Here is a 55,469-nt window from a genome sequence, read left to right as displayed (position 1 = left end):
GAGTTGAGCGCCCGTACGGCGACGGCCTTCGCGGCACCGGCGATGAATCCGCCCCGGTCGCCGCCGCCCAGCTGATCGGTGAGCGCGCCGACGACCGTGTCGCGGTCGGCGCCGTCCACCGCGAGCGGCTCGTCGTCGCCGTACGGGCCCTCGGCGCGCTGGACGGCCAGGGCGTACACGGCGCGGGCCGCGAGGGGCTCGATGCCGTCGGCGGGCGAGGTGCCGCCCAGACTGCCGGAGATCTCGTCGGCAACCCGGTCGGCGGCCTCGTCGAGATGCGGCGCGAGATCCGCGATGAGCCGCGGCAGGCTGCCGCCGGACTCCTCCGCCCCGGGCGCCACCGGCTCCAGCGTCAGGCCGCGCACCTTGTCGGCGACGGTCTCCCAGGGGTCGACGCGGCCGGGCGCGAAGCCCGTCTCCTCGCCGTCGTCGTGCGCCGCCTGCGCGAACTCCCGCAGCTCCGCGAGCGGATCGACCTCCAGCAGCGCCCAGACGGCCAGCGGATCGTCCTCGTCCAGCGCGCCGTCACCGCCGACGCCGCGGTTCTTCGTGCGCACCGGGAGCGACGCCCCGCCGAGCCCCAGCGAGGCTCCGTGCTCCTCGCCCCAGAAACAGCGGGCGACCGGGATATCGGCTCTCACCCGCCCCAGGCCGCTCACGACCCGCGCGAGGCTCTTCTCGTACGACTTGGCCCGGACCCCCGTGCCGTGGACGAAGACGACGCTTGCCACCGATCCCCCCAGATCGTCCAGATCCCACCGCGACCACGAGCCCATCACTTTAACCGGTGATGACCCCATGTGACCCCCGGACTACGGAGCCCGCCGCCGGTCGCCCCTTACCCGGTTCCGGTCGCCCCTTACCCGGTTTACGCCCCCGTCTACCAGGCTCAGCCGCCCGAGGTGTCGAGCTCGGCGTCCGCGCCGACGCCCGCGCGGTCGTACGGGTCGTCCAGCCAGCCGTCGGGCAGCACCACCCGGTTGCGGCCCGAGGTGCGGCCGCGCGGGCCGTCGGCGCCGGGGGGCCACTCCTGGTCCAGGTCCAGCTCGGCCAGCAGGGCGTCCAGCTCGGCGAGGGACGAGGTGATCGCCAGTCGCTTGCGCATCTCCGAGCCCACCGAGAAGCCCTTGGTGTACCAGGCGACATGCTTACGGAAGTCGATCACGCCGCGCTCCTCGTCCTCCAGCCACTCGGCGAGCAGCTCGGCGTGGCGGCGCATCACGGCCGCGACCTCCTTGAACGTCGGCCGCGCGTACCCCGGTGCCCCGGAGTCGGACCCCGGCGCCCCGGGGCCGGACACCGACGCCCCGCCGCCCGGTTCGAACGCGGCCACCAGATCGCCGAAGAGCCAGGGCCGCCCCAGGCAGCCGCGCCCCACGACCACCCCGTCACAGCCCGTCTCGCGCATCATCCGGACCGCGTCGTCGGCGGACCAGATGTCGCCGTTGCCCAGCACCGGGATCTCGGGGACGGCCTCCTTCAGGCGGGCGATCGCCTCCCAGTCGGCGGTGCCGCCGTAGTGCTGGGCCGCGGTGCGGCCGTGCAGGGCGATCGCGGTCACGCCCTCCTCGACCGCGATCCGGCCCGCGTCGAGGTAGGTGATGTGGTCGTCGTCGATGCCCTTGCGCATCTTCATGGTCACCGGCAGCGGGCCCGCCGCGGTCACGGCCTCGCGCAGGATCGAGCGCAGCAGATGCCGCTTGTACGGAAGCGCCGAGCCGCCGCCCTTACGGGTCACCTTGGGCACCGGGCAGCCGAAGTTGAGGTCGATGTGGTCGGCGAGGTCCTCGTCCACGATCATCTGGACGGCCTTGCCGACGGTCACCGGGTCCACTCCGTACAGCTGGATGGAGCGCGGCTTCTCGGTGCCGTCGAAGTGGATCAGCCGCATCGTCTTGGCGTCCCGCTCCACCAGCGCCCGGGTGGTGATCATCTCGCTGACGAACAGTCCCTTGCCGCCCGAGAACTCCCTGCACAGGGTGCGGAACGGAGCGTTGGTGATCCCGGCCATCGGTGCCAGGACGACCGGCGGCTGGACCGTATGGGGTCCGATCCGCAGCTGCGTCCGCTCCGGGTGCGGCGTCTGCGGCGATTGCGTCATGGGATCAGCTTCCTCGTGCGTACTACGGTGGGAGGGCGGGGCCGATCTCTTATTGTCCCGCACCGGGAGAGGGAACTTGTCCCGCACCCGCGAGTGGGAACTTGTCCCGCACCCGTGAGAGGTGTCCCGCACCCGCGAGAGGGATCGACAGGGCGGTGCTGACCGCCGCACCGACGGTATCGATGTAGCGTTCAACCATGCGTGAGCTCAGCCATCGGCGGCGCATGCTTGTGCTGGCGATCTGCTGCATGAGCCTGCTGCTCGTCAGCCTCGACAACACGGTCCTCAATGTCGCGCTGCCCTCGATACGGAGTGATCTGCACGCCTCCGTCTCCGGGATGCAGTGGACGATCGACGCCTACACCCTGGTCCTCGCCGCCCTGCTGATGCTCTCGGGGTCGACGGCCGACCGGGTGGGACGCAAGCGCACCTTCCAGACCGGGCTGGTGATCTTCACCCTCGGCTCGGGACTGTGCAGCCTGGCGCCCAACCTGGAAACGCTGGTCCTCTTCCGCATGGTGCAGGCGATCGGCGGTTCGATGCTCAACCCCGTCGCCATGTCGATCATCACCAACGTCTTCACCGAGCCCAGGGAGCGGGCCCGCGCCATCGGGGCCTGGGGCGGGGTCGTCGGCATCAGCATGGCGGCCGGGCCGATCGTGGGCGGGCTGCTGGTCGAGTCCGTCGGCTGGCGCTCGATCTTCTGGATAAACATTCCGGTCGGGCTCGCGGCGCTGCTCCTCACCGCCCGTTACGTCCCCGAGTCGCGTGCCCCCAAGCCGCGCCGGGCCGACCCCGTCGGCCAGCTGCTGGTCATCGCGGTACTGGGCACCCTCACGTACGCGATCATCGAGGCGCCGGACCGCGGCTGGGACTCGCCGCTGATCGCGGCCTGTGCGGGGATCGCCGCCCTGGGGCTGCTCACGCTGATCCGCTACGAGCGGCGGCGTGCGGAACCGCTGATCGATGTGCGGTTCTTCCACAGCGCGCCGTTCAGCGGGGCGACGGTCGTCGCGGTGTGCGCCTTCGCGGCGCTCGGCGGCTATCTCTTCATGAACACGCTCTACCTCCAGGACGTGCGCGGGCTCGACGCGCTGCACGCCGGGCTGTGGATGCTGCCCATGGCGTTCATGTGCTTCGTCTGCGCGCCGCTGTCCGGGCGGCTGGTGGGCGCCCGCGGGCCACGGCCGTCGATGCTGGTGGCCGGGGTGGCCATAACGGCGAGCGGGGTCCTGTTCGCCGTCTTCGACGCCCAGGCCGGCGATGCGGGGCTGCTGATCGGCTATGTGCTGTTCGGCCTCGGTTTCGGCATGGTCAACGCGCCCATCACCAATACGGCGGTCTCCGGGATGCCCCGCACCCAGGCCGGGGTGGCCGCGGCCGTCGCCTCCACCAGCCGTCAGGTGGGCCAGTCGCTCGGCGTCGCGGTCATCGGCGCGGTGCTGGCGGCGGGCGCCGCGTCGGCGGCGGCGGGCGGGATGGGGCACGAGGCCTCGCCCGCGGCCGCCGCGTCGTTCGTGGACGCGGCCCGTCCCGCGTGGTGGATCATCGCCGCGTGTGGTGCCGTCATCCTGCTGCTGGGGCTGGTGACCACGGGCCGCTGGGCCGAGAGGACGACCCGGCACGCGGCCGCGCTGTTCGAGGAGGACACGCCGACGGGGCAGACCTCGGCGGACGCGAAGGCGTAGTTGGCGCGAGGGGGGCGCGAGGGGGGCGAGCGTCCGGCGCACGGTGCCGCCTGCGGCGGGCTGTTCCCCTCCCCGCCCCTTCCCGAAACTGGGGCTCCGCCCCAGACCCCGGACCGGGCTCCGCCCCCTTCCCGCGCATCGATCGATATGCGGCTCCGCCGCGGGGGGGGGTGGGGCTCCGCGCCCCAGGCCGGGGTCGGGGGCCGCAGCCCCAGGCCGGGGTCGGGGGCCGCAGCCCCAGGTCGGGGTCGGGGGCGCAGCCCCAGGCCGGGGTCCAGGGGCGCAGTCCCTGGTTACGGGAAGGGGCGGGGAGGGGAAAGATCCGCCGCGCGGCGGGTCCGGGGCATCAGACCGCCGCCGGGGACGCCTCCCCCGCCACCTCCTCCGCCGCGAGCGCCAGCGCATGCAGCCGCTCCAGCCGCTCCCGCGTCTCCACGTCCGCCGGGGTGTACGTGAGCAGCTTGGAGCCCTGCTGGGGGCCGGTCCACAGGCTGGTGGAGGCCAGCCGGAGGATGCCCACCCGCGACTGGCGGTAGACCTTGATCTTGTCGCCGGGCCGGATCACCTCATGCCGCGCCCAGATCTCCCGGAACTCCGGCGAGGCGTCCTCCAGCCGCTTCACCATCGTCTTCCAGGCGGGCTCGGCCACATGCTCGGCCATGACGGCGCGGAACTTGGCCGCCATGAGCCGGATCGTCTCCTCCCGGTCCACCAGGCTGGAACGCCACTCATCGTTGGTGAAGGCCAGCCACAGACAGTTGCGGTCCTCCGGCGCCACCTGGTCCAGGTCGCACATCAGCAGCCGGTAGCTGCGGTTGTAGGCGAGCAGGTCGAAGCGGCTGTTCTGGACGCAGGCGGGGTACGGCTCGAGCCGCTCCAGCATGAGCTGAAGCGACTGCGGAACGCCCGTGCACTCGCTCGCCGGGGTCGGGTCGACGGTCCCGGCGAGGGCGAAGAGATGGGTCCGCTCGCTGCGGTCAAGGAGCAGCGCGCGGGCGATGGCGTCGAGGACCTGCGCCGAGACGTGGATGTCGCGGGCCTGCTCCAGCCAGGTGTACCAGGTCACGCCGACGGCCGAGAGCTGCGCGACCTCCTCGCGGCGCAGCCCGGGGGTGCGCCGGCGGCGGCCCCGGGGAAGCCCCACCTGCTCGGGCGTGATCCGCTCCCGCCGGCTGCGCAGAAACGCGGCCAGCTCGCCCCTGCGTATCTCGGCCCCCGCGGCACTCCTGCCCTCGGCCGCGGCCCCGGCCGTCGCGTCCCGCACCATCGTGGTCATGGCTCCAGGGTGCCCGAGGGCTCAGCCGGTTGCCAGGTACTTCTTGTACCAGGATAAAGACACTCTGGTACCAGCCTGAGCGAGGCGGGATCTTCGTAAGCGTGACCGAAACGCAGATTTCCACGATACGGACGATACGGACGAGAACCGCCGCCCCGGGTGCGACGAAGACCCCCGGGCGGACCCCCACCTCCGCCGGACCCGCGCTGAGCCCCCTCGGGCTGTTCACCGTGCTGCTGGGCGCGGCGCTGCCGCTGATCGACTTCTTCATCGTCAATGTGGCCCTGCCCACCATGGACCACGACCTCCACGCCGGTCCGGCCGTACTGGAGCTGGTCGTCGCCGGATACGGCGTGGCGTACGCGGTGCTGCTGGTCCTCGGCGGACGGCTGGGCGACACCTTCGGGCGGCGCCGGCTCTTCCTCGCCGGGATGGCGGCCTTCGGGCTGACCTCGCTGGCCTGCGGGCTCGCGCCGGACGCCTGGAGCCTGGTGGGCGCCCGGGTGGCGCAGGGCGCATCGGCCGCGCTGATGCTTCCGCAGGTGCTGGCCACGATCCACTCCTCGACCAGCGGTTCGCGCCGCGCCCGCGCGCTCAGCATGTACGGCGCGACGGCCGGTCTGTCCATGGTCGCGGGGCAGATCCTGGGCGGTGTGCTGGTGGCCGCGGACATCGCGGGCACCGGGTGGCGCGCGGTCTTCCTGGTCAATGTGCCGGTCGCGCTGATCGGCCTGGTTCTCGCGGTCCGCACGGTCCCCGAGACCCGCTCGAAGCGGCCCGCGCCGGTGGATGTGCCGGGCACCGTACTGCTGGCGCTGTCGCTGATCACGCTGATGGTGCCGCTGACCGAGGGGCGGGCGGCGGGCTGGCCGCTGTGGACCTGGCTGGGGCTGGGCGCGTTCCCGTTCGTGGCCGCCGCGTTCTACGTCGTGGAGCGGCGCGCGGACCGCGCGGGCAGGACGCCGCTGCTGCCGCCGAGCCTGTTCGCCCTGCCCGGACTGCGGCGCGGGCTGGCGATGGTGGTGCCGTTCTCGATCGGCTTCGGCGGCTTCATGTTCGTCATCGCGGTCGCGCTGCAGCAGGGGCTGCGGTACGGGCCGGTGGAGGCCGGGCTGGCGCTGGCGCCGATGGCCACGACGTTCTTCGTGGCCTCGCTGATGGGGCCGCGTCTGGTGGGCCGGTACGGCAGCCGTGTGGTGACCGCGGGCGGGCTGATCCAGGCGGTGGGCATCGCGCTGCTGATGCTGACCGTATGGCGGGACTGGCCGGATCTGTCGCTGGCCGGGCTGCTGCCGGGGGTCGCGCTGGCCGGGTTCGGGCAGGGGCTGCAGCTTCCGGTGCTGATCCGGATCGTGCTGGCCGATGTGCCGAACGAGCGGGCCGGGGTGGGGAGCGGCGTGATGGTCACCACCCAGCAGTCGGCACTGGCGCTGGGCGTGGCGACGCTCGGCACGCTCTTCCTCTCCCTGGGGCCGTCGGCGGGCATGGGTGACGCGCTGGTCATCACGCTCGCGGCCCAGCTGGCGGCGATCGCGCTGACCCTGCTGATGAGCCTGCGGCTGCCGCGCAAGGTGTCGTAGGAGGTGGCCGCCGTCGAGGAGGCCGTCCTCATGATGCGGGATGCCCGTGCCACGGGCCGGGCGCTGTGGGACGCGACGGCGCGGTTCCACGGCCCCGGCTACGCGCCGCGGTGGTCGGACCCGGACCTGGACCCGGCCTTCGCGGCCCTCTGCGAGCTGCTGCTGGACGGTCCGCGGGCCCGTTAGAGCTGACGGGCCCCCGCTCGGGGCCACCGGAACCAGGGGCCCGGCCCGGAACCAGGGGGCCCGGCCCGGGACCAGGGGTCCCGGCGAGAGATCCTCAGCCCACGCCCAGGAAGCGCAGCACGGCCAGCACCCTGCGGTGGTCCGCCTCGGCGACCGGCAGGTCCAGCTTCCCGAAGATGGAGTTGATGTGCTTGGCCACCGCGCTCTCGCTGATCACCAGCGCCCCCGCGATCCCCGCGTTCGACCGCCCGCCCGCCATCAGCTCCAGTACGTCCCGCTCACGCGAGGTCAGCCGGTCCAGCGGATCGCTGTGCCGTCGCACCAGCAACTGGGCCACGACCTGCGGGTCCAGGGCGGTGCCGCCGCCCGCCACCCGGCGCAGCGCGTCGATGAACTCCTCGACGTCCGCGACCCGCTGCTTGAGCAGATAGCCGATCCCCTCGGTGTGGGCCGTCAGCAGATCCGCCGCGTACCGCTCCTCGACGTACTGCGACAGCAGCAGTACGGCGGTGTCCGGCCACTGCCGCCGGATCAGCAGGGCCGCCCGGACGCCCTCGTCCGTGAAGCCCGGGGGCATCCGGACGTCCACGACCGCGATGTCCGGACGGTGTTCCTCGACCGCCGCCAGCAGCCCCTCGGCGTCGTCCGTTTCCGCCACGACCTCGAAGCCCGCGGTCTGTACGACCTTGACCAGTCCGATCCGCAGCAGAACCGAGTCCTCGGCGATCACAGCGCGCACGGCAGCTCCACGGTGATGACGGTCGGGCCCCCACGGGGGCTGCTGATGTCGAACGTGCCGTCCACCGACCCGGCCCGTTTGGCGAGCCCGCCGAGGCCGCTGCCCCGCGCGGGGTCGGCACCGCCCACCCCGTCGTCGGTGACCACCACCCGCAGCGTGTCCCCGGTCCGGACGACCGTGACCTCGGCCCGGGTGGCCCGGGCGTGCTTGGCGATGTTGGCGAGGGCCTCGGAGACGACGAAGTACGCGACGGCCTCGACCGTCGGGGCGGCCCGTTCGGGGACGTGGACGTGCAGCCGCGTCGGCAGCGGGGCGCGGGCGGCGATCCCGGAGAGGGCGGCGTCCAGGCCGAGTTCGTCGAGGACGGCCGGGTGCAGCCCGCGCACCAGGTTGTTGAGCTCCTCGATGGCCCCCTTGGCCTCGCGGTGCGCCTCGTCGATGACCTGCCGCGCCTCGTCCGGCAGATCCTTGAGCGTGGCCTTGGCCAGGCCCAGGTTGACCGCCATGGAGACGAGCCGCTGCTGGGCGCCGTCGTGCAGATCGCGTTCGATGCGGCGCCGCTCGGCGTCCGCCGCGTCGACCGCGCCCGCACGGCTCTCGGTCAGGTCCTCGACCCGCCGCTCCAGTTCCTCGGCGGGGACGGGGCCCAGCAGCGCGGTGGCGGCGCGGGTGTCGAGCCGGGCGAGGGCGCCGATGAGCCAGTAGGCGAGGGCCAGCAGGGCGAGGCCGCCCACGGTGAGATACGCGGCCGCCGTGGCGTCGGGCAGGAACTTGAGCCGCCCGGCCGGCTGCCGCCAGAGGAACACGGTCGCGGCCGCCACGCCCACGAGGGCCGAGCTCCAGGCCAGCACCCCGCCGAAGGCCACCGCCGGTCCGGCCAGCAGGTGGTACCACAGCTGCTGCCGCGCCCGCCGGGGCCCGGGGATCTCCACGCCGAGCAGTGCCCCGAACCGCCGCCGCTGCACGCGCGTCAACAGCGGCGTGGCCACGGCCGGGGCGGCCAGCGGGACGGTGAGCGCGAGCAGGACGTCCATCAGTGACGAGGCGTCGTCGTAGATCAGCCACGGCACGCTCATCGGCACCGCCCAGGCCATGAACTGCACCGCGATACCCGCGAATCCGAAGCGGGCGTCGCGCCGCAGCCGGTGCTGCGAACGCCCGAAGGCAGGGCGTATCGCGGTGAGGAGGCTCATGCGACGACCTTAGAGCGGCCCCGGGCGGCCGCGCGCTGGACCACCTGCCCGGATTCGGGGTGTATCTGGTGCCACCCCGAGTCGGCAACTGGTGTGACCGACACCGGAGGCGGCGCCGACCAGGCTTGCGGTGTGCCCGGGACGACCGACCGGGCCCGGAAGGAGATCCGCGCCATGACCACCCTGTTCGCCCCCACGCCCACCGCCGCTCCGGCCACCGGCCCGGCGGGCCCGGCGACCGCGCGAAGGGCGCGGCTCACGCTTGCCCGGCGGCTCGTACGGCCGGAGTCGGTGCTGCTGGTCTCGGGGGCGGCGCTGGTCCCCTGGCTGTACGTACTGGCCCGGACGCTGCCGTCCACGGCGCGGGTCGGCCACTGGAACGTCGCGTGGGTGGGCCTGGACGCCCTCGAGGCGCTCGGGCTGCTCTCCACCGCCGCGCTGCGCCGGCGCGGCGACGACCGCCACCGGCTGACCGCTGCGGCGACGGGGGCGCTGCTGGTGGTGGACGCGTGGTTCGACACGGTGACGGCCGCGCCGGGCGGGGAGCTGGCGGCGGCGGTCGCGATGGCCCTCTGCGCGGAGCTGCCGCTGGCGGCGGTGTGCACGGCGCTGGCCCTCGGCCGGGAACGACGGCCCACCGCCGCGGTCACCACGGACCCGGTCACCACGGACCAACCCACCACGGTCCAACCCGCCACAGACCGGCCCACCACGGACCCGGTCACCACGGACCGGCTCACCCCTGGGAGGCGGCCCACCAGACGATGACCGCGGCCACCGCGAAACAGGCCAGCATGATGAGGACGACCTGCCGACGTGCCGCCGCGTCGGCGGTCATCCGCGGCGAGCCGAGGGCCCCGTGCGCCTGGGCGAGGTGGTCGAGCCCCTTGTGCCGGGCGCCGCCGTAGGTGATCCGCTCCTGCCAGTCGCAGTGCCGGCAGCCGAGCAGCCGCCGCTGCCCCGGACCGTAGCCGTAGCTCACCTCGAAGACCGTGCCGTCCTCGTGGATGGCGGTGATGTGATGCGTCACGCCGCGCACGACTGGTGAACCCCCCGTTCTGCCGAGTCGACGGGCCCCGGTGCCACGGATCTCCTGTCCGCGGCGCCGGAGCCCGTCGTCGGGTGTGTGTCCGGTACCCGTGGTCCGGGCGCGCTGGCCCGGACCGGGTCAGCAGCCGATCAGACGGCCGCCGAGGTAGGACTGGATCTGGTCGAGGGAGACCCGCTCCTGCTTCATCGTGTCGCGCTCGCGCACGGTGACGGCGTTGTCGTCGAGGGTGTCGAAGTCCACGGTGACACAGAAGGGCGTGCCGATCTCGTCCTGGCGGCGGTAGCGGCGGCCGATCGCGCCCGCGTCGTCGAACTCGATGTTCCAGTGCTTGCGCAGGTCCGCGGCGAGCCCCTTGGCCTTCGGCGAGAGCTGCGGGTTGCGGGACAGCGGCAGCACCGCGACCTTGACCGGCGCCAGCCGCGGGTCGAGCCGCATCACGGTGCGCTTCTCCATCTTGCCCTTGGCGTTGGGCGCCTCGTCCTCGACGTACGCGTCGAGCATGAAGGCCAGCATCGCGCGGCCCACTCCCGCCGCCGGCTCGATGACGTAGGGGGTCCAGCGCTCGCCGGCCTCCTGGTCGAAGTACGACAGGTCCTGGCCGGAGGCGGCGGAGTGCGCCCTCAGGTCGTAGTCGGTGCGGTTGGCCACACCCTCCAGCTCGCCCCACTCCGAGCCGCCGAACTGGAAGCGGTACTCGATGTCAGCGGTGCGCTTGGAGTAGTGGGAGAGCTTCTCCTTGGGGTGGTCGTACCACCGGATGTTCGCCTCCTGGATACCGAGGTCCCGGTACCAGTTCCAGCGCTGCTCCATCCAGTACTCGTGCCACTTCTCGTCCTCGCCCGGCTTGACGAAGAACTCCATCTCCATCTGCTCGAATTCACGCGTACGGAAGATGAAGTTCCCCGGCGTGATCTCGTTGCGGAACGACTTGCCGAGCTGCGCGATACCGAACGGCGGCTTCCGGCGCGAGGTCTGCTGGACGGCGAGGAAGTTGGTGAAGATGCCCTGGGCGGTCTCGGGGCGCAGATACGCGACCGAGCCGGAGTCCTGGGTCGGGCCGAGGTGGGTGGCGAGCAGCCCGGAGAACTGCTTGGGCTCGGTGAAGCTGCCCTTGTTGCCGCAGTGCGGGCAGTTGACGTCGGCCAGGCCGTTCTCGGGGAGCCGGCCGTGCTTGGCCTCGTACGCCTCCTCCAGGTGGTCCGCGCGGAACCGCTTGTGACAGGAGGTGCACTCGGTCAGCGGGTCCGTGAAGGTGGCGACGTGGCCGGACGCCTCCCACACCTCACGGGCCAGGATCACGGACGAGTCGAGTCCGACGACGTCGTCACGCGAGGTGACCGTGGAACGCCACCATTGCCGCTTGATGTTCTCCTTCAGCTCCACGCCGAGCGGTCCGTAGTCCCAGGCGGCGCGCTGGCCGCCGTAGATCTCGCTGCACGGGTAGACGAAGCCACGGCGCTTGCTGAGGCTGACGATGGTGTCGATCTTGTCGGCGGCCACGGTGCTCTCTTCATTGATGACGACACTGACGACGAAGCGAATGCTTCAGGTTACCGGCGGCGGCACCCCCCGGATCAAATCGATAGCCGAAGCGATCAACAAGAGGTCACTTGTTGACAATCGTTTCCATCTTTGTTGAAAATGAGAGTCATGAACATACGCCGCCTCAGGCCCACGACCGCCCTCGTGGGAGCCGCCGCACTGGGTCTGACCACCCTCACAGCCTGCTCCACCAACGCCGGGGACGGAAGGACGGACGGCAAGCTGGATGTGGTGGCGTCGTTCTATCCCATGCAATTCCTCGCCCAGCGGATCGGCGGGACCGCCGTCCATGTCTCCTCCCTGACCAAGCCGGGCGTCGAACCGCACGATCTGGAGATCAGCCCCCGGCAGACCGCCGACCTCAGCAAGGCCGGTCTGGTGGTCTACCTCAAGGGGCTCCAGCCCTCCGTCGACCGGGCCATCTCCCAGGCCGAGCCGAGGCAGCTGGCGGACGCCGCCTCGTACACCTCGCTGGAGGACCACGGCACGGAGGTCGAGGGCGACCACGGGCACGGCGGCGAGGGCGAGGCGGGGCACCAGGGCGAGGAGGCGCACGAGGGGCACGACCACTCCGGCGACGCGGCCGCCGACCCCCACATCTGGCTGGATCCGGTGCGCTACACCCAGGTGGCCAAGGGCGTCGGCAAGGCGCTCGAGAAGGCCGACCCCGATCACGCCGCGATGTACAAGAGGAACACCATCGCCCTGGTCAAGGAGCTGAGCACGCTCGATCAGGACTTCCGGAGCGGTTTGAAGGGCCGTTCTTCGGACACCTTCATCACGACCCATGCCGCCTTCGGCTATCTCGCCGAGCGCTACGGCCTGCGGCAGGAGGCGATCTCCGGGCTCGACCCCGAGTCCGAGCCCAGCCCGGCCCGGGTCAAGGGACTGCACACCATCGCCAAGAAGGACAAGGTCAACACCGTCTTCTTCGAAACCCTGGTGAGCGACCGCACCGCCAAGACACTGGCGGGCGATCTCCATCTGCGGACCGATGTGCTGGACCCGATCGAGGGCATCGGCTCCAAGTCCAGGGGCGATGACTACATCCAGGTCATGCGAGCCAATCTGCAGGCGCTGCGGAAGGCGCTGGGCGCCAAGTGACGGAGGAAGCCATGGAAGCCGAGGAGACCCGGGAATCCGGAGTGGCCGGGGAATCCGGAGTGGCCCGGGAATCCGGGCTCGCCCGGGAGGAGTCCGGGGTGGCCGGGGAATCCGCGGTGGCCGGGGACCCGGCCGCGGACCCCATATCCCTGCGCGGCGCGACGGCCACCCTCGGTGGCCGCCCCGTGCTGCGCGGTATCGATCTGACCGTCCGCCGCGGTGAGGTCGTGGCGCTGCTCGGCGCCAACGGCTCGGGCAAGTCCACCGCCGTACGGTCCGTCGTCGGCCAGGTGCCGCTCAGCGGCGGTGAGCTGGCCCTGTTCGGCATCCCCCGCCGCCGCTTCCGCGACTGGGCCCGGATCGGTTACGTACCGCAGCGCACCACCGCCGCCAGCGGCGTCCCCGCGACCGTGCGCGAGGTCGTCTCGGCGGGGCGGCTGGCCCGCCGCCGGTTCGGGCCGCCGCGCAAGGCCGACCGGGCGGCCGTCCAGCGGGCCCTGGAGCTCGTCGGCATGGCCGACCGCGCCCGGGACCCGGTGAGCGCCCTGTCCGGCGGTCAGCACCAGCGCGTACTGATCGCCCGCGCCCTCGCGGGCGAACCAGAGCTGCTGATCATGGACGAGCCGATGGCCGGGGTCGACCTCGCCAGCCAGGAGATCCTCGCGGGCACCCTCCGCGAGCAGGTCGCCGGCGGCGCCACGGTCCTGCTCGTCCTCCACGAGCTCGGCCCGCTGGAGCCGCTGATCGACCGCGCGGTGGTGCTCCGCGACGGCTGCGTCGTCCACGACGGACCGCCGCCCGAGGCCGTCGGCCAGCACGCGCTGCCCGGCCACGATCACGTCCATCCCCATGCGGCGCCCGACGCCGAACCGATCCGGACAGGGTTGCTGACCTGAGATGCTCGAGATCCTCGACTACGCCTTCATGCAGCGGGCCCTGCTCGCCGCCGTCCTGGTGGGCATCACCGCGCCCGCCGTCGGCATCTACCTCGTCCAGCGCCGCCAGGCGATCATGGGCGACGGGATCGGCCATGTCGCCCTCACCGGCGTCGCCCTCGGCTTCCTGACCGGCACCAACCCGGTGTGGACCGCCGTCGCCGTCTCCGCCCTCGGCGCGATCCTCATGGAGCTGATCCGCTGGTACGGCAAGACCCGCGGCGATCTCGCGCTCGCGATGCTCTTCTACGGCGGGATGGCGGGCGGTGTGCTGCTGATCAACCTCTCGCCGACCGGCTCCAACGCCAACCTCACCACGTATCTCTTCGGCTCGATCACCACGGTCTCCCCCGAGGACGTCGTCGCGATCTCCCTGCTCGCCGCCTTCGTCGTACTGATCACCCTGGGGCTGCGCCGCCAGCTGTTCGCGATCTGCCAGGACGAGGAGTTCGCCCGGGTGACCGGCCTCCCGGTGCGCACGCTCAATCTGCTGCTGGCCGTCACCGCGGCCGTCACGGTCACCGTCGCCATGCGCGTCGTGGGCCTGCTCCTGGTCAGCGCCCTGATGGTGGTCCCGGTCGCGGCCGCCCAGCAGGCCACCCGGGGCTTCGCGATGACGCTCGCGCTGGCGATCACCATCGGCGTCGTGGTGACCCTGTCCGGCACGGTCTTCTCGTTCTACAAGAACGTCCCGCCCGGCGCGAGCATCGTCGTCCTCGCCATCGGCGTCTTCGCCCTGATCACGGCCCTGGCCGCGCCCCTGGCGAAAAGACGCGCCCAACGGGTGGCAGCGGCCGAGGAACGATGCACCCTGAGGGACGATGTACTCGTATAGTCCACCGCTCGTAGGACACGCTCGTGGTCCACTGCCCGGCCAGTGCACAGCCAGTGCCCGGCTCCGTCGCCCATCCCATCAGTCTCGTCCGCTACCCGAGCGATAACTGGCACAATGGCCGGGCAGAAAGCGCGGTGGGCGCGGAACGGGCCCCGAGAGCGACGGAGCATGCGAGGTTGAGGAGGCAGCTGTGGCGACCGCCGGTCCCCCAGTACGCGGCCGGTCCACCAGGCAGCGCGCCGCGGTGGCCGCGGCACTGGACGAGGTGGACGAGTTCCGCAGTGCGCAGGAGCTCCACGACATGCTCAAGCACCGGGGCGACTCGGTCGGCCTGACCACCGTCTACCGCACCCTCCAGTCCCTCGCCGACGCCGGCGAGGTCGACGTCCTCCGCACCACGGAGGGCGAGGCGGTCTACCGCCGGTGCAACAGCGAGGAGCACCACCACCACCTGGTCTGCCGCGCCTGCGGCAAGGCGGTCGAGGTGGAGGGCCCCGCCGTCGAGAAGTGGGCCGACGCGATCGCCGCCGAGCACGGCTTCGTGGACGTGGCCCACACGATCGAGATCTTCGGCACCTGCGGCGACTGCGCCGCGGCAAAGGCGTCCCGGGGCTGACCCTCGCTCCGCAGGGTCACCCCGTGCGGTCCCCTTCCCCCGGGGCCGTCACAGCCTTGTACTGAAACCACACCCGTACGCGCGGCACCCTGCGCCTTCGGCCGGGCGCCGAGTACGGTGCCAAGTACATGAACATTACGGCTACTTGGGGGGAAGCCTGATGTCCTTGTTTCCCGATCTACCGGGGCTGCCGAGCCTCTTCGTCGATCCGCCGTCCCCGAAGAAGACCGCGGGCGCCTTCCACACCGCCAGCGCGACGGGGCAGAACAAGACCAAGCTGGACGACCCCGAGGCCGCCGGGAAGGCCCATTCGGGCTGGGCGGCCGCGACGCCCAACCAGGAGTGCGTCACGGCATGGCGCAACCGCCTGCACGAACTCGGCAAGTCGGCGAGGGAAGCGGCCGCCGCCATCACGGATGCCATGGACGACTACATGGACACCGACCTCTCCATCGAGGCGGAACTCCGCAAGGACGCCCGCTGGCTGGAGGGTGCCTGATGGTCTCCGTACCCGACCTCCGCTCCGCGAGCCCGCGAGCCTGGCGCGACGCCGCCGACGACGCCCTCAGCGCCGCCAAGCACTGCGAGGAGATCGGCACCTTCGCCCGCGAGGACGTGGCCCGCACGATCGAGAAGCAGTGGGTGTCCGACGCGGGGCTCGCCGCCCGCCGCACCTTCGTCAAGCACGCCGAGGACTACGAGGCGGCGCATCTGGCGCTGCGCGAGCTGTGCCGCGTCTACGACGACCTGGCCGACGAGATCGAGGCCGCCCAGCGCGATCTGAACAGCGCCCTCGGCTACGCCAAGGACCATGAGCTGACCGTCGACGACAGCGGTCGCGTCGCCCACTCCAAGCCGGTGGCCTCCGGAAAAGGTGACGACAGCCAGTCGGAGCCGGTCCGGCACGCCCAGGGCATCATCGAGGGCGCCCTGTCCCGCGCGACCAAGGCCGACACCACGGCGTCGGCCGCGCTGCGGACCATCAGGGGCCTCACCGAGATCTCCGACCCCAAGCTGGTCAAGGAGGCGTTGAAGAAGAACAGCCCGCTGGCCATCGCACTGCGCCTGACGGGGGCGCCCGACGGCCCGCACCCGATCAACGTCTCCCCCGCGCAGCTCGCCGCCGTGGAACGGGCCGCGAGGGAGACCGGAATGAGCAAGACGCTGCTGCTGTCGATCCTCTGGCAGGAGCAGCAGTGGTACCAGAACTACGACAAGGACGGCCGTGGTCTCCTGCCGAGCATCGGCAGGATGTTCAACTGGACGCTCCAGCAGACGATCAAGCCGGACAAGTCGCTCGGTATCACGCATATGAAGCTGGGGACGGCCCGTAAGGTCATGGCTGACAACCGCGATGTGTTCACCGCGGCGGACGGCACGTACCTGGGAGACCTCAGCGATGCCCAACTCACCAAGTACATCGAGGAGAACCCCAACGAGGACATCCGCCTGAGCGCGTACTACCTCCAGCAGCTGCAGAAGAATCCGTACGGCTCGGACACGGACAAGCAGCTGTTCGTGCTCTACGCCGCCGACACTCCCGACGTCCGCGAGAAGAACGAGCAGTACGGGGACGACTCGGACCACCGAGGGGGCGACATCAAGACCCGCGGCGAGAACTGGGACAAGCTCCAGCCGCGCCTCGAGGACGCCAAGGCGTGGGAGGCCCTGAGCGACGAGGAGCGCGAGAAGGCCCTGGCGCAGTTGGAGGGCGCCACCCCCAAGGGGCACTCGTTCACCATCGACCCGATCTACGGCGGCGACACACCCGGCACCGGGACCGGCGAGCCGGAGCCCGGTACTCCGTCGCCGGAGCCCGGGAAGTCCCCCACCCCGCCGTCCTCGGGTGGCAACGACGACGATGGAGGCGGTGGCGGGGGCGGCGACAAGAAGCCGACCGAGCCCAGCCCCGGCCTCACACCGCGTCCCTCGGCGACGGGCTAGGCCCCCTGAAGAAGTGAGTTCATGAAGCGAGTGATCAGCGTGTTCGTGGCGGGGATGGCCATGGCCGTCCTCGCCGCGTGCGGCAACACCACGCAGGGCGGCACCGGCTCGTCGCCCGGCCCGAGCGCCACGATGCCGGGCAATGTGCCCACGAAGCCCGAGTACGCGGACGCCGACGCGGTCGTGGAAGCCCTCGAGGCGGGCGGTGTCCCGTGCAAGGTCACTCGCCGCTCGCAGGGCAGTGGGCGCGGGGGGTCGAGCCTCGGATGCGCGTCCGTCATCGACGGCACGAAGTTCGAGAACGACATCCACGTGCTCAATCCGGAGGTCTTCGACCGCGACGATGTCGGCGATTCCATCGCCTCCCGGAGAAAGCCGCCCAGTAGCCAGACCCTGGTCGCCGCGGGTCACTGGTTCGTATGGGTCACCGAGCCCCGCTTCGCGAACCGCGTCGCGGCCGCTCTCGGCGGCGTCGTCCTGCCGCCCGAGAAGGCCGAGATCCCCGACTATCCGCTCCCGGACATCCCCCGCACCCCCCGCTACCGGACCGTCGGCGCCCTCGCCGACGACCTCGCGGCGGCGGTGGGCTGCGACGACCGGAAGCAGCGCTCGGACACCGTCCTGACCTGCACCACCGGCAAGGACACCGGCTCACCCAACTGCGCCACCCTCGCCCTGCACGCCTCGGACGCCGACCGTAACGCGGTGCTGCGCGAGGCCATCGCCTACAAGGGCGTGCCCGCGACCCTGGTCACGGCCGGCAACTGGACCGTCAACCTCTGCGACTACGACCTCGGGTCACGCGTCGCCGACACCCTGCACGGCACGGTCGTGTCCTACGACGGAGGCTGACCGCCGATGCCCTCGGAAAACCCCGGCCGCACCCCCGACCGCACCCCCGTCCGCGTGCTGCGCCGAGCGGCGTCCGTGCTCGGGCGGGGGCGCGTGGCGTTTGTGCGGGGCTGGGCGCATCCGCGGCTGAAGTGGCCCAAGCGGGTGGCGGCGGGTGCCGCTGTGCTGCTGGTGGTGCCCCTGCTGACCGCCGGGGTGTCGCTGCGGCTGCAGTACGCGGGGGATCCCGCGCCCGGGACGCGGACCCGTGAGCGGGACGCGGTGTGGCTGGGGCATGCCTGGGTGGACGGGCGCAATGATGAGGCCCAGCTGGCCGAGCTGGTCCAGCGGATGCGCGGCACCGGCATCCGGGACCTGTACGTCCACGCGGGCCCGCTGGAACATGACGGCAGCCTGCCCGCGGCGCGCTATCCGAAGGCCCGGTGGCTGGTGGACGCCGTGCGGCGGGAGCTGCCCGGGGTGCGCGTTCAGGCGTGGCTCGGCGACGTGCTGTCGACCGAGGGCGAGACGGGATTGGACCTCGGCGAACGGGCGACGCGCGAACGCGTCGTGCGCTCGGCGCGCCAAGTGCTGGACGCGGGGTTCGCGGGCGTCCACTTCGATCTGGAGCCCCTGCACTCCGGCGACCGGGACTACCTGTCGCTGCTGGACGATGTGCACGCGGTCACCCGCGCCCACCGCGCACCGCTGTCGGTGGCCGCCCACCAGATCGACCCGCTCCCCTCCCTCCACTCCGTCGCGGGCTTCGTCGCCGGTCACCCCAAGTGGTGGTCGCAGTCGTACTTCGGCGCGGTCGCCCGCCGGGTCGACCAGATCGCGGTGATGTCCTACGACACGGCGATGCCCATGGAGAGCCTGTACGGAGGCTATGTGGCGCAGCAGACGCGACTGGCCCTCGAGGCGACCCCAAGCGGCACCGACCTGCTGATGGGCCTACCTGCCTTCCACACCGACGACATCGGCCACCACGAGTCGGCCGAGACGGTGGCGGCGGCCGTCCGGGGCACCCGCCTCGGTCTGAGCCGCGAGGACGCGCGCCGCGAGCGGTTCGGCGTCGCGCTGTATGTGGACTTCGCGGCGACACCGGGCGACTGGGCCGCGTACCGGAGGGGCTGGGGCGCGCCGAAATCGGATTGATCCCGGTGGGGGTTGTGGGTACGGTGCCCGACGTGATGAGCCCTGAATCAGACAGAACGGAGCCGCCGGTCGCTCGGCGGCGAGTAGTTGTCTGAACCACTGACCTGACTTCTGGGTCGATCTCGCTTCCAGCGACCGGACACGACTCCGTGTGTCTGGTTCCGTTTCGGGCTCGTGACGTAGTCCGACCTCCAGCACGTGGCCGCTCTTGCCCGCATACGCTCATCGCTGATCGCTGGAGTCGACCTCTTGCCTGTCTTCCTTTATGTCCTCGCGCTTGCCGTCTTCGCGCAAGGGACGTCCGAGTTCATGCTGTCCGGTCTCGTACCGGGAATCGCCCGCGACCTCTCCGTATCGGTGGGAGCCGCGGCGAGTCTGACGTCCGCGTATGCGATCGGGATGATCGTCGGCGCCCCGGTGATGGCCGCGCTGAGCGCGCGCTGGCCGCGGCGCAGGGCGCTGGCGGGGTTTCTGGCGGCGTTCGTCGTGGTGCATGTGATCGGCGCGATGACGACGGACTTCGCCGTCCTCTTCGGAACGCGTGTCGTCGCCGCGATCGTCAACGCCGGTTTTCTGGCGGTCGCGATGTCCGTGGCGGCGGCCCTCGTCCCCGCGGAGCGGCGCGGCAGGGCCACCGCCGTTCTGCTGTCCGGGGTCACCCTGTCGTGCGTCGCGGGCGTCCCCGCGGGGGCGCTGCTCGGGGACTGGTCCGGCTGGCGTTCCGCGTTCTGGGCCGTGGCCGCCCTGTGCCTGCCCGCGCTGGCACTGGTCTTCCGCCAGGCGCCCGCCGACGCGGCGGGCCGGGCGGAGGTCTCGATCAGGCGGGAGGCGCGTGCGTTGCGGTCGCGTCCGGTGCGGTTGGCGATGGCCCTCGCGGCCGTGGTGAACGGGGCGACCTTCGCGACCTTCGCCTACCTGGCCGTCATCGCCACGGACATCGCCCACCTCCCCGACGCGGCCGTCCCCGCCCTCCTCGCCACGTTCGGGGTGGGCTCGTTCGTGGGGGTGACCACGGCCGGCCGTAAGGCCGACGGCGGGCTCGGGAGGGGCCTGCTCCTGGCGCTGTGCGTCCTGCCGGTTGGCTGGGCGGTGCTGGCCGCGACCAGTGCGTACACGGCCCTGCTCTTCGTCGTGACGATCGTCCAGGGCACCCTGTCGTTCGGCATCGGCTCAACACTCGTCGCCCGCGTCATGCACGTCGCGCCCCAGGCCCCTTCGCTGGGCGGCTCGTTCGCCACGGTCGCGCTGAACGCGGGTGCCTTCCTGGGCCCGTTGATCGCGGGCGTCGCGACCGGGGCGACGGGCGACTACCGGGACGCGGCGTGGGTCAGCGCCGCCCTGTCCGCGACGGCGGTCGCCGCCGTCGCGGCTTGCCGGGTAGGGGTTGCCCGAGCTGGGGTCGAGGAAGCCGGATAACCCACCGGCCGGTGGTCGAGTGCGACATCAGCACGCCCAGCAAGGCCTTTGGTGGGCTGACGTCGCACTCCCTCCGCAGCCATCAGCCCAGGCTCAGGCTCCAGACGTCCCCACGCCCCGGACAGTCGTCACGCTCCTCCTCGCTATCCACCACCAGCACGGAGACCTTGGTCTCCGGTGCTCGGTATTCGAGATAACCGCCTTGAGAGCGAAGATCGAGCTCAGGCGCGTCGGGGGTTCGTGACAATTCCTCCCTCAGCTCGCTCCAGGAGCAGTACTCCGGAAACTCCACGCCCATATCGCGACGCCATTCCGCCGCCATGCCTTCCTCATCACCAGCCAGCCGGTGCAGTTCGATCATCCCGCTGGTCATGCCCCACTCCCCCGGGCCGCCGGAGAAGTACAGCTCCACGAATCCGTAGTCCCTGCGAAGCGTTCCGTACTCCTCGTCGACCACGTCAATGAAGTCAACCTTCAGTGCCTCATCGACCTCTCCGGTGGACGATCCAATGCCGACGCCGTGCAGTCGGCCCGTGGCGATGAAGCTCGCCATGAAGGAAATGCCGTTCACGTGCTCAGTCCTCCAGAAACTCGATAATCTTTTGCATTTCCCCAGAGCGATTCTGCTTGTTTCCCCAGTTGTGGTCGTCCATGTGCTCCTTCGCCGACTTGGCCTTCGCCAGCAGGTCGGCGCGGAGCTTCGTGTCGTTGTTCACGGCATCAACAGCGGTCTTGACGCTCTTGTCTGAAGCCCAGCCGGTTGACTTGAGCCGGATCGGTTCCCCAGCGACTTTACCGTCCTTGTCGATGAAGACGCGGACCTCGTCCTGTCCGACGTGGACATGTGCTCCCTTGGTCGCCCAGTCCGATGCCACCGGGGAAACACTGGGCTTGCAGTTCTTGCCCTTGAGGCCGAGTGGGTCGAAATCCGCATGAGGATTGCGGACATATGCGTGATGGTTGGGGGCAGGCTCGAGGCCCAGCGGGTCGGGGGTGACGTAGCGGGCCGTCTCTGGGTCGTAGTGGCGGAAGTAGTTGTAGTACAGGCCCGTTTCGGGGTCGGCGTATTGGCCGGGGAAGCGGAGGGGGCAGTCGACCGTTGAGGTGCTCGCCCCGGAGGGGAAGTGGGTGCCCCAGAGGGTGGTGCGGTGTTGCCAGGCCAGGTCACCGGCTGCGGTGACCAACTCCGTTGGGGTGCCGACCAGGTCCGTAATGATGGCGTGGAAGCGCGGTGTGGTGTCGTCATCGGCGCCGGTGAATTTCTCTATGAGGGATTCGCCGGGCTCACGCACCAGTGACGTGTGGTCGGTTTGGGTCAGGGGGCGGTGGGTGCCCGGGGCGTAGTCCCAGGTGGTGTGGTTGCCCTCCGGTGTGGATTGCTCCGCAAGGCGGGTGTCTTCCCAGGTGAAGTCGACCGATTCGGCGATCGTGCCGTCATCCGCCAGGCGCTGTTTCGCTATGCGGCGGCCGAGGGGGTCGTACGCGTAGCGCCAGTGGTCGCCGTCCGGGGTGGTCGCGTCCGTCAGGCGGTCCTCGGCGTTCCAGGTGTAGGTCCAGGTGCGGGTCTGGCCGTTGAGGAGTTTGCGGGTGCGGCGGGTGAGGCGGCCCTGGGCGTCGTGTTCGTAGGTGGTGCGGCCCGCGCGGTGGATGATCGTGCCGGTGAACTCGCGGTCGCCGGGTGACGCGTGGTCGGGGGCCGTGGCATTCGTGAGGTTGCCCGCCGTGTCGTAGGCGTACGTCTCGGTCCAGCCGTGGGCGTGGATGGCGGTGACGCGGCCGACCGGGTCCAGGTCGAAGCGGCGGGTGCCGGACGTCAGCTCGCGGATCTCGGTCAGGTAGCCGTCCGGGCGGTAGGCGTAGGAGCGGTGTTGGAGGATCCGGTTCGCTTCGCTGTCGCGGCCCTCACCGATCGTCTGTGTCGTGAGGCGGTCGGCCGTGTCCCAGGTCTGGGTCAGTCTCACCGCCTCGCCCACGCGGCGTTCCGTCTCGCGGCCCGCCGCGTCGTACGTGAAGGTCAGGGTGCCGGCCGTCCCCGTACGCAGTGCGGCCGGGCGGCCTGACTCGTCGTAGGTCCAAGCGCTCGTCAGTCCCGAGGGCATCGTGCGTTCGGTGCGGCGGCCCACGGCGTCATACGCGTACGTCGTCGTCCGGCCGTTGACCGTTTCTGACAGGACCCGGCCCACCGTGTCCCGTCCGAGAGACACCACCGAATCGGCGTTGCTCGCTTGGGTCAGGGCGCCCTGTGCGTCGTAGGCGTAGGTCGTCCGTGCGCCCGCCTCATCGCGTTGTTCCGTCGTGCGGCCCAGCGCGTCCCGGGTGAAGTGCAGCGTCTCGCCCGCGCCGTTGGTGCGGGACAGCAGGTGGCCGGCCGGGTCGTGGGTGTAGCCGATGGTGCGGCCGTTGAAGTCGGTCTCGGAGGTGAGCCGGCCCGCCGGGTCGTAGGTGTAGGTCCAGGTCAGGCCCTGGGGGTTGGTGACCTCGGTCAGGCGCAGTTCGGTGTCGTAGGCGAAGGCGTACGCCGCGCCGTCCGGCTCCGTGCGGGTCGCGGGGACGTCGAAGTGGGTGGAGGTCTGGTGGGTGGTGTGGCCCGCCGGGTCCGTGTGGGTGCGGAGGTTGCCCTCGCCGTCCCAGGTCCAGCTCTCCCGGGCGCCGTCCGGCTCCTCCCGCCACGCCGGTTTGCCCTCGGTCGTCCAGCCCATACGGGTCGTATGGCCCAGCGGATCCGTCGCCTCCACCACCCGGCCGAAGGGGTCCCGGCGGATGCTCGTGGTGTGCCCCAGCGGGTCCGTTACGGCGATGGGGAGTCCGGCCCGGTCCGGGGTCAGACGCGTGGTGTTGCCCAGCGCGTCCGTCACCTCGGCCAGGTGGCCCCGCTCGGTGTAACCGTAGGCCGTGGTGGCCCCCACGGGGTCAGTCGTCGAGCGGAGGTTCCCCGTGTCGTCGTACGCATGGCGCCACGTTCCGCCGCCCGGCTCGGTGACCTCCACCGGCAGGCACAACGCGTTGTACGTGGCGTCCGCCCGCGCCCCGTCCGGCAGGGTGACGCCGGTCAGGTTGCCGTCCTCGTCGTACGCGTAGCGGGTGGTACGGCCCAGGGGATCCGTCACCGCGACCTTACGGTCGCCGCGCGCGTCCCATTCCGTCAGCGTGGTGTGGCCCAGCGGATCGGTCTCCTCGATCAGCTGACCGTCGGCGTTGTAGCGATACGCCGTGCGGTGGCCGAGCGAGTCCGTGTAGACGGTCGTGCGCGCCTCGTCGTCGTACTCCAGGCCGCCGTTGAAGACGCCGTCGCTGCCCTCGGTGCGCACCACCTTCCCGTCCGGCCCGTAGACGTACCGGAACGACGTGCCGTTGCGGTCCGTCCAGGACGTCACCCGTCCCTCGCCGTCGTAGGTGAAGCGCAGGGGCGTACCACTGGAGTTGATGACCTCGGTAAGGTTGCCCGCTTCGTCGTAGCCGTAGCGCATCACCACGGTGCCGCCCTCGCGGCCCTGCTCGGGGGTGTAGACCGACGGCGGCTCGTCGAGGAGCCGGAGCGCGGTGACCCGCTGGCCCTCGGTGTCAACAGCCAGGTAGTAGCCCCCGGAGTGGCGCACGGCCAGCGGGGCGCCGCTCAGGGCGCGTTCGATGTCGATGCGCGCGCCGTTGCGGTCCTGGAGGCTCTCCAGTACCAGGTAGACCGCGCCCGGCTCCTCCGTGGCGGTGGGACGGACGAACGTCCGCACCACACCCGCCTCCGGATCGGTGACCGTCATGACGCCGTCCGGTTTGCCGTCCCACTCCAGCGGCCACCGCGCGCCCTTCGCGGGCAGCGTCGGCACGCCCGGCTCCGGCACCGGATACACCAGCCGCATCCCGTCCGCGGCGGCGAAGACCACGCCCTCCGCGTCGAGTTGGATCCGCTCGTCCAGCAGGCTGGTCCAGGTCGGGCCGAACCACACCCCGCCCCGGTACGAGGACACATGGGTGCGCTCGAAGACCAGCGGCAGCGAACCGGGCAGCGTCAGATCGGTGTGCTCCATCAGCATCGCGCCGGTCGCGATGTCGATCGGCTCACCCGTACACGGGCACTTCTTGGTCGGGCGGGCGGCCGGGCCCTCCTCGACGAGGTTCGGGCGCAGCGAGGGCACCTTCGGGGGCTTGAGCAGGTCCGGGACGCCAGTGAGCTTCGGCATCACACCGGGTTTGAGCACCCCGAGCCCGGCGCCGAAGATCCCGCCGTCGATCATGCCGTCCTTGGCCGCCTGGTTGACCTCGTCCAGGCTGAAGCCCTTCTGCTGCCCCAGAGCGATCTTCACCGGCTGGGCCACGGCCGCGTCGATCGTCACGGACAGCACGCTGGTGAAGACCGCGCCCGTCAGCATCTCCGCGGCGATGACGGCGACCGCTTCCTCCACGGCGACGCCCAGACCGGCGGCCATGGCGATGATCTCCGCCGCTACCCCGTCGGAGGCGCCCCCGGTGACGATGGTCAGCAGCCCACCGCCGACGAGCGCGACGGCATCGATGCTGATCTGCGTCCACAGCTTCTCGATCGCGTCATCGACGGTGTCGGCGAACTTGTCCAGCGCCTTGGCCATGTTCCGGGCCGACTTGGCGAGATTGCTCAGCCAGCCCTCGTCCTCGCCCTTGGCGTAACGCCCCCAGAAGGTCTCGAAGGCGTCGATCGCCTCGCCCTTGTTGTGGTGGACGAGCGTCGTGGCCGCCTTGTTGGTCGCGACCCGCACATCGTCCACGCTGTCGGCGAACGTCCGCCAGGCGTCGGCGGCGTGGCGCAGGGTGCCGGAGTTGGCGTCCGGCCACCACATGCCCAGCTTCATGAGGAGGGCCTTGGCCTTCTCCTCGATCTCGCTCCCGATGCTCACCGACGGCTCACCGATGGCCGTCCGCGCCCGGACCCTGGTCATGACCCGAGCCGTGCTTGGCCTTGGTGAACATGCCCTCGATGAGCTTGTCGTTGTCGACATGACCGTCGGCCATGTCGTTCATCGCCTCGTAGATGCTGGTCAGGCCGAGGACGAGAATGCCGGCCGCCGACTCGATGTGCTTCTGGGCCGGCTTGTACTGCTTGGCGAAGTCCTTACCGGGCTTGTCGTCCCCCCATGGCTCGCCATAGCCGTCCAGTGTCGAGATCAGCGTGGTCAGCGCCTCACTCAGCTTCACCGCCTGGTGGTGGAACGTCGGCGCGACCGACTTGATGTCCGCCACTTTGATGTCCAGGACCTTGCCGCCGCCGTGCCCACTGCCGTGCCCGCCGTCGTGCCCGCCGCCGCTGCCCATGCGACGCCTCCCCCGCTGAACTGAGCGTTTGTCATACAAAGCTTCCAGGCTAGGGCGGCAACTCTCACGGACCGTTCAATGTGGCCTCTACAGCGAGTAAAGAGTGCCAACCCGGAACGGCTCAGGGCACGATCAGCGATCGTCGCCAACGGGTGCCAGCTGTCGGCTGAGCTTGAGCACCTCGCTGACCGTCCGGGGGTCGGTGCTTCCGCGGTAGGCGGGGACGGGGGTGGCCTGGGGGCCGATGAGCAGGCCGGTACGGCCGTCGAGTGAGGCGTCGGTCGCGGCGACGATGGGCGACCGGGCGGCCAGGGCCGCGGGTCCGGCGGTGGCGCGTTCGAAGGCCCGCCGGACCAGCGGCCACAGCAGGCGCAGCGCCGGGGAGACGATCTTCGGTGAGCGCATGGTGCCGTTGGTCATGTCGGTCGCGGCGCCGCCGGGGTCGGCCGCGAAAACCGTGACACCGCTGCCGCGCAGGCGTTCCGCCAGGTCCAGGGTGTAGGCGAGGTTGGCGAGCTTGGCCCGGCCGTACCAGTGGAAGCCGTAGTAGCCACCCGGCGGTTCGACGGCGTCGAAGGTGCGCTTGGCGACGCGTATCGCGCCGGAGCTGACGTTCACGATCCGGCTCGGCCCGCCCGCTTTGAGCTGATCGAGGAGCAGTTCGGTCAGCAGATACGGCGAGAGGTGGTTGACGGCGAACGTCGCCTCGATCCCGTCGACGGTCCGCTGCCGGTCGGCGAACATCGCACCCACGTTGTTGACCAGGGCCTTCAGCGGGCCCTCGGCCGCGAGTCGGGCGGCGAGCGCGCGGACATCGGCGAGGGACGCGAGGTCGGCCGCCGTGAAGTGCGGCTCGCCGCCGGTGGCGACCGCGGCGATCCGCTCGACCGCGCGGGCGCCGCGCTCCGCGTCGCGGCCCACCACGGTGACGGCGAACCCGCGCGCCGCCAGCCCCATCGCGGTCTCCAGACCGATCCCCCCGGTCCCCGCCGTCACGACCGCCCGCTGCTCCATGGCTCCGCCCTCCGCCGACTCGCCACCCATAATCGGATAGCTATCCGTTTCGATGGAGGCACGCTAGCACAACCGGATACCTATCCGGTTGATGGTGGAGTGCTGCCGGACCGGCCGTGCTGCCGGACCGGCCGTGCTGCCGCACCGGCCTGAACCGCCGCTGTCAGCGCGGGGGACGCAGGCCCTCGATGAGGACGCCCAGGTAGACCTCGGCGCGCTTCGGGTCGCTGTCGCCGGAACGTATGGCGTGTTCGATACCGCAGAGCAGACGGCGCACGTCGTCGGCCTCGACATCACGCCGGATGGCCCCGTCCCGGCGAGCACGGTCGAGCAACCGCCCGACGGCCCCGTCGAGCTCGGCCTTCAGCTCCGCGGTCTGTGTGTCGGCATCGCTGGCGGATTCGAGAACGGCGGCGAAGCCGCTGTCGTCCGACGCCTCAAGGAGGGCAAACCGCAGCAGGCGGTGCAGCCCCGCGAGGGCGTCCTCGTCCGCGGCCGCGGCCTGGGCCTCGTCGACCAGCCCCTGAAAGCGCTCGGTCGACAGCGCCTCCCACAGCGCGTGGCGATTGGGGAAATGCCGATAGACGGTCCCCACGCCCACCCCGGCGAGCCGGGCGATGGCATTCAGCTGAAGCGAGTCATCACCGGCGGCCAACTGCTCACGGGCGACCCGCAACACCCGAGCACGATTCCGCGCCGCATCCGCCCGCAGCGCCTGCCCCTGCTCGCCCCTCGGTGTCACGCGTGCTCGCCCTTCGGTGTCACGCGCCCAGCATAAGCCGCCGCCGATCACCGGCGTCCCGGACTCCATCACCAGGCGGTGATCGAGTGCCGGGTCGCCTAAGCAGGTCGGAGGAAGTTCGCTACGGTTCGGGCAGCGCCCCGAAGGGGCGCGGGGCTGCGTCGATGTGCGGCTCCGCCGCGTGGGCGCGACCAGCCACGACGGCGCCGCAGTCGGCCGACGCCCCATCGCGGCACTTCCCGCGGAGCGCTTAGCCGCGTTCACCGATGAGCGGCCAGCACTGCCGCGAGGCCCTCTTGCAGGTCCTTGACGAAATACTCGGGAACCTCCAGCGACGGGAAATGTCCCCCGCTTTCGGGCTCGCTCCATCGGACGATCCGCCGGTACCGCTCCTGCGCCCAGGGGCGCGGACACTTCTCCACGTCGCGGGGATACGCGGTGATCGCCGACGGGACAACGACCCGAAGTTCCGGGTCCAGCGAGTTGTGGCTTTCGTAGTAGATGCGGGCCGCCGATGCGCCGGTCCGCGTCAGCCAATACAGGGTGACGTCGTCAAGAATTCTGTCTCTGGAAATCGTCTCGAACGGGCTGTCCTCGGTGTCCGACCATTCGGCGAACTTGTCGAGGATCCAGGCAAGAAGCCCGACCGGTGAGTCGACGAGCGAGTAGCCGACGGTCTGCGGCCGGGTCGCCTGCTGCTTCGCGTACGCCGCGCGATGGCGCCAGAAATCGCGGGTTTCCTCGGCCCACTTCCGTTCGACCGCCGTCAGCCCGTCCGTTGTCAACCCGGGCGGCCCCTCCGCGAACGTGGTGTGGATGCCGAGAACGTGTGCCGGGAACCTGCCGCCGAGAACCGTGGTGATATTGCCGCCCCAGTCGCCGCCGTGGGCTACGAACGTGCCGTAGCCGAGCCTTCCCATCAGCTCCACCCATGCGGCCGCGATCTTTTCGGTTCCCCACCCGGTGGTGGCCGGCTTGTCGCTGTAACCAAAGCCCGGTAGCGACGGGACCACGACGTGGAACGCCGGCGCGTCCGCGTTTTTCGGATCTGCCAGCTCATCCACTACATCGATGAACCGAGCAACGCTGTCCGGCCAGCCGTGCGTCAAGATCAGAGGAGTGGCATCGGCGCGCGCGGATCGGCGGTGCAGGAAATGAATTCCCAGATCATCAATGGTCGTACGGAACTGGCCGACCCGGTTGAGGCGCTCTTCGAACGACCGCCAGTTGTACCCGGTGCGCCAGTAGTTCACGACATCGACGAGGTCGGCGAGCGGAACGCCCTGTTCCCACCGGCGAGGGTCGGGCCCGGCGCGATGGACCGTCTCGGCCTCCGGTAGCCGCGCCGCGGCCAGTCGCGCGCGCAGATCGTCGAGGTCGGCGTCGGTTGCGTGGGCTTCAAACGCTTGCACGTCGCCGGCTGGACGGGACATGAGACCTCCTGGCCATCGCGGCACCGGCTACGACTATCGCGAACCGGCTAAGACGGTTCTAGCATCCCTTCATGCCAGCGTGCAACCGGCTAAGGTGGTTCCATGCGCGCTGGATTCCCTGACTTCCGCCTCGGTACCGTGCTGGCGACCAGCTTCACGGGGACCCTGTCGGAGCGTCGCGGCAACGCCGTGGAGCGCATTCCCGTACCGCAGCGACTCGTCGACTGGCTGGCGGTGAACGGCCTCGCCGTGGACTCCTGCACCACCGCCCAGCTCGATCTCGCCCGGGAACTGAGGGAGTCGATCCACGCCGCCGCGACAGCGGCCGCGCTCCAGCACGCTCTGCCTGCGTCCGCTGTCCAGGTCATCAATGACCGCAGCGCTCAGGGGCGAGCCGCGGCGACCCTGACGCCCGAGGGCAAGCGGCGATGGCGGCTCAGCTCGGCTTCCTGCGTGGAAGATGCCCTCGGCGTGATCGCCGCCGACGCGATCAGCATCATCGCGGGCGAACGAGACGGAAAATTGGCCTTGTGCGCGTCACCGACCTGCCAAGCCGCCTTCTTCGACACCAGCCAAAGCCGCAGCCGCAGATGGTGCGACATGAACACGTGCGGGAATCGCCAGAAGAAAGCGCGCTTCAACGCCAGCCAGCGCAAAAACCCCAGATCAGCGGAGTGATCGTTACTCGCCTCAGCAGATGCCGGAGTCAGCGACGGGTGAGGTGGGTGAGGGTGACGCCGTTGGGGAAGGCCGTGCGCTCGGCGACGTCGAAGACGGTGGGATCGAAGGCGCCGTCGAAGGCGGGAATCCCGGCCCCCGCGACAACGGGGTAGTTCTTGATCACCAGTTCGTCGAGCTCCGGCAGCAGGGCGCCCGCGAGCTTGCCGCCACCGCAGAGCCATACGTCCGGCCCCGCACCGTCCTCCCGCTTGAGCTCGCGCACGAGGGCGAGCGGGTCGCCCGGGACGACGGTGACGGCCGGGTCGGTGTCGGGCTCGAGGGTGCTGGACACCACGTACTGGCGCAGATGGGCGTATGGGCTGGTGATCCCCGCGTCGAGGGCGGGGCGGTACGCGCCGAGGCCCATGACGACGGTGTCGAAGTGGCGGTTCGGCGCGTCGGCCAGGCCGATCGCGGCGCGGTAGGCGGTCGGGACCGTCTCGGGGAACAGCGTGTTGGTCCAGTTCGAGTAGGCGGCGGACTGCCGTTCGTCGCCGACTGGGAAGAAGTCGTACTCGCCGCCGGGGCCGGCGATGCGGCCATCGAGCGTGACGGCGACGTAGTACACGAGCTTTCGCATCTTTAGCCGCTCCAAACGTAGTACTCTGCTTGTAGTGGTTGGAACGTAGTACTACGGCTGGAGTGGTGTCAATGGTGAGAAGGAACGACCAGCGGCGCGCCGCCCTCGTGGACGCCGCGATCGAGGTGCTGGCCAGGGAAGGAGCGCGCGGCCTGACCTTCCGCGCGGTGGACGCCGAGGCCGCCGTACCCGCCGGGACCGCGTCCAACTACTTCGGCAGCCGCGACGACGTACTCACCCAGGCCGGCGCCCGCGTCTATGAACGGCTCCAGCCCGACGAGGCCACGATCGCCCGCCAGCGGGCGGCGGGCCGCGACCGGGAGACCTACGCGGAGCTGATGCGTGAGCTCGTCAGCCGCGTCGCCTCATTCCGCACCGGCTATCTGGCCCTGCTGGAACTCCGCCTCGAGGCCACCCGCCGGCCCGAACTGCGCAAGGTCCTCACCGAGCGGGTCCGGGCCGACCTCGACGCCAACGTCGCGTACCACGAGGAGTCGGGCCTCCCCGGCGACGCCACGGCCGTCAAGCTGCTCGTGCTGGCCCTGAACTGGCTGATCGTCGAGCAGCTCACCCTGCCGGACGTGTTCACGGAGGCGGAGCGGGATCAGCTGGTGGCGGCGGCGGTGGAGCGCATCGTGGCGGCGGAGTAAGAGGGGCGCGTCCCGGGCCGCGCGCCTACCGCTTACGCGGAGTGGGAGTCCTGCTGGGAGTCCCCCTGGGCGTCCTTCTTCAACTGATCCTCGTTGGGGATCGCCCCGCCGAAGCGGCGGTCCCGCGAGGCGTACTCCAGGCATGCCCGCCACAGGTCGCGGCGGTCGAAGTCCGGCCACAGCACGTCCTGGTACACCATCTCGGCGTACGCGCTCTGCCAGATCAGGTAGTTGGACGTCCGCTGCTCGCCGGACGGGCGCAGGAAGAGATCCACATCCGGCATGTCCGGGTAGTAGAGGTACTTCGCGAACGTCTTCTCGTTCACCTTCGACGGATCGAGGCGGCCCGCCCGGACATCCTCCGCCAGCGCCTTCGCCGCGTCCGCGATCTCCGCACGGCCGCCGTAGTTCATGCAGAAGTACATCGTCATGGCGTCGTTGTTCTTGGTCTGCTCCTGGGCGACCTGGAGCTCCTGCGCCACCGACTTCCACAGCTTCGGCATCCGGCCCGCCCAGCGGATCCGGACGCCCATCGCGTCCATCTCGTCGCGGCGGCGGCGGATGACATCGCGGTTGAAGTTCATCAGGAAGCGCACCTCGTCGGGCGAGCGCTTCCAGTTCTCGGTCGAGAAGGCGTAGAGGGAGAGGTTCTTGACGCCCATCTCGAGGCAGCCCTTGAGCACGTCCATCACGACGGCCTCGCCGACCTTGTGCCCCTCGGTGCGCGGCAGCCCGCGCTCCTTGGCCCAGCGGCCGTTCCCGTCCATCACGCACGCCACGTGGTTCGGCACCAGCTCACCGGGGATCTTCGGCGGCCGGGCGCCGGACGGATGCGGTTCCGGGATCCGGTACTCGCGCCGCTGTCGGCCCAGAAACCCGCGTCCTGCCATGCCTGCCACGTCTCCCTCAGCTCTTGCTTGCTCTCTGTACTACTTCTCTACGTACCGCAGCGACCGAAGTCCCCGCTCCAGGTGCCAGTGCAAATACGCCGCCACGAGCCCGCTGCCCTCCCGGGCATGCCGCGACTCGCACGCGTCCGCCGTCTCCCAGTCCCCGGTCAGCAGCGCGCCCAGCAGCGTCAGCGACTCCGCCGAGGGTACGACGCTTCCGGGCACCCGGCACTCTCCGCAGATGACCCCGCCCGCGCCGACCGAGAAGAACCGGTTCGGACCGGGCATCCCGCACTTGGCGCAGTTGTCGAAACTCGGTGCGTAGCCGTTCACGGCGAGGGAACGGAGCAGAAACGCGTCCAGGATGAGATGCGGCTCATGATCCCCGGCGGCGAGGGTGCGCAGCGCGCCGACGAGCAGCAGATACTGCTGTACGGCGGGTTCGCCCTCGTGGTCGGTGAACCGCTCGGCCGTCTCCAGCATGGCCGTACCGGCGGTGTAGCGGGCGTAGTCGGTGACGATCGACCCACCGTACGGAGCGATGGTTTCACTCTGCGTGCAGAGCGGCAGCCCGCGCCCGATCAGCTCGCCGCCACCGCGCGAGAAGAACTGCACGTCAACGTGACTGAACGGTTCGAGCCGCGCCCCGAACTTCGACTTCGTCCGCCGCACGCCCCGCGCGACGGCGCGGACGCGGCCGTTGTTACGGGTGAGCAGGGTGATGATCCGGTCCGCCTCACCCAGCTTCTGGGTGCGCAGCACGATGCCGTCGTCGCGGAACAGACTCATGGCGCCCATTGTCCCCTAGCGGGACAGCTGATCGAACCGCCCGTCCCGGACGGCCCGGGTAAGCGCCCGGAGCGCGGCGGGGGTCGTGGTGATCACGGTCTGCGGTTCGTCGCTCTCGCGGAGGAGTATGGCGCCCGGCGTGCGGCCGAGTTCCACACAGTTGTGCTCGGCATCCTCTCCGGAGTACGAGGACTTCCGCCAGTGCATGTCGGGGCATCTCCTGTGGGTCAGAGTTGCTGTGCTATCTCGCGGATGAGGTCGCTCGTGGCCTCTGGCGTAAGGGCCAAGGCTTCCATCTGGTCCAAGATACCGCCGTAGCGTTCGAGGTGCGCTTCCGTATCGAGGAAGGCAGCGCCCGAGGGCGTATCGGCCTGCACGGTGTCCAGTTGCCGGACCGGCCCGAATGCGTAGAGCGTGCTCATGCCTGGGCTTGAGAACCCGCCCGCCGAGAACGGAACCACGCGCACGGTCACGTTGCTCCGCTGCGACGACTCGATCAGCTGCTCCAACTGTGCCCGCATCACCTTCGGCCCGCCGAACTCCATTCTCAGCGCGGCCTCATGGACGAGGAAGGTGCACTCCGGCGGAGTGTCCCTGTCCAGTACGTCCCGGCGCCTGAGTCGGTAGGAAATGCTGGCCCGCAACTGCGTCGGCGTGGGGTTGGACGTGGCGGTGGAGAACACGGCCTTCGCGTAATCCTCTGTCTGGAGCAGGCCCGGCACATGCATGATCTGCGCCGAACGCATGGCCACCGCGTGATGTTCGAGCTCGGCCAAGTCGAGTGCGTTCGCCGGAGTCTTGCCCCGGTAGTCCTCCCACCAGCCGCGGACGCGTTCCTCGTTCATGGCGACGAGAGCGTCGACATACGCCCTGTCCATACAGGAGTAGATGGTCGCGAGCGTTCTGATGCGGTCCTCGCTCACGCCGAAGCGCGCAGCCTCGATGTTGCTGATGCGAGTGCGGTTCACGCCGAGGAGCTGACCGGCTTCCACCACGCTCATGCCTGCCCGCTCGCGCATCTTGCGCAGCTCTGTACCGAGACGCCGCTGCCTCGCGGTCGTGGCCGTCCTCTGCCCCACGCGTTCCCCTCTCCGGTACCTGGGACGACGATCCCACACTCTAACGAGTTCCACCACAACAGTGGAACTGGTTACCCATCATGCCCTATGGTTCTCACCACAGCGTGACGAATAGGCCACGCACCGCGTTGGGAGAACCGCCATGCCCGAAGCCGCAAACCTTCCGTACGCCTACCGCCTCAGCGCCCCCAACTCCCCCAAGAGCCCGAGGGTCTGCCGCGACGCGATCGCCGCCCTCCTCCAGGCCAACGACCTGCACGACCTCGCGGACACGGCGAAACTCCTGGTCTCCGAGGCCGTGACGAACGTCAATCAGCACACCAACACCCAGCTGATCCACATCGACACCCTCGTCCGCGACCGCATCGCGACGATCGCCGTACGCGACGGCTCCCCGGACCGCCACCCGTACCCCCGCGACGCGGCGCCCGACGAGGAGGGTGGACGCGGGTTGTTCCTCATGCAGGAGCTGGCCTACGCATGGGGCGTCACCTGGGAAAACGGCCTGCGCCCCACCGGCAAGCACATCTGGTTCGAGCTACGCGACCCGCCCGCCAAATAGGGCACCGTTTTCCTTCACAGCAAACGGAAAGGTTCAGGCGCGCGGCAGCACGCCCAGGAGCGTCGAGGTGAAGGAGATCCTCAGAGCGTCACGCAACTCCATGTGGAGCACGCCGAGGGCAGGCTCGTCCGCGTAGGCGGCAAGGAGGCTGGGCGGCGGCGGGACGTACGCCGACAGGGCACCCGCTGAGACCAGGCCCATCAGGCAGAACAGCTGCGCGCTGTCGCCGAGTTCGGGCACGTGGCGGCGCACGAGCTCGGTCATGGCCGCGAGCCGCGTGAGGGAGGAGCGCTTGTGCCGCTTGACCACCTCGACCGAGACGTTGTGCTCAAGGACGCCACCCTGTGCGCCGAAGAGGTCGCACAGCACCACGCGGCCCGCCAGCGTCCGGCTGAGGATCTCGGCCAGCTGACCGGCCCGCACTTCCGGCGCCGCATGCGCCTCGATGCCCGCGGCCAGCTCGTCCGCCAGCTCGGCGAGCCAGCTCTCCAGAAAGACGTCCAGCAGTTCGAGCAGCACCGCCTCGCGTGACTCGAAGTACCGCAGGACGTTCGACTTGGCCAGGCCCACCCGCCGGCTGAGCTCATTGAGGCTCACCTCGGCCACGGGCATCTCGTCGAGCATCGCCGCCGCCGTGTCCAGGATCGCCCGGCGACGGATCTCCCGCTGCTCCTCGCTTCGCGCCCGCTGAAATGTCACGCCCTCAGCCTAGCTTAAAGACCGCCGGTCCCTTGACAGAAGACCGGCGGTCTCTTACGTTGACACTCGTAACAGACCGATGGTTCTTTAGGAGTGCGTCATGAGCGGCAACTGGACAGAGCAGCACATCCCCGATCAGCACGGCCGGGTGGCGATCGTGACCGGCGCCAACACCGGGCTGGGCTTCGAGACCGCCCGGATGCTCGCGGCGCGCGGGGCGACGGTGGTCCTGGCGGTCCGCGACGTGGAGAAGGGCAAGCAGGCAGCCGCCCGCATCACCGGCGACGTCACCGTCCAGGCCCTCGACCTGGCCTCCCTGGACTCGATCCGGTCCGCGGCGGCCGACCTGCGCACGGCCCACCCGCGCATCGACCTTCTGATCAACAACGCGGGCGTGATGTACACCCCGCGACAGACCACCGCTGACGGCTTCGAGCTGCAGTTCGGCACCAACCACCTCGGCCACTTCGCCCTGACCGGCCTGCTGCTGGACCGGCTCCTGCCCGTCCCCGGCTCCCGCGTCGTGACGGTCAGCAGCACCGGTCACCGCATCCGGGCCGCCATCCACTTCGACGACCTGCAGTGGGAGCGCTCGTACAGCCGCGTCGCCGCCTACGGCCAGGCCAAACTCGCCAATCTGATGTTCACGTACGAACTGCAGCGCCGGCTCGCACCGCACGGCACCACAGTCGCGGTGGCCGCCCATCCCGGCGTGTCCAACACCGAGCTCGCCCGCAACACGCCCGCCGCGCTTCGCGTGCCCATCACCTGGCTCGCGCCGCTGCTCACCCAGAAGGCCGAGATGGGCGCCCTGCCCACCCTGCGCGCCGCCACCGATCCGGCCGTCACCGGCGGCCAGTACTACGGCCCCGGCAACCGCGGCGAGATCCGCGGCTACCCGAAGCTGGTCGCCTCCAGCCCCGACTCCCACGACCAGGCCACCCAGCAGCGCCTGTGGACCGTCTCCGAGGAGCTCACCGGGGTGACATTCTCAGCGGTGACTCCACAGCGGAGGGATTCCTGAGTCCGAAACCGGCTTCGAATGTGCACCGCTTTGCAGGCGGTTCCCTGACCACTCGGGCATACGAGCGGGCCGCCCGGGACGACAGGCGGAGCTCCAATGCCCGGACTCGAACCGGAGCCTGGACGGTTAACACCCGTCCGCCCTGCCAATTGGGCGACATCGGATGGGAGCAGGGGCGGAATTCTCACCGATCGCTGTGGTGAGCAGATCCGGGTCCAGCGCCTGCAGCCGCCGGCGGATCATCGCTTCGGACGGTCGTCGATCAACAGCGATGCCCAGAGCCTGTGCGGTCTCGTCCGGGATGTCGGCCACCCATTCCGCGATCGCGGCATACGAGCGGTAGCCGGCCACCACGGCACACGCCGCTGCGGTCACCACCACGCTCAACCGGTGCCGGACACCCCGGCGGCCTCGCGGATCAGGCACCGAGGCGAGTGCCGCGGGCAGCCCGCCGCCGGTTTCCGGCACTGTCAGAGCCGGTGCGTCAGACAGAGACGAGATCAACGATGATGACAGCGCGGGCATGACTCACATCGGATAGATCACCGTGGCGTAGGAACCCTGATGATCTTTCGAACCGGTCATGCGGCCTGCTGCTACCAAACCCGGCGCTTCTATGCCTGTCCGGCTGGAACAGACATCACCACGACTTTGCCGGGGCCCTGGGGCTGCGCCCCACTGGCAAGCTCATCTGGTTCGAGCTGCGCGAACCGTTCACCGAATGACAGTAGCTACGCTGCGGGGTCGGCCAGACGCCTCTCGATGCGGGACCGAACGGCCACGGCCCGGGGGTCGGTGTACTCAGCCAGGTGGGATAGAGCCTCAACCCGGTGGGCGCGGGCCGCTTGGGGGGTCCTCCCTCTCCACGGCGGCGGCCAGGTGGTCGAGTTCCAAGGCGTGTTGCCACGCGTCGCCGAGCTGTCCGTGCACGGCGGCGGCCTGACGATGAAACGCGGCGGCCTCGTCATAGCGATCCATCGCCGCGTAGGTCTGCCCGGTGCCCCGCCAGGCGAGGGCTTCGCGGCTGCGGTCGCCGAGACGGCGATGGAGCGTGGCGGACCGCTGGTACGAGGTCAGCGCGTCGCCGTAGTGTCCGGCTGCACGCTGGATATCGCCCAGAGTGAGCAGCCAAAAGCCTTCCAGGACGTGACTCCTGAGGTTGAGCGCGATGTCGAGGGCCTCGTCGATCGCACGTCGTGCCGCTGCGAGCTCGCCTTGCTCCCGACAGAGCTCGGCGACGATACACAAGGCATTGCCCACGCTTCTTTCATTGTTCAGGGCTCGGTGGGCGGCGAGCGCCTGTTGGGCGGCCTCATCGGCCTCAGGCAGGCGGCCCGCGTCGAGACGGGTGCTGGCGATGTTGGACAGGGCCATAGCCGCTCTGCGGGGTTCATCCGCGTCACGGAAGAACACAGCGGCACGCTCGAAGTGGTCATCGTTCGGCTGCCGCCAGACCGGCACGCATCGGTCGATCCAGTCACTGCCTGGCGCTGATGGGTAGCGGGCAGTCCACAGCACCTCGGCCAACTGCCAGGCGAGAGTGTCGATCCCTGCCGATACGGCGGCGGGAACCAAATGGAGCAGAGTCGTGTGTTCACGGTCCGCCCAGTCCGCCGCCGCGTCGTAATCGGCGAAGACCAGGGGAGGCACGGAAGCTGTCGAGGCCGTCAGGAGGGAATGCCGCTCGGAAGGCCTGAGCCAACTCTGCGCCGCGTCAGCGGTATGCAGATACCAGGCCAGTACACGGTGCAGGGCCGCGTTCCGTTGCTCTACGGGTTCATCGCTCTGCGCCTGGCCGGTGGCGAAGGCACGCAGTAGGTCGTGGAACTGGAATCGGTCCGGTGCCGTCTGTTCGAGCAGGTGGGCGCCCACGAGGTCGTCCAGGAGTTGCCTTGTGCGGCTGAGGCTGAACTCACAGAGGGTCGCGGCCGCATGGAGACTGAACTCAGGACCCGGATGAATCCCCAGCAGGCGAAAGAGCCGCGCGGAGGATGCCGGCAGGGCGCGGTATGACCAAGCGAAGACCGAGTGGACCGCTTCTGCTTCCTCATCGATCCCGGTGCTGAGCGCGTCCCACAGCGCCGACTCGTCGCGCAAGTCAGAGATGAGATCGTCGATCCTCATATGCGGATGACTGGCGGCGCGCTCTGCCGCGATACGTAAGGCGAGTGGCAGCCGAGCGCACAGACGGGCCAGTTCAGTCAGCTTTTCCTCATCGTCTCCAGGCCGATAGCCGCTGGTGACCGCGTGCAGTAAGGCAATCGCCTCGGGTTCGGGAAGGGTACCGAGCGTCAGGCGGCGGGCCCCGTCTCGTACGGTGAGGCCGGAGAGCCGGTTGCGACTGGTCACCACTACCAGGCTGGTGCCAGTGCCGGGGAGGAGCGGCCGCACCTGGCTGACCGTGGCGGCGTTGTCGAGCAGGATCAGGACGCGTCGCTCGGCGAGCAAGGAGCGGTACAGAGCGGCGGCATCATCGACGTCCTGGGGGATTTGTTCGGCAGGCACACATCAGCCGGAAGCTGACGTGGTATGAGGCTGGCCGACTCCCCTGGCACCCGCTGGTAGAAGTTGATGCCGCCCGAGACGTTGCCGGCCTGTACGACGTCCCGGGACGACCCTGACAGGTCATTCTGAGAGCCTTGTGGGCGACTGCCCTCGTCCCCGGCCGGGGCATTGAATTCTTCTCCGCTCATGCCGCCGGGGGCGGTGGAAGATGTGCCACCGCACGCTCGAAGTAGGTCCGAATATCCTCCGCTACGACCCAAGCCTGTTTCACATAGGTCACCCAAGGCTTTACGATCTCGGGGTCGGTGAAACGGCGGGCACTCTCGAAGGCTCCGGTCTCGGTGTAGAGAATCCCATAAAGGGTGAGATTGTCGAGGATGACGAACTCGGGCAGAAGGTGATCGATCTCAGCGGCGGCGACTTCCTTCGCGGGCAGCACACGGGTGGGGTGCCCGGCTTCCGCACGGACGTGGAGCGAGTGCAGCTCCCATTGCATGTATGGCGTCAGTGGCTCTTCCACCACGCGCAAGCGATGGAACGGAGAGCCGTTCCGCCGGTCCTCTTCAGCCGCCTTTTGCGCTGCCTCGCGCTTCGTCTCGAAGAGCCGGAGCGCTTCATCCCAGTCACCTCGACGCAGCGCGTCCCGGGTGGGGCTGTCCTTCTCTTCGAAGTGCTGGAGCCGTTCCAACTTCCAGGACTCGCCGTGACGGATAGCTTTGCGTCGCGCTCGGAAGTCACTGACGTAGGCGTCGTCATCGAGTGGTTCGCCTTGTTCGGCCGGGAGCGCTGGGGCACGAAGATCAAGCATCGGGAATATCTTCCTTTGCCGCACTGAGCATCTTTCCGGGAATCACAACCAGCCGCTCGTCGGGCCCGATGGACACACCAGTCGGTAAACGTGAGGCATAGATGGCAGTGAGGTCGCGGCCGATTACGGCGATATGACCATTGTCAAGCTGCCAGATGTCCGGGCACTTTTCCTCGTCCTCAGAGTTGCCAAGCTCTGCCGCTGACTTTCCCAGACGCTTGGCGAATAACGCCGACGGGTCAGCCTCCCAAAGACGGGTCATCAATCCCTTCCGTAGCCCCAGCGTCACTGACTGTTCATCATCTTAAGGATGGCACATGAGGTGTCAGGCATGCCACGGCTGCGGCGCCGACGGGGAGGTGTCGGAGCGTGTGGTGCGCGCACCACGGAACTGGTTCCCACATCAGTCCCGTGGTGCACGACCGTCAATGTGGTGCACGACCGTCAATGACGCGGCCCACCCGACGCGGCAACCGCGAAGCCGTCGCGGGTCGCACGCCGTGAACTCCACGCGCGCAGCCCCAGGAACACCAGTAGCCCGAACGGCGACAGCAGGATCGTGAAGGCCAGCAGTGGCCCCATCAGCAGAGCCGAGATCCCAAGCCTCCTGGCCTCCCGGTACATCCACTGCCCGATCAGCAGATCCCAGGCGATGACCTGCACCCAGACGGCTCCCGCGCCGTCCGCGCGTGCCGTCAGTTCACGGAAGGCGTCAATGTCGGGTCGACTGACCGCGGCCCAGAGTTCGGGGAACGCCGGGATGGCGAGCGTGAGATAGACGAGCAGCACGGGCACCACTGTCAGCGGTGACCCGGCTATGCGGGCGGTCACACTCCACCCCGGGGCGAAGATCATGAGCAGCCACACTGGTGCGGCCAGCCAGAAGGAGAGCTCGAAGAGGAATCCGGTCATGACACAAGCCCGGCCTCATGCGCCCGAGCGCGACGGTGAGTTGGCACGCGGAGAGATCCGTACGTGCCGAGAACGGCGGCCACCAGGATCAGGCCGGCCAGCCCCAGCGTCACGCCGTCCGGATGGATCAGCGCCTGGCCCCGCAGCGCCTGCCAGAGAACCAGGGCGAAGGCGGCGGCGTACACCCCCGAGGCCAGCAGCACCAGGCGCAGCCGTACCCGGTCGTCCGCGAGACGGGCGAAGCGTGGCGCGAGGGCCGCCACCACCATGACCAGCAGCGGGAGGAGTTGCAGCGCGTGCATGCCGAAGAAGTGCGGGATCCGCAGATCGCCGCCGGTCGTCGACCAGCCGGTCAGCGGCATCGAGGGACCGCCGTCCGGCACGCCCACGCTGTGCGCGCCGACCACCTTGGAGACGCCGCGCCGCTGCCCCGGCGCGGGCTGCGTCATCAGGAATCCGACAGCGGCGCCGGCCAGCGCCAGGATAATGCCGGAGCGCAACGCCCACGCGGACGCACGGTCGGTGATCCGGGTGCGGAGCAGCACCACGGCGATCACGAGCATGCCGAGCCACAGGATGACGACCGTCACCGCCATCGCGTTGAACAGTGCCTCGTCGAAGGGCGTCTCACGGTTGAAGTGGCTGCGCCTCCCGCGTGCCGCCTGCCCGGTGATGATCGCCATCTCGACGAGAGACGCCGCCGACACAACGGTCCCGGCCCACCAGCCCACACGTCGGCCACGGGTGAGTAGTGACAGTGCCCAGGCCAGAGAGAGGCAGTAGGCCACGAATGAGACCGAGAACTTGAAAGGTTTGGACCAGACCGGCGCACCCGCCACAACGCGGTCGTCGACGACGAGCCCCACACTGGATATGACCGCCATGATCGCCATCGCCGCCGAGAACATCACCAGTGGTCGGTGCCATGACCGCCATGGAACCGACCCCCACGACGACGACGGCCACGAAGACGGACGCAATGAAGGCACAGCTATCCCTCCCGAGAGTAAAACAGATAGCGGCACTATCCGCTATCCGATAGCGCCAGTATCTATCATGGGAGGCGACTGGCAAGGGCCGGCGCGGGTGGGCACGACGGAGGACGAGGAGTGAACCGACAGTGCGCGTCAGGGAGTTGAGTCGCCGAACCGGGGTGTCGGTGCCGACCATCAAGTACTACGTTCGCGAAGGACTGCTGCCCCCGGGCGAGCTGACCAGCCCGAATCAGGCGACTTACGATGAGACGCACGAGCGTCGGCTACAGCTGATCCGTGCACTGCTCGATGTGGGCGGCTTGAAGCTGGCCGAAATCACGGAGGTTCTGGCGGCCGTCGACGATCCGGCGCGTCCCCTGCACAAGGTGCTCGGCGCCGCCGCGGATCGCCTCGGCACCGCACGCAGCGAGCACGACGACGCAGCGTCCGCGGTCGCGCATGCCGCCGTCGCAGACCTCATCTCCAGGCGGGGATGGCCGGCGGGTGAGTCAGATCCCGCCGCGGCCGACCTGGCAAAGGCCCTCGCCGCGATGGACCGGTTGGGACACGGAGCGTTCATCGAAGTGCTCGAGGACTACGCGGACGCCGCCGAGCAGGTCGCCCGCGCCGATCTCGCGTACGTGGGCCGGCTGGCGGCGGTCGAAAACATGGTGGAGGGTGTGGTGGTCGGAACCGTTCTGGGCGAGGCGGTGTTCAGCGCGTTGCGGCGGCTCGCCCATGCGGACGCCTCGGCGAAGCTGCCCGGCACGGACAAGCCGCCTGAGCGCGGGACAACAGCCTGAGGGTCTCCTGTGGGGCGCGCCGCCCACCCCGGAGGACGCCCATGCCGGACGTCGGCACGCTCATGGTGCGCGCGAGCGCTCCTATGTGAGTGGGGTGGCCGGAGAGGACCGGATCGCGTCGGGCCCCTCCGGCCACCCCTACGTCACCGCAACAGCTACGTGCTCGCGTTCGAGTTGCCGCGCAGCGCCACCTTCGCCGTGCTCGCGTTCTTGATCGCCGTTTCGATCTGGGCCATCGACGAGCCGGAGTCGATCCCGGGCACGGTCGCCGTGTTCAGCGCGTAGAGCGTGAACGTGTACGGATGCGTCGAACCGCCGGGGCAGGGCCCGAAGTACTGCTGGGCGTTGGCGCCGCTGCCCATGGCCTTCTGCTTGGCGCCACCCTGGCCCGGGACGTTGAAGCCGGACCCCAGCGCCTCGGGCAGTGACAGCTTGGCCGCCGGGAGGTCCCAGATCGCCCAGTGGAGCTTGTTGCCGCCGTTCGCGACATCGGCGAAGACGATGGCCCAGCCGCGCGCGCCGGTGGTTCCGGCGCCCCAGGCCAGCGGGGGCGAGGGGTCCTGGCCGACCGTTCCGTCCCCGGCACAGGTGTGGCGTGCCGGGATGGTCGCGTTGTCGTTGAAGGCTCCGCTGCTGAGCTTGAAGTCACCGGCCGTGCCGTCGTCCGAGTAGACGATGTCGATCCGCAGGATGCGGTCGTTGCCGTCCGTGCCGTCCTTGTCGGTGGAGGTGGTGAGCCAGATGTCGCCGTCGTGGTCGACCTCGACCGTACGCAGCCGGTCGTAGGTGCCCTGGAAGTACGTCTTCTGCTCGACGAGGTTCGACGAGGAGTCGATCCGCATCCGGTAGACGCGCTTCCCCACGGTGGTGGCGACGAAGACATGGTCATTGATGATCGTCAGCCCGCTGGGCGAGGCCGAGGAGGTCGGCCAGGTCTTCTTCGGCGCGATGTAGCCGGAGCCGGAGCAGTCGCCCTCGGTGCCCTCGCAGTTGGGCCAGCCGTAGTTGCCGCCCTTCTGGATGAGGTTGACCTCGTCCATGACGCTGTTGCCGAACTCGGACTCCCACAGGCGGCCCTTGGAGTCGAAGTCCAGGCCCTGCGGATTGCGGTGGCCGAGGGACCAGACGGCGTTGCCGAAGGGGTTGTCGGACGGGATCGAGCCGTCGGGGTTGATCCTGAGGATCTTGCCGTTGAGCGAGTTCCGGTCCTGGGCCCGCGACTCGGTCTGGGCGTCGCCCATGGAGGCGTACAGCTTGCCGTCAGGGCCGAAGCGCAGCCGTCCGCCGTTGTGGTAGCGGCTCTTCTCCATGCCCTGGAGCAGCACCTTGTAGCCGCTGAGGGTGTTGTTCTCCAGCGTCATGCGGGCGATGCGGTTGCCCTCGCTGGAGGTGTGGACGAAGTAGAGGTAGTGGTCGGTGGTGAAGGTCGGGGAGACCTCGAGGCCCAGCAGGCCGCCCTCGCCGCCGGTGGTCTGGGAGTTGGGCACCTTGCCGACGAGGGTCTTGGTGCCGGACTTGGTCAGCTTGTAGACGTTGAAGGTGTTGCGCTCGGTGAAGATGCCGGTGCCGTCGGGCAGGAAGCCGAGGCCCCAGGCCACGTCCACCCCGCTCGCGATGGTGCTGACCGTGCCGGGGTCGGGGGTGCCGCCCGGCTGGGTTCCGGAGGTGGTCACCGTGATCTCGGGGGTGAAGGGGGACTTGTTGCCCTTGAGGTCGTACGCCCGGACCTTGAAGGCGTACGCGGTGTCCGGGGTCAGGCCCGCGACGCTGGTGGAGGTGGTCTCGGAGGTGCCGGAGAGGACACCGTCGCGGTAGATCTCGTAGCCGGTGACCTTGACGTTGTCGCTGGACGCGGACCAGGCCAGATCGACGGTCGTGGCCGTCTTCGACGGGGAGGTCAGGTTGGCCGGGGCGGTCGGCGGCTCGGTGTCCGGTGGCGCGGGCAGGGTCGCGATGGTGACGGCGTTGGAGGCCTCCGAGGCGTTCCCGGCCGCGTCCCGCGCGAAGACGGTCCAGTCGTACGAGGTCTCGGGGTCGAGGTTCTCGACGGTCGCCGCGAGGACGTCCGCGCCGACCTTCTTCATCAACTGGCCGTGCTGATAGATGTCGTAGCCGGTGACACCCACGTTGTCGGTGGCCGCGCCCCAGGCCAGCGAGACGGTGGTGGCCGTCGGCTCCTTGTCCTTGCGCAGATTCGCGGGGGCGGTCGGCCGCTCGGTGTCGGCGGGGCCGGTCGGGGTGACGGTCAGCTTGTCGAGGTTGGGGCCGTCGGCGCCGGAGGTGGTCGCGCGGACCGTGTTGCCACCGGCCTTGAGCGTGGCGTTCACGCTGACCGCCCGCCAGGTGGTCCAGGCGCCGGTCGCCGGGAAGGAAAGGTCGTCGGCGACGCTGCCGCCGTTGACGGCGATGTCGAGCGGGCGGTCGGCGGAGGCGCTGGCGTAGCGGAAGTCGAGCCGGGCGGGGCCGGCCTGTGCCGCGTCGACGGTGAATTCGACGTACGCGCCCGTGACGACGTCGAAGTTCACGAATCCGGTGCCGGAGTGGCCGGCGTGGTTGGACTCCACGGCGCCCTGGGAGATCTTGGCGGACTCGGCCTCGTAGTCCGTTCCGGCCGGTCCGTCGGCTGCGGTGACATCGATGTAGTCGAGGTTGGGCCCGCCCTCGGCCGCCGCCGAGGTGGTGCGGATGGTGTTGCTGCCCGCCTTGAGGGTGACCGTGGTGGTCACGGACTCCCAGTCGGTCCAGGAGCCGGTGGACGGGAACGCCAGGTCGTCCGCCGCCTGGTCGCCGTTGACGGCGATGTCCAGCGGGCGGTCGGCGGCCGTGCCGTTGGCGTAGCCGAGGCTCAGGGTGGCGCTGCCCGCGGCCGGGGCGTTCACCGTGAACTCGACGTAGGTCCCGGCCGCGTTGTCGAAGTTCACGAATCCGGAGCCGGAGTAGCCGCCGTGGTTGGACTCGGCCGCGCCCTCGGAGATGACCGCGGACTCGGCCTCGTACCGCACAGGCGCGGGGGCGGCCCTCGCGCCGGAGGGCTGGGCCGCGGCGGGCTGGGCCACAGCGGGCTGGGCCGCGCTGAGATTGGGCAGCGCGATGGTCAAGGCCGCGGTGGCCGCGGCCAGTAAGGCGCCGACCGCTCGGCGCGGTCCGCGGTGGAAGGGTGCCACAGGGATCCTCCCGCTCTCGAATGTTAGGAAAGATTCCTAACAGTTATGGGCGGCGGCGCGTCCATGTCAAGAGCGCGCACACGACGGACTGCCGAATGCGGCTTCTGGACACGCCTCGCGTGAGGGTGTCAGCGGATGCGCGGCAGCGGGTGGCCGCGCCTGAGCCCGAACCGACGGTCCCGGCCGTGCTCCAGCCTCACCGGCGGGGTGTCGGCGCCGAGCCGATCGCGACGTCGCCGCCGCGATGTCACAGCCGTGTGCCGGGTGCGATCTGTGCCGGTCACAACCCCGCGGAGGGACGGCAGTTGGCGGCTCGGCGGCGTTCTCCATTGCGCACACTGGTGGTGCGGGGCAGGTCAGCGACGAGTTGAGGGGATATGCCATGGCGGCCGGTTGCCGGGACTGTGAGACATGTACGAGGTCGTGGCTGGGGCGGCTGCTCCAGAACGCGGCGGTGGGGCTGATGCATGTGGTGACGATCGGCATCAGCTATCTGGTCAAGAAGGGGTTCAGGCGGCACTGCCCGCAGTGCAAGCACCTGCTGTCCAGGCACGCCCGCAGGGCGGACGGTTCGTTCCGGGACTAGGGTCCTTCTGGCGGATCGTCGCCGACAACGGGGCGTCAGACGGGCACGGCCTCCAGCACGGAGAGCAGGGACGCGGAAGGCGTCACCGAGACGAGCCGCAGACCGGCCCGGTCGAATACGGCCCCGAACTCGTCGGCGCTGCGCTCCCGTCCGGTCAGCAGCGCTCTCATGTTCATGTCCATCAGCGGCTCCAGACCCGGCTTGCCCACCTCGTCGACGAGGAGTTCCATCACCAGCACCCGGCCACCGGGCTCGAGCGCTTCCCGGCAGTTGCGCAGGATGCGTACGCAGGAGTCGTCGTCCCAGTCGTGGAGAACGAACTTCAGCAGGTGCAGATCGCCGGACGGCACCTGGTCGAAGAAGTCACCGCCGACGAACGTGAACCGGTCCGCGACACCGAGCTTCTCCGCCGAGGCGTCCGCGTCGGCGCCCACGCGGGGAAGGTCGAGCACCTTCCCGGTCAATCCGGGATGGCGCCGCATGAGGGTCTGGACGAGGTTTCCGCCGGCGCCGCCGACATCCACGGCGACCTCGGCGTCCTTGATGTCGATCACATCGGCCAGTCGGTGGGCCAGGTTATGTGTCATGGCGGTCATGGCGTTGGTGAAGATCTCCGCCTCGCGCGGCTGGGTGGCGAGCCAGTCGAAGACCGGCGCGCCGAGGGCGGCCCGCGCCTGGGGGGTGCCGGTGCGTATCGCGTCGGCGAGCCGTCCCCACGGCAGCCAGTGCGATTCGGTACCGCCCCACAGCGCCAGATCACGCAGGGAGCCGGGGTTGTCGGTACGCAAGGTGTCGAGCAGGGACGTGCTCTCGAACCGCTTCCCGTCCGCCGATGCGGCCAGGCCGAGCGAGGCACACGCCCGCAGGAACCGGAACGTCGAGGCGGGGTCCAGCGACTCCGCCTCGGCCACCTCGGCGGAGGTGGCGCCATCCGGGTGGAGGTGGTCGGCGATGCGCAATTCGGCCGCGGTACGCACCATCTGTGTGACCCAGTATCCCGTGAACCTCTGCATCATCCGTGCCGTGTCGTCCACGGGCGGGGTGGCGGAACCAGCCGCGACGAACGGATGCTCGAACAGTGTCATGTGATCCCCTTCGACTCCCACACGCTCGGCCGCTCGTCCACTGACGGTGCGGCCTCTCGTGGATCAAGAGGATGGGAAACCGGGTGGGGTTTGATCCGCTGACGCGGACAAAATCGCCCGCCGCCGGAGAAAATCGTCCCGCGAGGCCATGGCCGATGGTCACCAGCCGGCCCATGGCCGACGGTCACCAGCCGGCCCATGGCCGACGGTCACCAGCTGGCCGCGGCTCCGGCGGATGTCCGGCTCGCGGCCGGGAGGCTGCCCGCGGGGCGGCGCAGGTGCCAGACGTCGGCCGGGGGCAGGTTGGCCCAGACCGTGCTGCGGCCGGTGGCGTAGCGGCGGCGGTAGTCGGCCAGCACCTCTTCGGCGGCCCGGTGCCGCCGCGCCTGGTTTCGGGAGGGCAACAGGCTGCGGGCCTGCCGGGTGCCGCGGTAGGCGAAGTAGGCCAGGAGGCCGCCCGGGCGCAGCAGCTCCAGATACCGGCCCATGATCGCCTCGATCTGGTGGGGATCGAAGTTGGCGAAGGGCAGGGCCGAGATGATCGCGTCGTAACGGCGGCGTACGTCGAGTTCCTCGACGTACGCCTCGTGCACGCGTATCCGCTCGGACCGTCCGGCCAGGTGCGGGTGGGTGCGGACGAGGTCGCGCAGCCGGCCGGTGAAGCGGGGGTTGGCCTCGACGATGTCCAGGCGGCTGCCCGCCGGCAACTGGTGGATCAGGGAACGGGTGACCGACCCGGTACCGGCACCGGCCTCCAGGACGCTCAGCGGCCGCCCCGCCTGTGAGCGCACCGGTTCGGTCAACGCGTGGGCCAGCGCCCGGCCGCTGGGGGCGAGCGCCCCGGTGGTGCGCATGTCGCGGGCTGCCTCGAGGAGGAACATCCAGCCTCCGGCGGCGCGCTGTCCGAGGACGTGGTCATGCGGGGTGGGCGAGTCATCCGTGGCATGCATGGGCGCACGCTACATACCGGCTCCACGTGGGCGGATCCCTCGGCGTGTGACGGTGCCCACCCGCGCGACACGGGAGGCGACGCGGAGGGGCCGGCGCGTTACGCCCCGGCGGCCGACCTGGGCGCGTTTCGGGTGAGTTGGCGGCATGGGACGACGGGGCGGCATGTACGGACACCCCGGAGCAGTGACGCTGATCACATCCACCACCTGGGACGATGGCTCGGCCGAGGGTTACTCCTACCTCACCGTACGCACGCGGCGGCGCCGTACGCACGCGGCGGCGCCGATGGCACGGCCCCGTTCCGGGACCAGGGTCTGTCCGGCGGGTCGTGCCGGACAGACCCTGGTCCCGAGGAGGGCTCAGCGCTTGAGCGTGAAGGTGAAGTCGCCGGTGAGCTTGGCGTTCAGCCGGACCGCCGAAACGAGTTTGCCCTCCGTGATCAGCCTCTCGACCTCGGCCCGGGAAAGACCGCAGCCTTCAGCGATCAGTCGTACCGGCCGGACGGGGATCCGCGCCGTGAAGCGGACCGAGACATCGATCTTCCCCAAGCTCTCGGCTTCGCTCGAGCAGGGGAGACCCCATCCCCGGTCCAGGTGATCCGATCCGCCGGTGTCGAGGCGCCAGGCGTTGTCCCAGTCGAGGGCGACGCGATTACGGCGCCGCACGAGTGGGTCCTGGAGCAACTCGGCTGTCAGACCAAGATCGTTGTCATGCAGCCGGTCCAGCAGCTCAGGCCGTACGGAACGCACATTGATCCGCTCCAGGACCGTGAGCTTCGCCGTTTCCCCGCAAGCGGTACAGAGCACGAGAAGCCAGGCGTCGATGAGCTTGTGGTTCGCGTTGACGCGAAATTTGCCGCCGGCCCGGAAGCGCTCGGCCGCGCACGCGTGGCAACGGCGGAGAACGAACGGCAGGCAGGTGGGCATGACCACCCAGTTATTGAGCACAGAAGTACACCGGTCTCAGTGAGAAATCCGCAGCAAAAAGGAGCGCGGCGCATAGGCGCGACGCGCGACAAATCAGCGCTTGGGAGGTCTCACACGGTGTACAACGGCACGTCCTTGCCTGGACGACTTGGGTCGGCAGCAAGGTAATGGCGCGGAGCGGTGCCGCTCCACTGGTTTTTGTCGAAGCCGGTCGGAGAAGCCGGTCAGAGGGGCTGGTCAGAGGGGCTGGAGCCGGCGGCGCAGGAGGCAGAACGGCGTTGACGTCGATGTGCGGCCGGAGCTTCTCGGGCCGGGGCCCGCAAAGCCACCGGCCGCGGCGGTGGAGCCACCGGAAGGTGGCTCCACCGCCGCGGCCGGGCGGGCACTGACGTTTAGCGGGCACTGACGTTTACTCGTGGGCTACTCGTGGGCTACTCGTGGGCGCTGATCTCGCCGCCGGCGCTGAGCACGATGTACACGCCGTTGGCGTCGAGCCCGGCGTCCTGCCCGTTCGCCTCCATCGTGCCCATGACGTCACCGTGGCCGATGATGTCCGCACGGTAATGGCCCTCGCCGACCTTCGTCACCTTGGCCGTCCAACCGCCCGCGAGCTTGAAGGTGCCCGGCCCCTGGTGCTCGCCGCCCATCCAGGACTGGACCTCGCCGCCTATCGTGAGCACGACATACATGCCGTTGCCGTCGAGCCCGGCGTCCTCCCCGTTCGCCTCGAACGTGGCCAGGACGTCACCGTCGTTGACGATCTTGAGGCGATAGTGCTGCTCGCCGAGCTTGTAGATCTCGCCCGTGCTGCCGTCCGCCAAGGTCTCGGTGCGGTCCGGAGATGCCGCCTCGTCCGCGGCGCCCGCCTTGGTGTCGGTCTTGGCGTCGGTCTTGGCGTCGGCCTTGGCATCGGCCTTGGCATCGGTCTTGGTGTCGGAGCCCTTCGCTCCGGTGGAGGAGTCCGCGCTGCCGGAGCTGGCGGAGGCCGCGGGCTTCGAGGCGTTGGCGTCCGAGTCATTGCAGGCGGTCAGGCTGAAACCGGCGGCTGCGATCAGGACCGCGGCGGCAACGCGCATGGTGCGGCGACGGACGGTGCGGGTGATGGTGTTGGAGCTCATTTCGGGTCCCCCCCAGGGGCAGTCGGTGTGGTGTTCTCCTCGGTGCGTCACCCACTCTGGTCGGGCCCCCTACCGCAAGGCTGCCGCTCCGCTAACGGCCTGCTAACACGGGTGTGAGCAGGGGTGTGAACAGGGATGTGAGCGGGAGGAAGGACGCGACACGGTCACGCGACCAGGCGCAGCCAGGCCGTGCGGTTGGGGTGCGCGGCCGGGCCGAGTGGTCGCCTTTCAGGGTTTGGTGACTTCCGCTTCGGCGGCGTCGTCGGGGGCCGCCGGTTCGGGGAGGCTGGGCAGGAGCAGACACAGCGGGACGGCGACGGCGGTGAGGGCCACCGACCACCAAAAGGCGGTGCCGAAGCCGTCGGCCAGGGCGCCCGGGGTGTGGGCGCCGCCGGTGCTGTGCTGGAGGATGACGGCGAGGACGGCGATGCCCACGGCGCCGCCGAGCTGCTGGGCGACGCGGGTGATGATGCTGGCGTCGGGGATCTCCCCGTGCTCCAGCCCGACGTACGCGGCGCCCATGGGCGCGATCATGGCGGCGCCCAGAGCGATACCGCGGACGAACAGCGCGGCCATGAGCAGGACTTCGCTGGTGTCGGCCGTGACGAAGGCGAACGGCACGGTGGCCGCGGCGACGAAAGCGAATGCCGCGAAGGCGACCCCGCGGGGGCCGATGCGATCGGTGTACGCGCCTGCCAGGCCGCGGGCGAGGAGCGCGCCGACACCCTGCGGGATGAGCAGCAGTCCGGCGCCGAGGGCGTCCTCGCCGCGGACCTGCTGAAAGTACAGGGGCAGCAGCATCATCGACCCGTACAGGGAGATACCGCCCAGGAGGAGCAGGGTGGAGGAGGAGGCCACCGCGCGGTGGCGGAACAGCCGCACATTGACCAGGGCGCCGGTGGCGCGGGGCAGCGCCCGGGCGGTGAAGCCCCCGACCAGGACGAGTCCGCCGATCAGCGGGATGAGGACCTTGGCGTCGGCGAGGCCCGCACTGCCCTCGACCTGGGAGAGGCCGTAGACGAGGGCGGCGAAGCCCGGACAGAGCAGGAGCAGGCCGACGGTGTCCAGGCGGGCGCGGGGGCGGTCGGGCGCCGGTCGGTCGTCGGGCAGATCGCGCCAGGCGAGCCAGGTGCCGACGACGCAGAAGGGAATGTTGACGAAGAACAGCCAGCGCCAGTCGGCCAGCTGCAGGATGAGGCCGCCCAGGACCGGGCCGAGGATCGGGCCGAGTGCGGTGGGCACGGTGATGATGGCCATGACCTTGCCGATGTTGCGGCCCTGGGCGGCCTGCATGAGCAGCGTGGCCATGAGCGGCATCATGATGCCGCCCGCGGCGCCCTGGACGACGCGGAAGACGATCAGGCTGGTCGCGTCCCACGCCAGCGCGCTCAGGATCGAGCCGAGCAGGAACACGCCCAGGGCCGCGATCCACAGATGTCGGCCGCCGAGCCGTGACTGGGCCCATCCGGCGAGTGGGATGGTGACGAACACCGCCAGCAGGTAGCCGGTACTCACCCACTGGATGGTGGACAGCGGGGCGTCGAGTTCCCTTGCCAGGTCGTTGAGCGCGACGCTGACGATGGTGGTGTCGAAGACGACGGCGAGGGCGCCCACGATGAGGGTGATCGCCATGCGCCACACGGCGGGGTCCACACGATCAGGGCCCGCACGACCGGGGCCCGCACGATCGGGATCCACACGGTGGGGGTCCGGCGCCGCGGATGTGGGGTCGGACCGGTTGGGAGCGCTCATGACCAGCCGCCTTAAGATATAGCAGTCTATCTTACGGCGGTCAGAGTAAGGCGCTAGAATAAGAAAGGCAAGTCTATCTAAAGGAGAGGGAGGGACGCATGCCCGAGCGACGCCGCGGAGCGGCACTGGAGAAGGCGCTCCTCGACGCGGCCTGGGGAGAACTCACCGACACCGGCTACGCCAGGTTCACCATGGACGCCGTCGTCAAGCGCGCGGGCACCAGCCCGCCCGTCCTCTATCGCCGCTGGGCCAACCGCGACGACCTCGTCCGGGCGGCCATCGTCCACACCCTGAAGGAGTCCCGCCTCGACGTTCCCGACACGGGAAGCCTGCGGGAGGACATCCTCACCCTCATGCGGGAGATCAACTCCACCCGCGTCCAGTTCATCACCGTCATGAGCATGCACCTGGCCGACTACCACCAGGAGACCGGAAACAGCCCCGGCGACCTGCGCGACCCCCTCGTGACCGGACGCGCGGAAGCTCTCGACGCACTCTTCGGCCGCGCCGTGGACCGCGGCGAGATCAAACCGGAACTCCTCACCGAACGCATCAAGTCGCTCCCCTTCGACCTGCTGCGCCACGAAATCCTCACGGCCTTCGCCCCCGTGCCCGACGACGCCCTCGAAGAGATCGTGGACACGGTCTTCCTCCCCCTGGTGCGCTGACCACCGGCCCAGGCGGTTTCGCCGCGACTCAGCCCTCTTCGGCGACCAGGGTGTAGCGCACGGTCTGGGCCTGGATGAGGCCGTCACGGAAGACGAAGGTGTCGACTCCGTCCTCCACCCGCGCATGGACGGTGGCGGCCGACCACTCGAGGAAGAGAACGTCATCCGCGAACTGGGGCTTCAACTCCCAGGCGGCATTGGGGAGATCGCCGAGCAGCGCGCCGATGCCCCGCTTCACCCCTTCGCGGCCCCGCAGCACACCGGAGGGCGTCACGAAGACCGCGTCCTCCGCGTAGTTGGCGCCGATCCTGTCCAGGTCGCCCGAGCCGAGCGCTTGGCCGTGGTCGTGGAAGATCTGCTCGGGGGTCCGGGTCATCGCTTCAGCCATTCCGTTCGCGGGTGTGTTTCGCAGGTATGCGAGGGCGACTCGAGACAATAGTTGCGTACGCGGATGATTGCAAGCGCTGACTATTGCGGGAGCAAGCTCCTGTCGAGTTGATCGGTCAGATCGGCCAGGCCGTCGGCGTGCAGGTCGAACCGGTCCGAGGAGCCGGGCGGGTCGCCGACGGGGCGGGCGACATAGGCGGTACGCAGGCCGAGAGCCTGCGCACCGCGCAGGTCCCAGGCGTGGGCGGCGACCATCAGCAGCCGCTCCGGCGGCCGTCCGGAGACGGTGACGGCCAGCTCGTAGACCGCCGGATCCGGCTTGTAGGTCCGGGCGTCCTCGGCGGACAGAGCCTGGTGCCAGCGCAGTCCGGCGTGGGCGTTGAGTTCCAGCAGCGCCGTCCGGCTCGCGTTGGAGAGCCCGATCAGCGGGAACCGTTCGGCGAGCCGGGCCAGCCCCGCCACGGTGTCGGACCACGGCGGGAGCCGGCGGCCGGACAGGGCCAGCGCCGCCACGGCGGCCGGGTCGTCGACTCCGGCGGCGTCGGCGACGAGCCGGGCGGCCTCGTGGTCGAGGACCTCAGTGGTGGCGTAGGGCCGGGTGCCGTCGAGGATGCGGCGCTGCTCACGGTCGATATGCCGCTGCCACAGCGACAACAGCCGCTCGATCCCGGAATCGTCGAGCGCCGGGGCGAGTTCACGGATACCGGCGCGGATGCCGGTGGGTTCGTCGACGAGCGTGCCGAGCACGTCGAAGACGACGGCGTCGATCTTCAGCTCTGGCATGGGCGAGGTCTCCTCACGGAACGGGGGGGGTGGGGGCGGGGCCGGCGGTTGGCGATGAGCGACTGGCACGCGCCTGTAATGGTTAAAATGGCGTTTAGCCGAACGTAGCGAGGAGTGCGTCAACGATGCAAGTGGCGTTGGACGATTACGTCTGGGCGGCGGGGATCGCGACCGAGCTGGTCAACACCACCGCCGAGGTCTGGCGCGGCGACGACCGCCTGCCCGACCTGGCCGCCCTCGTCGCGTTCACCGAACCGCACGGCGACCGGCCCGGAGGTGACGACGACGTTCCGGGCGCACTGGCCGAACTCGCCCGCCGCGGACGCATATCCGACCTCCATGCGGTGCACGCGCTGCGGACCACCGTGCGGGACCTGATCGATCGCCCCGACCGCGACCGCCTCATCGCCGGTGCCACCAGGCTCACCTCGTCCGCCCAGGGCGCCACTCTGATGCCGGACCCCGCGCACGAGGGCCGCGTGCGGTGGGCCGTCCCGCTCCGGGACGGGGCGACCATCGCCGACGCCCTCTCACTGATCTGCGGCATGGGCATCCTCGGGGTCGTCCACACCCTCGGCGAGCGGCGGTTCCGCCCGTGCACCGCGCCGACCTGCCGGGGAGCGTTCATCGACACCACCCGGCCCGGCAGCCGCCGCTACTGCATGCCCGGGCTGTGCGGCAACCGCGCCAACGTCGCCAACCACCGCGCCCGCCAAGCCGGCCAAGCCCGCCGAGCCGCGACGTGCGACCGGCCCACCAGCCCCGAGTAAGCGGGCCGCCGAGGACGGCCGTCGGCAATTTTGGCCGCCCTATTAGAAGGTGACGAAAACCGGCCACATGCTCATCATGCGGCACCTCGATGCCCTGGCGGGATCAGAGGTTCCGCTATCAGAACGCACTGAGAGATCGGGTCCGGAGCCGAGGTTTTTCATTCTTCTGAACGGTCAGAACAGTGTTGCGAATAACACAAATTCACCCCTTGTAGTGCATCCGAACCGCACAGAAAAACACTATCCTCGGTCCAGTCGTTGACTGGGCGGAGGCCGGAACAGCGACGCTGCCCGCACATCCGTGGGGTCAACGACGAAGTAAGCGGGCGTGGTTCTCCACGTCTGGTGAGGGCCGCCGCCCCTGCTCCAACTGCCAGGAAGGGAGGGGCGGCGGTTTCCGGCCAACACCGCCATTGCTCACCGCTCACACGCACCACCCACACACGATTTGCATTCGCAATCACGTCGCTGCATCCGCCGTGGATAGATCGCCCGGGCAATCACTTAGCCGGACAGCAGGCAGCCACCAATTCGAGTGGCAATTAGCCGACGCCGGAGAGCCAAAAACTCCTGCTGAGCGTCGTCGCGCCGCATACCGGATATGACGCTTTCGCGAAGACACGCCGAATATGCCGACCAAGCGGCCCTTGGGATGTTTCATCGCCACCTGGAATGTGGCGTTGGCCATACCGAACGTGGGGCCAACTGGCGCGTTAAGTGCATTTACATGCGCTCCCTATCGCAAAGTTGCGGAGTACCCGCCGGTAAGTATGGCCGCTATGGTCGGCGATGAGAGCTATGCGGATCAATGTCCCTGAAGCGGAGGGGGATTGTAGTGTCACCCTCCGACAGCTGACGGCTGACGCTTTGTCAGTGGTTAGTGCGGGTTTAGTTGCGTCGAGCGACGTGGCTGCGTTAACTACACGACACCTGTCCGCGGGCAGGCGTACGTATCCGACGTGGTGTTCCCCCCTTCCTGGCAGTTGGAGCCGAACACCCCGTCAGTCCCTCACCAGGCGGGCCCCGGCACATGACCGAGGGCCACGAATACCAAGGAGATTCCGCATGGCCGACCGCAAGCCCCGGCGACACCTCGAGGTCAACCTCGACGAGCACGTGACCTTCTCCGTCCGCATCTCCCCCAAAGCGCTGCGGTGGGCCTGGGCCGTGTGCATCACGGTGGGCAGCACCGGTTGGTACACGCTGACGCACTAGGCGCCGCGTGGCAGGGGCTCCGCCCCTGGACCCCGGGGTCCAGGGGCGGCGGCTGATCCGAAGCCGACGGCCGTCAGCGGGCGGTGCCGATGGCGGTGGCGGTGGCGGTGGCGGTGGCAGTGGCGGTGGCGGTGGCGGTGGCGGCCCGGAAGCGGACCGGCCGAATCCACGACCTGAGCGGCGTCCCCGCCATGAGAGACGCAGGTCACATTCGGGCCTGTCACATCTCTCCGAGCCGTTCCGTCAGGGAGGTGTAACCACGGCAACCGCATAGGAGAGCCCATCATGGACGCTCGCTTGAACCTCTTCGGCAACCCGCTCCTCGGCACGTTCCTGAAGCACCTCAACTCCGCGGGCAAGGTGATCGGCGACTCGGCGCTGCCTGCCGCGACGCAGGAGCTGGTG

The 55,469-nt window shown here is 69.8% G+C and carries 57 protein-coding genes and 1 tRNA gene (2 of these 58 running past the window's edge); 24 read left to right on the top strand and 34 right to left on the bottom strand.

Annotated features, from left to right (window positions below; genetic code table 11):
* Window positions 1-731, bottom strand: the 5' portion of a protein-coding gene (locus JK364_RS10170; RefSeq protein WP_201849760.1) for a lipase family protein. Its footprint begins 520 nt before the window's first position; 731 of the gene's 1,251 nt are visible here — the first part of the coding sequence; it begins with the start codon at window positions 729-731; its stop codon lies beyond the left edge, outside the window.
* 158 nt (window positions 732-889) lie between these two features.
* On the bottom strand, window positions 890-2,101 hold the full coding sequence (gene dusB, locus JK364_RS10165; RefSeq protein WP_201849758.1) for a tRNA dihydrouridine synthase DusB: 1,212 nt from the start codon (window positions 2,099-2,101) through the stop codon (window positions 890-892).
* 197 nt (window positions 2,102-2,298) lie between these two features.
* Between dusB and JK364_RS10160 the strand changes: the two genes are divergently transcribed.
* Entirely contained in the window at window positions 2,299-3,789 is a 1,491-nt protein-coding gene (locus tag JK364_RS10160) for an MFS transporter (protein ID WP_201849756.1), read from the top strand.
* 346 nt (window positions 3,790-4,135) lie between these two features.
* Here the strand turns inward: JK364_RS10160 and JK364_RS10155 are convergent, their stop codons facing one another.
* Complete coding sequence (locus tag JK364_RS10155) at window positions 4,136-5,065, bottom strand: helix-turn-helix transcriptional regulator (protein WP_372461934.1); 930 nt, start codon at window positions 5,063-5,065, stop codon at window positions 4,136-4,138.
* Window positions 5,066-5,199: 134 nt separating this feature from the next.
* Here JK364_RS10155 and JK364_RS10150 point away from each other — a divergent pair, with 134 nt between their 5' ends.
* Window positions 5,200-6,645 carry an MFS transporter gene (locus JK364_RS10150; RefSeq protein WP_201849861.1) on the top strand — a complete coding sequence of 482 codons (1,446 nt, stop codon included), beginning with the start codon at window positions 5,200-5,202 and terminating at the stop codon, window positions 6,643-6,645.
* 3 nt (window positions 6,646-6,648) lie between these two features.
* Complete coding sequence (locus JK364_RS10145; RefSeq protein WP_307841212.1) at window positions 6,649-6,831, top strand: hypothetical protein; 183 nt, start codon at window positions 6,649-6,651, stop codon at window positions 6,829-6,831.
* A gap of 94 nt (window positions 6,832-6,925) precedes the next feature.
* Here the strand turns inward: JK364_RS10145 and JK364_RS10140 are convergent, their stop codons facing one another.
* A complete protein-coding gene (locus JK364_RS10140) occupies window positions 6,926-7,570 on the bottom strand; it encodes a response regulator transcription factor (protein WP_201849754.1) in 645 nt (214 codons plus the stop codon).
* Window positions 7,558-8,763 (bottom strand): sensor histidine kinase, encoded by a 1,206-nt coding sequence (locus tag JK364_RS10135; protein WP_201849752.1) that lies wholly within the window; start codon window positions 8,761-8,763, stop codon window positions 7,558-7,560. Before JK364_RS10135 ends, JK364_RS10140 begins: the two co-directional genes overlap by 13 nt.
* Window positions 8,764-8,856: 93 nt before the next feature.
* Here JK364_RS10135 and JK364_RS10130 point away from each other — a divergent pair, with 93 nt between their 5' ends.
* Entirely contained in the window at window positions 8,857-9,531 is a 675-nt protein-coding gene (locus JK364_RS10130) for a hypothetical protein (protein ID WP_201849750.1), read from the top strand.
* On the opposite strand, the gene JK364_RS10125 is transcribed toward JK364_RS10130, so the two are convergent.
* Together JK364_RS10125 and JK364_RS10120 are read right to left on the bottom strand one after the other, a co-directional pair.
* The gene (locus tag JK364_RS10125; protein ID WP_230991655.1) at window positions 9,500-9,793 is read right to left on the bottom strand and encodes a hypothetical protein; all 294 of its coding nucleotides are present in this window, start codon (window positions 9,791-9,793) and stop codon (window positions 9,500-9,502) included. The genes JK364_RS10130 and JK364_RS10125 overlap by 32 nt on opposite strands.
* A gap of 138 nt (window positions 9,794-9,931) precedes the next feature.
* On the bottom strand, window positions 9,932-11,314 hold the full coding sequence (locus JK364_RS10120) for a glycine--tRNA ligase (RefSeq protein ID WP_201849748.1): 1,383 nt from the start codon (window positions 11,312-11,314) through the stop codon (window positions 9,932-9,934).
* Between the two features lie 150 nt (window positions 11,315-11,464).
* Here JK364_RS10120 and JK364_RS10115 point away from each other — a divergent pair, with 150 nt between their 5' ends.
* The 9 genes from JK364_RS10115 (at window position 11,465) to JK364_RS10075 (ending at window position 20,195) form a co-directional block, all read left to right on the top strand.
* Window positions 11,465-12,460, top strand: coding sequence for a metal ABC transporter substrate-binding protein (locus tag JK364_RS10115; protein ID WP_201849746.1), 996 nt, complete (start codon window positions 11,465-11,467; stop codon window positions 12,458-12,460).
* An 11-nt stretch (window positions 12,461-12,471) separates the two neighbouring features.
* Window positions 12,472-13,356 carry a metal ABC transporter ATP-binding protein gene (locus tag JK364_RS10110; RefSeq protein ID WP_230991654.1) on the top strand — a complete coding sequence of 295 codons (885 nt, stop codon included), beginning with the start codon at window positions 12,472-12,474 and terminating at the stop codon, window positions 13,354-13,356.
* 1 nt (window position 13,357) lies between these two features.
* Complete coding sequence (locus tag JK364_RS10105; protein WP_201849744.1) at window positions 13,358-14,230, top strand: metal ABC transporter permease; 873 nt, start codon at window positions 13,358-13,360, stop codon at window positions 14,228-14,230.
* A gap of 190 nt (window positions 14,231-14,420) precedes the next feature.
* Complete coding sequence (locus tag JK364_RS10100; RefSeq protein ID WP_201849742.1) at window positions 14,421-14,846, top strand: Fur family transcriptional regulator; 426 nt, start codon at window positions 14,421-14,423, stop codon at window positions 14,844-14,846.
* Window positions 14,847-15,006: 160 nt separating this feature from the next.
* Window positions 15,007-15,345: a hypothetical protein gene (locus tag JK364_RS10095; RefSeq protein ID WP_201849740.1), complete on the top strand. Its 339-nt coding sequence runs from the start codon at window positions 15,007-15,009 to the stop codon at window positions 15,343-15,345.
* Window positions 15,345-16,790 (top strand): hypothetical protein, encoded by a 1,446-nt coding sequence (locus JK364_RS10090; RefSeq protein ID WP_201849738.1) that lies wholly within the window; start codon window positions 15,345-15,347, stop codon window positions 16,788-16,790. Before JK364_RS10095 ends, JK364_RS10090 begins: the two co-directional genes overlap by 1 nt.
* Before the next feature lie 21 nt (window positions 16,791-16,811).
* Window positions 16,812-17,642: a hypothetical protein gene (locus JK364_RS10085; protein ID WP_201849736.1), complete on the top strand. Its 831-nt coding sequence runs from the start codon at window positions 16,812-16,814 to the stop codon at window positions 17,640-17,642.
* A gap of 6 nt (window positions 17,643-17,648) precedes the next feature.
* Window positions 17,649-18,779: a glycoside hydrolase family 18 protein gene (locus JK364_RS10080; protein WP_201849734.1), complete on the top strand. Its 1,131-nt coding sequence runs from the start codon at window positions 17,649-17,651 to the stop codon at window positions 18,777-18,779.
* A 249-nt stretch (window positions 18,780-19,028) separates the two neighbouring features.
* Complete coding sequence (locus JK364_RS10075; RefSeq protein ID WP_201849732.1) at window positions 19,029-20,195, top strand: Cmx/CmrA family chloramphenicol efflux MFS transporter; 1,167 nt, start codon at window positions 19,029-19,031, stop codon at window positions 20,193-20,195.
* An 82-nt stretch (window positions 20,196-20,277) separates the two neighbouring features.
* Here JK364_RS10075 and JK364_RS10070 read toward each other — a convergent pair whose 3' ends face one another.
* The 6 genes from JK364_RS10070 to JK364_RS10045 all read right to left on the bottom strand — a co-directional run bounded on the left by JK364_RS10070 (window position 20,278) and on the right by JK364_RS10045 (window position 28,664).
* A complete protein-coding gene (locus JK364_RS10070) occupies window positions 20,278-20,766 on the bottom strand; it encodes a hypothetical protein (RefSeq protein WP_201849730.1) in 489 nt (162 codons plus the stop codon).
* A 4-nt stretch (window positions 20,767-20,770) separates the two neighbouring features.
* Entirely contained in the window at window positions 20,771-25,102 is a 4,332-nt protein-coding gene (locus tag JK364_RS10065) for a DUF6531 domain-containing protein (RefSeq protein ID WP_230991653.1), read from the bottom strand.
* Window positions 25,068-25,475 carry a hypothetical protein gene (locus tag JK364_RS10060; RefSeq protein ID WP_201849728.1) on the bottom strand — a complete coding sequence of 136 codons (408 nt, stop codon included), beginning with the start codon at window positions 25,473-25,475 and terminating at the stop codon, window positions 25,068-25,070. The genes JK364_RS10065 and JK364_RS10060 overlap by 35 nt, the downstream gene beginning before the upstream one ends.
* A 132-nt stretch (window positions 25,476-25,607) precedes the next feature.
* Complete coding sequence (locus JK364_RS10055) at window positions 25,608-26,489, bottom strand: SDR family NAD(P)-dependent oxidoreductase (protein WP_201849726.1); 882 nt, start codon at window positions 26,487-26,489, stop codon at window positions 25,608-25,610.
* A gap of 163 nt (window positions 26,490-26,652) precedes the next feature.
* On the bottom strand, window positions 26,653-27,231 hold the full coding sequence (locus JK364_RS10050; RefSeq protein ID WP_307841211.1) for a TetR/AcrR family transcriptional regulator: 579 nt from the start codon (window positions 27,229-27,231) through the stop codon (window positions 26,653-26,655).
* Between the two features lie 260 nt (window positions 27,232-27,491).
* The gene (locus JK364_RS10045) at window positions 27,492-28,664 is read right to left on the bottom strand and encodes an epoxide hydrolase family protein (RefSeq protein WP_201849722.1); all 1,173 of its coding nucleotides are present in this window, start codon (window positions 28,662-28,664) and stop codon (window positions 27,492-27,494) included.
* A gap of 102 nt (window positions 28,665-28,766) precedes the next feature.
* Between JK364_RS10045 and JK364_RS10040 the strand changes: the two genes are divergently transcribed.
* Entirely contained in the window at window positions 28,767-29,342 is a 576-nt protein-coding gene (locus tag JK364_RS10040) for a CGNR zinc finger domain-containing protein (RefSeq protein ID WP_201849720.1), read from the top strand.
* A 28-nt stretch (window positions 29,343-29,370) separates the two neighbouring features.
* Here JK364_RS10040 and JK364_RS10035 read toward each other — a convergent pair whose 3' ends face one another.
* On the bottom strand, window positions 29,371-29,964 hold the full coding sequence (locus tag JK364_RS10035; protein ID WP_201849719.1) for a dihydrofolate reductase family protein: 594 nt from the start codon (window positions 29,962-29,964) through the stop codon (window positions 29,371-29,373).
* 71 nt (window positions 29,965-30,035) lie between these two features.
* Between JK364_RS10035 and JK364_RS10030 the strand changes: the two genes are divergently transcribed.
* The gene (locus tag JK364_RS10030; protein WP_201849718.1) at window positions 30,036-30,614 is read left to right on the top strand and encodes a TetR/AcrR family transcriptional regulator; all 579 of its coding nucleotides are present in this window, start codon (window positions 30,036-30,038) and stop codon (window positions 30,612-30,614) included.
* Window positions 30,615-30,646: 32 nt separating this feature from the next.
* On the opposite strand, the gene JK364_RS10025 is transcribed toward JK364_RS10030, so the two are convergent.
* From JK364_RS10025 to JK364_RS10010, 4 genes are read right to left on the bottom strand one after another with little or no spacing between them, the layout of a single operon-like run.
* Complete coding sequence (locus tag JK364_RS10025; RefSeq protein WP_201849717.1) at window positions 30,647-31,504, bottom strand: isoprenyl transferase; 858 nt, start codon at window positions 31,502-31,504, stop codon at window positions 30,647-30,649.
* Window positions 31,505-31,543: 39 nt separating this feature from the next.
* Window positions 31,544-32,293 carry a DNA repair protein RecO gene (gene recO, locus JK364_RS10020; RefSeq protein ID WP_201849716.1) on the bottom strand — a complete coding sequence of 250 codons (750 nt, stop codon included), beginning with the start codon at window positions 32,291-32,293 and terminating at the stop codon, window positions 31,544-31,546.
* A 15-nt stretch (window positions 32,294-32,308) separates the two neighbouring features.
* On the bottom strand, window positions 32,309-32,500 hold the full coding sequence (locus JK364_RS10015; protein WP_201849715.1) for a DUF397 domain-containing protein: 192 nt from the start codon (window positions 32,498-32,500) through the stop codon (window positions 32,309-32,311).
* 20 nt (window positions 32,501-32,520) lie between these two features.
* Complete coding sequence (locus tag JK364_RS10010) at window positions 32,521-33,372, bottom strand: helix-turn-helix domain-containing protein (RefSeq protein WP_201849714.1); 852 nt, start codon at window positions 33,370-33,372, stop codon at window positions 32,521-32,523.
* A gap of 142 nt (window positions 33,373-33,514) precedes the next feature.
* Here JK364_RS10010 and JK364_RS10005 point away from each other — a divergent pair, with 142 nt between their 5' ends.
* Window positions 33,515-33,934, top strand: coding sequence for an ATP-binding protein (locus tag JK364_RS10005; protein WP_201849712.1), 420 nt, complete (start codon window positions 33,515-33,517; stop codon window positions 33,932-33,934).
* A gap of 33 nt (window positions 33,935-33,967) precedes the next feature.
* Here the strand turns inward: JK364_RS10005 and JK364_RS10000 are convergent, their stop codons facing one another.
* Window positions 33,968-34,633 carry a TetR/AcrR family transcriptional regulator gene (locus JK364_RS10000; RefSeq protein ID WP_201849710.1) on the bottom strand — a complete coding sequence of 222 codons (666 nt, stop codon included), beginning with the start codon at window positions 34,631-34,633 and terminating at the stop codon, window positions 33,968-33,970.
* Window positions 34,634-34,733: 100 nt separating this feature from the next.
* Here JK364_RS10000 and JK364_RS09995 point away from each other — a divergent pair, with 100 nt between their 5' ends.
* Window positions 34,734-35,657, top strand: coding sequence for an SDR family NAD(P)-dependent oxidoreductase (locus JK364_RS09995; RefSeq protein WP_201849708.1), 924 nt, complete (start codon window positions 34,734-34,736; stop codon window positions 35,655-35,657).
* A 91-nt stretch (window positions 35,658-35,748) separates the two neighbouring features.
* Here the strand turns inward: JK364_RS09995 and JK364_RS09990 are convergent.
* The 7 genes from JK364_RS09990 to JK364_RS09960 form a co-directional block, all read right to left on the bottom strand.
* Window positions 35,749-35,821, bottom strand: a tRNA-Asn gene (locus JK364_RS09990).
* Window positions 35,784-36,182, bottom strand: a complete 399-nt coding sequence (locus JK364_RS09985; protein ID WP_201849857.1) for a transposase family protein — start codon at window positions 36,180-36,182, stop codon at window positions 35,784-35,786. The genes JK364_RS09990 and JK364_RS09985 overlap by 38 nt, the downstream gene beginning before the upstream one ends.
* 297 nt (window positions 36,183-36,479) lie before the next feature.
* Complete coding sequence (locus JK364_RS57500) at window positions 36,480-38,162, bottom strand: tetratricopeptide repeat protein (protein ID WP_307841209.1); 1,683 nt, start codon at window positions 38,160-38,162, stop codon at window positions 36,480-36,482.
* A gap of 184 nt (window positions 38,163-38,346) precedes the next feature.
* A complete protein-coding gene (locus tag JK364_RS09975; protein WP_201849706.1) occupies window positions 38,347-38,970 on the bottom strand; it encodes a DUF6879 family protein in 624 nt (207 codons plus the stop codon).
* Entirely contained in the window at window positions 38,963-39,232 is a 270-nt protein-coding gene (locus JK364_RS09970; RefSeq protein WP_201849704.1) for a hypothetical protein, read from the bottom strand. The genes JK364_RS09975 and JK364_RS09970 overlap by 8 nt, the downstream gene beginning before the upstream one ends.
* 182 nt (window positions 39,233-39,414) lie before the next feature.
* Complete coding sequence (locus tag JK364_RS09965) at window positions 39,415-39,882, bottom strand: ABA4-like family protein (RefSeq protein ID WP_201849703.1); 468 nt, start codon at window positions 39,880-39,882, stop codon at window positions 39,415-39,417.
* Window positions 39,879-40,775 carry a hypothetical protein gene (locus tag JK364_RS09960; protein ID WP_201849701.1) on the bottom strand — a complete coding sequence of 299 codons (897 nt, stop codon included), beginning with the start codon at window positions 40,773-40,775 and terminating at the stop codon, window positions 39,879-39,881. Before JK364_RS09960 ends, JK364_RS09965 begins: the two co-directional genes overlap by 4 nt.
* Between JK364_RS09960 and JK364_RS09955 the strand changes: the two genes are divergently transcribed.
* Both JK364_RS09955 and JK364_RS09950 read left to right on the top strand, forming a co-directional pair.
* Window positions 40,756-40,995 (top strand): hypothetical protein, encoded by a 240-nt coding sequence (locus JK364_RS09955; RefSeq protein WP_201849867.1) that lies wholly within the window; start codon window positions 40,756-40,758, stop codon window positions 40,993-40,995. The genes JK364_RS09960 and JK364_RS09955 overlap by 20 nt on opposite strands.
* A gap of 7 nt (window positions 40,996-41,002) precedes the next feature.
* Window positions 41,003-41,659 carry a MerR family transcriptional regulator gene (locus tag JK364_RS09950; protein WP_201849699.1) on the top strand — a complete coding sequence of 219 codons (657 nt, stop codon included), beginning with the start codon at window positions 41,003-41,005 and terminating at the stop codon, window positions 41,657-41,659.
* A gap of 155 nt (window positions 41,660-41,814) precedes the next feature.
* On the opposite strand, the gene JK364_RS09945 is transcribed toward JK364_RS09950, so the two are convergent.
* Window positions 41,815-44,823 carry a PQQ-dependent sugar dehydrogenase gene (locus JK364_RS09945; protein ID WP_201849698.1) on the bottom strand — a complete coding sequence of 1,003 codons (3,009 nt, stop codon included), beginning with the start codon at window positions 44,821-44,823 and terminating at the stop codon, window positions 41,815-41,817.
* Window positions 44,824-45,205: 382 nt separating this feature from the next.
* Here JK364_RS09945 and JK364_RS09940 point away from each other — a divergent pair, with 382 nt between their 5' ends.
* Entirely contained in the window at window positions 45,206-45,409 is a 204-nt protein-coding gene (locus JK364_RS09940) for a hypothetical protein (protein WP_201849696.1), read from the top strand.
* A gap of 35 nt (window positions 45,410-45,444) precedes the next feature.
* Here the strand turns inward: JK364_RS09940 and JK364_RS09935 are convergent, their stop codons facing one another.
* The 5 genes from JK364_RS09935 to JK364_RS09915 all read right to left on the bottom strand — a co-directional run bounded on the left by JK364_RS09935 (window position 45,445) and on the right by JK364_RS09915 (window position 51,121).
* Window positions 45,445-46,494, bottom strand: a complete 1,050-nt coding sequence (locus JK364_RS09935; RefSeq protein ID WP_201849694.1) for a methyltransferase — start codon at window positions 46,492-46,494, stop codon at window positions 45,445-45,447.
* A 209-nt stretch (window positions 46,495-46,703) separates the two neighbouring features.
* Window positions 46,704-47,444 carry a class I SAM-dependent methyltransferase gene (locus JK364_RS09930; protein WP_201849692.1) on the bottom strand — a complete coding sequence of 247 codons (741 nt, stop codon included), beginning with the start codon at window positions 47,442-47,444 and terminating at the stop codon, window positions 46,704-46,706.
* Window positions 47,445-47,804: 360 nt separating this feature from the next.
* Window positions 47,805-48,392 carry a DUF1062 domain-containing protein gene (locus JK364_RS09925; RefSeq protein WP_201849690.1) on the bottom strand — a complete coding sequence of 196 codons (588 nt, stop codon included), beginning with the start codon at window positions 48,390-48,392 and terminating at the stop codon, window positions 47,805-47,807.
* Window positions 48,393-48,802: 410 nt separating this feature from the next.
* Window positions 48,803-49,489, bottom strand: coding sequence for a hypothetical protein (locus tag JK364_RS09920; RefSeq protein WP_201849688.1), 687 nt, complete (start codon window positions 49,487-49,489; stop codon window positions 48,803-48,805).
* A gap of 228 nt (window positions 49,490-49,717) precedes the next feature.
* The gene (locus tag JK364_RS09915; RefSeq protein ID WP_201849686.1) at window positions 49,718-51,121 is read right to left on the bottom strand and encodes an MDR family MFS transporter; all 1,404 of its coding nucleotides are present in this window, start codon (window positions 51,119-51,121) and stop codon (window positions 49,718-49,720) included.
* 218 nt (window positions 51,122-51,339) lie between these two features.
* Between JK364_RS09915 and JK364_RS09910 the strand changes: the two genes are divergently transcribed.
* Entirely contained in the window at window positions 51,340-51,909 is a 570-nt protein-coding gene (locus JK364_RS09910; protein ID WP_201849684.1) for a TetR/AcrR family transcriptional regulator, read from the top strand.
* Window positions 51,910-51,937: 28 nt separating this feature from the next.
* Here the strand turns inward: JK364_RS09910 and JK364_RS09905 are convergent, their stop codons facing one another.
* Both JK364_RS09905 and JK364_RS09900 read right to left on the bottom strand, forming a co-directional pair.
* Window positions 51,938-52,285: a nuclear transport factor 2 family protein gene (locus tag JK364_RS09905; protein WP_230991651.1), complete on the bottom strand. Its 348-nt coding sequence runs from the start codon at window positions 52,283-52,285 to the stop codon at window positions 51,938-51,940.
* Between the two features lie 92 nt (window positions 52,286-52,377).
* A complete protein-coding gene (locus JK364_RS09900; RefSeq protein WP_201849682.1) occupies window positions 52,378-53,079 on the bottom strand; it encodes a haloacid dehalogenase type II in 702 nt (233 codons plus the stop codon).
* A 125-nt stretch (window positions 53,080-53,204) separates the two neighbouring features.
* Here JK364_RS09900 and JK364_RS09895 point away from each other — a divergent pair, with 125 nt between their 5' ends.
* The 3 genes from JK364_RS09895 to JK364_RS09885 form a co-directional block, all read left to right on the top strand.
* Entirely contained in the window at window positions 53,205-53,849 is a 645-nt protein-coding gene (locus tag JK364_RS09895) for a CGNR zinc finger domain-containing protein (RefSeq protein ID WP_201849680.1), read from the top strand.
* Window positions 53,850-54,914: 1,065 nt separating this feature from the next.
* On the top strand, window positions 54,915-55,064 hold the full coding sequence (locus tag JK364_RS09890; protein WP_201849679.1) for a hypothetical protein: 150 nt from the start codon (window positions 54,915-54,917) through the stop codon (window positions 55,062-55,064).
* A gap of 285 nt (window positions 55,065-55,349) precedes the next feature.
* A protein-coding gene (locus JK364_RS09885; protein ID WP_201849677.1) for a carboxymuconolactone decarboxylase family protein crosses the window boundary here: on the top strand, window positions 55,350-55,469 show its beginning. It continues 354 nt past the right edge of the window; 120 of the gene's 474 nt are visible here — the first part of the coding sequence; the start codon lies at window positions 55,350-55,352; its stop codon lies beyond the right edge, outside the window.

This window comes from Streptomyces endocoffeicus, assembly GCF_016741935.1.
Lineage (GTDB): Bacteria > Actinomycetota > Actinomycetes > Streptomycetales > Streptomycetaceae > Streptomyces > Streptomyces endocoffeicus.
The sequence above is the reverse complement of the archived record's forward strand: the minus strand, read 5'-3'. Positions and strand labels throughout refer to the sequence as shown.

Bases quoted from the DNA above. Each gene is read 5' to 3' on its own strand.
- JK364_RS10160 (WP_201849756.1), top strand. From the start codon at position 2,299: ATGCGTGAGCTCAGCCATCGGCGGCGCATGCTTGTGCTGGCGATCTGC.
- JK364_RS10015 (WP_201849715.1), bottom strand. From the start codon at position 32,500: ATGCACTGGCGGAAGTCCTCGTACTCCGGAGAGGATGCCGAGCACAAC.
- JK364_RS09940 (WP_201849696.1), top strand. From the start codon at position 45,206: ATGGCGGCCGGTTGCCGGGACTGTGAGACATGTACGAGGTCGTGGCTG.
- JK364_RS10005 (WP_201849712.1), top strand. From the start codon at position 33,515: ATGCCCGAAGCCGCAAACCTTCCGTACGCCTACCGCCTCAGCGCCCCC.
- JK364_RS09955 (WP_201849867.1), top strand. From the start codon at position 40,756: ATGACCGCCATGATCGCCATCGCCGCCGAGAACATCACCAGTGGTCGG.
- JK364_RS10080 (WP_201849734.1), top strand. From the start codon at position 17,649: ATGCCCTCGGAAAACCCCGGCCGCACCCCCGACCGCACCCCCGTCCGC.
- JK364_RS09970 (WP_201849704.1), bottom strand. From the start codon at position 39,232: ATGACCCGTCTTTGGGAGGCTGACCCGTCGGCGTTATTCGCCAAGCGT.
- JK364_RS09965 (WP_201849703.1), bottom strand. From the start codon at position 39,882: ATGACCGGATTCCTCTTCGAGCTCTCCTTCTGGCTGGCCGCACCAGTG.
- JK364_RS10055 (WP_201849726.1), bottom strand. From the start codon at position 26,489: ATGGAGCAGCGGGCGGTCGTGACGGCGGGGACCGGGGGGATCGGTCTG.
- JK364_RS09935 (WP_201849694.1), bottom strand. From the start codon at position 46,494: ATGACACTGTTCGAGCATCCGTTCGTCGCGGCTGGTTCCGCCACCCCG.
- JK364_RS10065 (WP_230991653.1), bottom strand. From the start codon at position 25,102: ATGACCAGGGTCCGGGCGCGGACGGCCATCGGTGAGCCGTCGGTGAGC.
- JK364_RS10040 (WP_201849720.1), top strand. From the start codon at position 28,767: ATGCGCGCTGGATTCCCTGACTTCCGCCTCGGTACCGTGCTGGCGACC.
- JK364_RS10155 (WP_372461934.1), bottom strand. From the start codon at position 5,065: ATGACCACGATGGTGCGGGACGCGACGGCCGGGGCCGCGGCCGAGGGC.
- JK364_RS10105 (WP_201849744.1), top strand. From the start codon at position 13,358: ATGCTCGAGATCCTCGACTACGCCTTCATGCAGCGGGCCCTGCTCGCC.
- JK364_RS10035 (WP_201849719.1), bottom strand. From the start codon at position 29,964: ATGCGAAAGCTCGTGTACTACGTCGCCGTCACGCTCGATGGCCGCATC.
- JK364_RS09900 (WP_201849682.1), bottom strand. From the start codon at position 53,079: ATGCCAGAGCTGAAGATCGACGCCGTCGTCTTCGACGTGCTCGGCACG.
- JK364_RS09930 (WP_201849692.1), bottom strand. From the start codon at position 47,444: ATGCATGCCACGGATGACTCGCCCACCCCGCATGACCACGTCCTCGGA.
- JK364_RS10135 (WP_201849752.1), bottom strand. From the start codon at position 8,763: ATGAGCCTCCTCACCGCGATACGCCCTGCCTTCGGGCGTTCGCAGCAC.
- recO (WP_201849716.1), bottom strand. From the start codon at position 32,293: ATGAGTCTGTTCCGCGACGACGGCATCGTGCTGCGCACCCAGAAGCTG.
- JK364_RS09920 (WP_201849688.1), bottom strand. From the start codon at position 49,489: ATGAGCTCCAACACCATCACCCGCACCGTCCGTCGCCGCACCATGCGC.
- JK364_RS09985 (WP_201849857.1), bottom strand. From the start codon at position 36,182: ATGCCCGCGCTGTCATCATCGTTGATCTCGTCTCTGTCTGACGCACCG.
- JK364_RS10115 (WP_201849746.1), top strand. From the start codon at position 11,465: ATGAACATACGCCGCCTCAGGCCCACGACCGCCCTCGTGGGAGCCGCC.
- JK364_RS10090 (WP_201849738.1), top strand. From the start codon at position 15,345: ATGGTCTCCGTACCCGACCTCCGCTCCGCGAGCCCGCGAGCCTGGCGC.
- JK364_RS09975 (WP_201849706.1), bottom strand. From the start codon at position 38,970: ATGCTTGATCTTCGTGCCCCAGCGCTCCCGGCCGAACAAGGCGAACCA.
- JK364_RS09895 (WP_201849680.1), top strand. From the start codon at position 53,205: ATGCAAGTGGCGTTGGACGATTACGTCTGGGCGGCGGGGATCGCGACC.
- JK364_RS10060 (WP_201849728.1), bottom strand. From the start codon at position 25,475: ATGGGCAGCGGCGGCGGGCACGACGGCGGGCACGGCAGTGGGCACGGC.
- JK364_RS09890 (WP_201849679.1), top strand. From the start codon at position 54,915: ATGGCCGACCGCAAGCCCCGGCGACACCTCGAGGTCAACCTCGACGAG.
- dusB (WP_201849758.1), bottom strand. From the start codon at position 2,101: ATGACGCAATCGCCGCAGACGCCGCACCCGGAGCGGACGCAGCTGCGG.
- JK364_RS10110 (WP_230991654.1), top strand. From the start codon at position 12,472: ATGGAAGCCGAGGAGACCCGGGAATCCGGAGTGGCCGGGGAATCCGGA.
- JK364_RS10030 (WP_201849718.1), top strand. From the start codon at position 30,036: ATGGTGAGAAGGAACGACCAGCGGCGCGCCGCCCTCGTGGACGCCGCG.
- JK364_RS09910 (WP_201849684.1), top strand. From the start codon at position 51,340: ATGCCCGAGCGACGCCGCGGAGCGGCACTGGAGAAGGCGCTCCTCGAC.
- JK364_RS09905 (WP_230991651.1), bottom strand. From the start codon at position 52,285: ATGACCCGGACCCCCGAGCAGATCTTCCACGACCACGGCCAAGCGCTC.
- JK364_RS09995 (WP_201849708.1), top strand. From the start codon at position 34,734: ATGAGCGGCAACTGGACAGAGCAGCACATCCCCGATCAGCACGGCCGG.
- JK364_RS10095 (WP_201849740.1), top strand. From the start codon at position 15,007: ATGTCCTTGTTTCCCGATCTACCGGGGCTGCCGAGCCTCTTCGTCGAT.
- JK364_RS09960 (WP_201849701.1), bottom strand. From the start codon at position 40,775: ATGGCGATCATGGCGGTCATATCCAGTGTGGGGCTCGTCGTCGACGAC.
- JK364_RS09915 (WP_201849686.1), bottom strand. From the start codon at position 51,121: ATGGCGATCACCCTCATCGTGGGCGCCCTCGCCGTCGTCTTCGACACC.
- JK364_RS10025 (WP_201849717.1), bottom strand. From the start codon at position 31,504: ATGGCAGGACGCGGGTTTCTGGGCCGACAGCGGCGCGAGTACCGGATC.
- JK364_RS10045 (WP_201849722.1), bottom strand. From the start codon at position 28,664: ATGTCCCGTCCAGCCGGCGACGTGCAAGCGTTTGAAGCCCACGCAACC.
- JK364_RS10085 (WP_201849736.1), top strand. From the start codon at position 16,812: ATGAAGCGAGTGATCAGCGTGTTCGTGGCGGGGATGGCCATGGCCGTC.